Here is a 53,249-nt window from a genome sequence, read left to right on the forward strand (position 1 = left end):
TGACAGTTTCTCTCCGTCGATCTCGGCGGACAGCAGGACGTCGATCATGTCGTCACGGGGCGGCTGGTCCATACGTGCGGTGACGGCGTCGTGCAGGTGCTGATACAGCCCACCCCAGGCGCTCATCCGGTCCTGCTCGGTGGCGCTGTTGAGCGCTGTGTCGGTCAGCTCGACGCACAGCGGCACGTCTTCGATCGGCATGCCGAGCAGATACTTGAAGAACACGATTCCGGGCTGACGCCAGGCGATCTGGGCCAGGTCACCGGACCCGCTCTCGATCAGATCATCGATGAGCAGGTCGGTCTCGGCGCCGATCTCGGGTCGCAGCGCCTTCATCCGCGCCGGGGAGAAGTACGGGTTCAGGACCTTGCGGAACTTCTGCTGCCGCGGCGGATCGAGGGTGATCACCAGATCCCCGGCGAGTTGCTCGGCGCCCTCGGGCGTCGGGTTGCTGGAGAAGTGCTCCCAGTCCTGCAGGATCTGGACGCACTCGGCGTAGCGCACCGCCACCCACGCTCCCGCCGGTGTCGCGCTGAGAAATGGTTTGTCGGTGCGCGCGAACGGCGACTGCTGTCGCATCACCGAATAGACGTCGTACAGGAAGTCGTTGTCGTTGAAATCCTGGTGGCGCAGATCCCAGTTCTGGGCGTGGCGTTCGAGTGACTCCGGCACGGGGTCTCCTACGGGCTCGGCTGCTGTTGCTGGGCTGACTCACGTGCTTCTCGTTCTTCGTGGATTCGCACCAGCTCACGGAATCCGATCCGGTGATATTTGGGTACCGGCTGGATGCCCCACTCGTCCTGCGCGGTGTCCTTGCCCTCGGCTCCCTCGGGTGGGCCGAATGCCGGGTACGGGACCTTGCATTCGAGGGTGTCGTCGGAATAGCGAACCTTGAGCAGTTCACTGCAGATCTCGGTGAGGCTCAACGTGGGGTAGCCGTAATAGACCGCCATGAACGGCAGGGTGAAGGCGCCCTCGACGACGAGGGCGACCAGGCACACCAGGACCGCGCGCTTGATCCACTTGTGCATGCGCGCGTAATAGGGCGTGGTGCCGGGGGGAAGGTCCTCGGACTTCTCGTCTTCGGTGGCTTCGGGTGTGGTTGTCACAGTGTCTCTCCTAAGCGCTGCATGAATTACGTTCAGTCGGAGAAGATTTCGCGGTTCACCGTGTGCAGATACGGGATCGCGAGGAAGGGCGTGATGTAGAAGATGTCGTAGAGCCACCACCCGATGACCGGGAACACGACGCCTGCGTAACGCACATCGGCGAACATCGTCATGTTGAACACGTACAGACACCAGATGAGCACGCCCATCCAGCACGTGATGATCATCCACTGGTGTCCCCAGCGCTTCATCTGCAGGAATCCGATTGCCGCGGCACACCGCATCGCGAAGACGGTGAGGATCATGCCGAACACCATGGACTTCTCGCCCGGCCCGGCAGAGCCTCCGATCCACAGTTCGTTGTAGTGCCAGAAGTATCCGGCGTCGAACATGGCGCCCCAGCCGACCATCAGCACCCGGTTGATCAGGGTGTGGTTGGCGACCAGGTCGAGCGCCCAGCCGAGGCTGTTGAGCATGCCGTCGATCAGCACGAGATACCCGATGAGCGTGACGATCATCGGCCGGACCGAATACCCTGCGCGCAGTGCCTGGCGCTGTAACCACACACCGCGCATGAAGATGGGGAAGCCGATGAGCCCGGGTGCCCACATGCCCATCAGGGCGGCACCGACGATCATCCACTTGTCGGCCCGCCGCTGCGCCAGCCGGGACTGTTCGTGATGTTCCTCGAGGTTCAGCGAACCCTCTGCCGGGACGGATGCCGTGACCTTCACAGGTCCCACCAGCCTCGGGTGAACGACATGTACAGCTGGATTCCGAACATCGCCAGCAGGTATCCGTAGATGACGATCTGTAGGACGATGAGAGCTTTCTTGCGGTTGCGTTCCTTCTGATCGACCATGGCGGCGATTCCCTTCCTAGGTGCGTGTGCTGTCGGCGTCGGCGAGACTGGCCGCGGCCACCTCCCGTAGCCCTTCGGTGATGGCGCCGTCGCTGGACAGCGGGGCGAGGACACAGGCTTCTGCGGCTTCGAGTTCCGTTGCACCGGCGGCGATCAGGTGCGCCGCCGTGACGAGTACCCGGGTCGAGGGCGGTTCGAAGTGGAACGCCTCGTCCGCCGTACGGATCGCGGTGGCGCACCGCACCAGTCGCTGGGCGGTGGGCAGTCCGACGCCGGCCTCGGCGACGATCACCTCTGCCTCGCGTTCAGGCGGCAGGTACCGCATCGACAGCGTGACGAAACGCTGCCGGAAGGATGGTTTGAGCTCTTTGAGTGAGCTGCGGTAGGCGGGGTTGTAGGAGCACACCAGCATGAAAGTCTCTGGCGCCTGGACGACTTCGCCGGCGCGATCCAGATAGAGCGTGCGCCTGTGGTCGGTGAGCGAGTGCAGGACGGCCAACGAGTCGTGACGCGCCTCGACGACCTCGTCGAGGTAGCAGATCGCCCCGGCCTTGACCGCCCTAGTGAGGGGCCCGTCGGTCCAGACCACGTCACCCCCGGTGACCATGAACCGCCCGACGAGGTCCGAACTGGTCAGGTCGTCGTGGCAGCTGATGGTGACGACCGGACGGCTGAGCAGCAGCCCCATGTGCTCGACGAGGCGGGTCTTGCCACATCCGGTCGGGCCGGTGAGCATCACCGGCAGACGCTGGCGGCAGGCCTGCTCGAACAGCTGCACCTCGTTGGCGTTGGCGTAATACGTGTCGGTCATACGGATACCAGCTCCCGGTGGACGTGGGCGAGGACGCGGGGAAGTTCTTCGACGCGGCGGATGCGTTGGGATCGTTTGGGTCCGAACACTTCCGGCAGCGGATCGACGCGGACGGGTCCGACGCCGACGTAGTACATGGAGACGCCGGCGTCGTTGGCCTCCTCCACGGCGTGGGCGGCATCAGCCCAGGCGTAGCGGCCCTCGTAGCCTTCGTCCGAGATCAGGCCGTCACCGATGACGATGAGCAGCCTGCGCTCCGAAGGCTGTGCGAGCAGGCGGCTGGTCATATGCCGCAGCGGCGCACCGAGTCTGGTGTAGCCGCCGGTGGAAAGTCCCAGACTGCCGGGCGGGACGAAGCGGCGGTCCGCGAAATCCTTGAGGCAGCTGACTTCCACGCGGTGGCGGGTGTTCCCAGTGAACGTGAAGATGCCGTGGCGTTCCCGGGCCGAGGTCATCGCGCGGGACAGGGCGTCGGCACAGGCGAGCTCGAGTTTGAAGATCCGGCCCCCGTGCACGCCCAGCGAGGAGCTGCCGTCCAGCAGCAGCGCGGTGGTCACGTCGCGGCTGGCGGGCAACAGTTCACGGAAGAGGCGGGGTTCGACCGCCTCTCCGGTCGTCAGGTCGATGAAGTGGTTGACGTACTGGTCGACATCGAGGTCGGAGCCATCTTCCAGCCGGTTCTTCATCGCCCGATGGGTGTTCTCCTCGAACCACTTCCGGACATCCACGGTGACTGCGCCGGGCTGCCGGTCGCGGCCGGCACGTGCCTGCTCGAGAACCGCGACGTGGTCCGGCATGAAGCTCTTCGTCCAGGCGTTCCATTCCGGGTACGGGATTCCGGGCCGGTGGTCAGGGGTGATGTCGAGGTCGTTGTCCTGCGGCCGGCTGGGCGGGGGAAGGCTGGAGTTGCGGACCCCGCCGTCTCCGCCGGCCGGGACGGAGTGTGGTGCCGGTGAACGCTTTTGGTTCGTGGTCCACGGCAGCCGTCCGAACGTGCGGCGCAGCTTGTCGGACAGGCCCTGCGGCAGGGTGTACGCCCGAGGAAGGCTGCCGAGCAGCGGCTCGATGGGGAACTGCTGTGAGGTACGCGCCAGGGCGATGGCCCGGTTCAGCATCTCCTCGGCGGTCAGGTCTGCATCCGTGGGTTCCAGGTTCGGCAGCGCCGAGCGCAGGTCGGGCAGCAGTCCGGGCCAGTTTTCGGCCACCCACCCCAGCGCCACGCCGGCTTCGACGATCGTGAGCGCGGCGAGCTCGCGGGTCGACAGCTCGTTGAGCCGGTAGGCGACGACGCGCTCCTTGGATGGCGAGCACTGCAGCGCCACAGCACATGTCAGCGTTCGCCGCGTCCAGTCGCGATGTGGCGGATAGGGCACGTGGACGACGTCGAGCAGGGAGCTCAGACCGAAGCCGCGGTGTTGCCCGCTGACCAGGCGGGCGCCGGTGCGGCGCTGGTCGCTCAACGCTACGGCGGTGACGGCGCAACTGCGCTCGGTTGCCATGGCGTGGGCTTCGGTGAGCTCGGTCATCTGCTGCGTCACGCTTCAGAAGGTCCCGATGTTGGAGAACATCCAGTACCAGAACCAGATGACCAAGCCGGTGCCGCCCCAGGCGGCCACATAGCGGAGTATCTCCCAGATCCAGCCGGCCACGTCAGTTCTCCTCACAGAAGGGATGTTTCATCGGATCTCCAGTCCTCGTCGCGCGGTGATGACCAAGTTGGCCAGCATCGCGTCGCGGTGTTCGCTGTCGGCGGTGGTGGTCAGCACGCCGTAGATTCCCAGTAGGAAGAAGGCGGCGCTGTAGAAGGCGTCGACCTCGGGATGCACCTCGCCATCGCCGCGGGCGCGCTCGATCTCGCGGACGAGTAGCACGATCACCGGGTGGTCGGTCCATTCGTCCTTGGTGGGCCGCGTCGGTGAGAAGTGCAGCGCGAGAAATTCTTTGAAGAGGAGCGGTCCAAGCCGTTGCTCAAGGCCACCCACCAGGTGGACGAGTTCGGTCAGTGTCGTCGCGAGGTCATGCGCGGTATCCAGGAAGCGCGCGAATTCGGTTGCCATGTGCGTCTCTTCGCGACGCTCCAGCTCCAGCAGGACGTGCTCCTTGCTGGGGAAATGGAAGAAAAACGTCCCGTGGGCCACGCCGGCGGCACTGACGATCGCACCGACGTCCGCGCCGGCCATGCCCGACGCCTGGAACTCGGCGATGGCCGCGCCGAGTATCCGTTCCCGCGTCTGCAGTCGGCGCAATTCGCGTGCCGACTGCTTGGTCTGTGGCGTCATGGTCGGTTCTTTCTAACCCAGTTACTGATTGCAGTCAATGAGTTGAGTCATCCGTTTAGTCGGAGAAGATCTCGCGGTTGACCGAATGCAGGTAGGGAATCGCGAGGAACGGGGTGATGTAGAAGATGTCGTAGAGCCACCATCCGACGACCGGGAGCACGACGCCGGCGAACCGGACATCGGCGAACATCGTCATGTTGAACACGTACAGGCACCAGATGACGATCCCCATCCAGCAGGTGATGATCATCCACTGGTGTCCCCACCGCTTCATCTGCAGGAAGCCGATGCCGGCGGCGATCCGCATGGTGAAGACGGTGAGGATCATGCCGACTTCCATGGCCTTCTCCCCGGGTCCTGCGGCCCCGCCGATCCACAGCTCGTTGTAGTGCCAGAAGTAGCCGGCGTCGAACATTGCACCCCAGCCGTTCAACAGGATTCGGGCGAGGATGGTGTGGTTGGCGGCGACGTCGAGGGCCCAGCCGACGGTGTTGATCGCGGCGTCGATGATGACCAGATAGCCGATCAGCGTGACCAGCATCGGCCGGACCGACAATCCGTCGCGCTGAGCTTTGCGCAGCAGCCAGACGCCCCGGAGGAACAGCGGCAGACCGAAGATGCCGAGGGCCGCGGTGCCGATGAGCAGGCCGCCGGAGATGAGCCACTTGTCGGCTTGGCGCTGCGCGCGCTGGGAGGCCTCCAGGTGTTCTTCGAGCCCGCTGGCTGATGCGGGCGGCACCACGTCTCGGCCGCTGCTGCGGCTCCGATTGAACGTTGGCAAGTTCATGGACGCTGACTATAGTCAACCAATCGAGGTGGTCAATGGCTACTCGGAGGGGATTCACATGGCGATGGAGCAGTTCGGTCTGGCGGGTCAGGTCGCAATCGTGACCGGCGCCGGTAAGGGCGTCGGGCAAGGGGGTGGCGGTGGTCGCCGACGCGATGAGCCGGCCCGACGGAGAACGCGTGGTGCCACGGCGATGGAGCGGTTCGGCCGCATCGACATCCTGATCAACAACGTCGGCGGGTCCACATATGCGCGGACTGGAGGCACTCACCCGCGCGATGGCGCAGGAGCTGGCGCCCAAGATCCGGGTGAACGCGATCGCGCTGGGCTCCTTCGCGACCGAGGGTTTGCAAGGAAGCCTTGACTTGTTACCCGGGTCGTTGGAGAAGATGAAGGAGGCGACGCCGTTGCATCGCCTCGGCGATGTGGAGGATCTCGGAAGGTTGTGCGTGTATCTGTCCACGCGCGATTGCTACGCGACCAACGCGATCTTCCACGTGGACGGCGGTATCGAGTCGAACAATTCGCCACTACCGATCCCGGACTACTGAGCAGGAACAGGTGTCAATGATGCGCAGAGTGGTTCAGTTCTCCACCGGTAATGTCGGTAGGCATTCGCTGGCGGCGGTCATCGGCCGACCCGATCTGAAGTTGGTCGGCGTACATGCCTCTGGGCCGGACAAGATCGGGCGTGACGCTGCTGAACTCTGTGGACTCGGCGAGCCGACAGGGGTGATCGCGACCGACGACATCGACGCGTTGATCGCGCTCGGGCCTGATTGCGTGGTCTACACGGCGTTGGGAGAGACCCGGCCGATGGAGGCCATCGAGCAGATGTCGCGTTTCCTGCGCGCCGGGATCGACGTCGTCGGAACGTCGATGGTGTGGCTGGTGACCCCGCGCCAGGCCGACGATTGGTTGCGGGTACCGCTTGAGGAGGCGTGCTCGTCCGGGAACTCCTCGCTGTACGTCAACGGCATCGACCCCGGATACTCGGGGGACACCGCGGTGTACGCAGCGCTCAGCCTGGTCACGCGCGCCGAGTCGGTCACCGTCAAGGAGATCTTCGACTACGGCAACTACGACGACTACGAATACACCGGCACCGCCATGGGTTTCGGCACCACTCCGGACGACGAGCTGCCGATGGCATTCCAGCCGGGCGTGATCACGGCGATGTTCGGCGGTTTGGTGCGCGATCTGGCCCATCATCTTGGCGTGGAGCTCGACGAGGTTCGTCAGCGGTTCGAGCCGTGGTACGCCACCGAGCGCATCGAGTGCACGATGACGACCGTCGAACCAGGGCAATTGGCCGGCACCCGATTCGCCGCCGAAGGCATCCGCGGCGGCGTTCCGGTCATCACTGTCGAGCACACCACCCGGCTCACCCCGGCGGCGGCGCCGGACTGGGAGTATCCGCCCGACGGTCAGTCCGGCGTGCACAAGGTGATCGTGGAGGGCGAGCCGCGCATCGAGGTGAGCACTGAGCTGTCCCATCCGACGCTCGACGTGACCGACGCCGGATGTCTGTCGACCGCGGCGCGGGTGGTCAACGCGATCGACTGGGTGTGTGATGCTCCGGCGGGATTGGTTGCCGCCGAGGACATCCCGCCGACCGCGCTGATCCGCGGGTTGATGTGGTGACAGGCGGCGTCATGTGAGCCATTCGGCCGAGCAGTTTGATCCGATTGCGCGCCTCGCACAGTTGCGCGCACGTCATCAGGCTCACGTGTGGAGTATTGCGACCCGTTATTGCACACGTGACGATGTTGGAGCATCGAGTCCTAGATCGTGATACAAAGTGGCGCGTTCGGCTTGCGCGTCGGGCAAGGGAACATAGATGACCCAATCGTGGAGTAAGCCTCTCCGGAGCCGGAAGGTGAAGCCAGAAAGCTTTTCGGCGACTACTCGGTCTCGTAGTCGAACGGTATCGGTCGCGAGGGTGTCACGTGAGGAGCTGTAGACACAGATTGGTGGCAGGCCGACGAGAGGGCCGTATAGAGGGCTCACACTCGGGCTTTGGGTGTCGAGGCTGCCAGCCCACAGTTTGCCGCTTCTGACCAGGTTTCCCACGTCCAGTAAAGGGTCGTTGATCTGAGACTGGCAAGGATGGTTCGTTGATACATCCAACCACGGCGCCAGCAATACCACTCGGCTGGGCTGTGGCGAGCCGCGGCGGGCGAGTTCCTGGGCGACCAGCAGAGCGAATCCGCCTCCTGCTGAATCGCCGAGCACACTTACGTTTTCCGCGCCGTGTTCATCGATCGTCTGCGAGATGAAGTCGGTCATGCGGGGGACCTCGGTTTGGGCGGTTCCCTGGGGCGCGAGGGCATAGTCGGGTACTACGACTGTTGCTCCGGTTTGGCGTGCCAATTCGGTGTAGGTCCACCAGTGGAAGATGGTCGCCCTGCCGACGTAGGCGCCACCGTGGATGGCGACGACGACCTTGCCCGTCGATTCGGGGGGTGTGAATGTCACCACTGGCATGGCTTCGAACTCGCTACGGCTCTGTGCGAGGCCGTAATTCAATAAGGACGGCGGCGCTCCGTCGGTGATCAACGGGATTTTGTACGGGACAGTTGCAAGTACACCTCCGACAAATGGAGAGACGACTTTGTCGAGCAGACTCGCGCCGAAGGCAACGAAGTCGTGTAGCTGTGAAGGTTGGCCGGTGTACATGTCTTCCCAGTGCGCCTCGGTAGTGCTCACAATTCCAGGCTAACTGTTCTTAATTTCACCGATCCGTCGCTGGTGTCGCGTCTTTCGCTGTGTTTCATTGCCAGTAGCTGCTCAACCCCGCGCTGTCGTCGTCGATCGTGGCTTTTCACCACGTCCGGCAGTGAACCGCCGGACCACCCGGATTTGTTGCCCGTCGCGTCCAGGTGCCCAGATGGCGACGACGATAGCGGAAACCAGCACCACTATCCCCAGCATCAAGAGCGATGAGTGCATTGCTTGCATGAAGGCGGCTTTGGCGTGAGAAGTCAGATCGCCTCCTGCGGGTCCGAGTCGGTCGGCGATCGTCAACGCTTGTGCAAGTGAACCGAGCGCGGGTTCCCTTACCGTTTCGGGGAGCGTCGCGACGTGTCGAACGAGTGCGTCGTTGTATCCGGCGGCGAGAATGGAACCGGCGAGCGCGATGCCCAGCGCTCCGCCAAGCTCTCTTGTGGTGTCGTTGATTGCAGAGGCGACACCTTGCTTACTCAGTGGAACGGCCCCGGTGATAGCAGTAGTCGAGGGGGCGTTGCAGATGCCCATTCCGGTACTGAGCACGAGCATCGGCCATGCCAGGTCGAAGTATGACGAGTCGACATCGAGTAGTCGCATGCACAACAGTCCGGCTGCCAGGGTTGCGAGTCCGACCGCGACGGAGATGCGCAGCCCGAAGCGGGGTAGATACCACCCGGTGAGTGCCGCGAATACGAGTAGGGGAACCGCCAGCGGGCACAAAGCAATAGCGGTTTGCAGCGGGGTGTAGCCGAGCACCAACTGCAGATGCTGCATGATCAAGAAGAAGAACCCGAAGATGGCGAAGAAGAGCGTTGTCATGCCGATAGAGCCAGTCAGCATGTCGGGTCTCTTGAATACACGAATATCGAGCAGTGGGTGCTTGCGACGGAGTTCGACGAAGCCGAAGGCAACAGCAAGCAGGACGCCTCCGGCGAGGCAGCCATACACCGAGGGGGCGCTCCACCCTCGGAGTGGGGCTTCGATCACGCCGAAGACGAAAACGGCGACCGCCGAACCGATGAGCAGCGCGCCCCACAGGTCGACCGGCGTTGCCTCGGGATCTTTGGATGACGAAATCGTCAGGGCTGACACGAATAGCAGTGCTGCTGCAGCGACGAAGGCCCAGAAGATGGATTGCCACGGCCCGAACTGGGTGAGTATCGCAGTGCCCATGAAGCCGACCAGGGCGCTGGATGCGCAAACTCCAGCCCAGATGCCAATTACCTTGTTACGTTGATCTTCTGGGTACGCCGCAATCAACAGCGAAAGGGTGGCTGGAAGTACCGCTGCGGCACCAATGCCCGTGACGCCGCGCGCAATTATGAGAGCGGTTGGCGAGTCGAAGTAGATGGGTGCCAGCGATGCTACGGCGAAGATGACGAGTCCGACGAGGAGGACGGTACGCCTTCCGTAGCGATCCCCCAACGCGCCGGCTGGTAGCAACAGACAGGCCATCACCAGCGTGTAGCCATCGACGATCCAGGTCAATTGTGACTGTGTCGCAAGGGTTTCCAGCGCGATAGCACCCAACGCGGCGTTGAGGGCCACCATTGACGAAATGACCAGGAGGACACCCATCGAGCACACGACAAGAAGCCAGATTCTGGAACGGCCTGACAACACGCTTGAGTGGATGTCTCCGGATTGAGCGGTTATGTTGACCAATTGCCCGTCAGTCTCGTCGGTCGTCGCTTCAGTGTTCACCGAGTCATGCCTTGGGCGCGCCTGGGACCAGTGCGCTGATGTCTTCGCCTTGGAGAAGTTTGACCGTCAGGTTGACATCGAAGTAATCCGTCCATCGGGTGATTCTGCCGTCATCTCCAACGACGAACGTTCCCATCACCGGAATGGCAGGCTTGGCTCCATCGGGGGCCTGGATGTAATCGAGGCGCTCGGTCAGGACGACAGGCCCGTCGCTCGCAATATTGACAATTTCGAACGCATAAGCGTCCGGGAACATCGAGAATTGCGCGCCCATGTTCTCCACGATGGCGTCGACCCCGGTGAACGCCGGCATTCCAACGTTTTGATAGACGGCGTCGTCGGCGAGTAACGGCCGCAGAGCATTCGGATCGCGGCGTTCCATCAGGGCGCAAAACTCGCGAACAACATCGGCAGGGTTTGACACGGCGAACCTCCGGCTAGAGCGACCAACCACACATGCGGGCTGTAGGTGACATGCAGACTGTATGTGACCTACAGGCCGCATGCAATACGCTGTTGCGATGACGCATGGGCAAGAAAGGCTTGACCCGAAGGCGCGACGTGCCGCACAAGCAGAGGCCACCCGCGCTGCACTGGTGGATGCCGCGCAGCAACTGTTCGTGGAGAAGGGCTATCACCACACCGGCACCGAAGAAGTCGTAGCCGCGGCCGATGTGGGCACTCGTGGCGCGCTGTATCACCACTTCGCTGACAAGCGGGCGCTATTCGAGGCGGTATTCATCGCGGTTGAAGAGGGGCTCGTCATGGCAGCCGCCAAAAATCTCGCCGATCCGGCCGACGGCGCATTTAATCAGTTGCGGCAGGGGTTGATTGGCTTTCTCGACGCATCCCTGACGCCCCAGGTGCAAAGAATTCTTCTCATCGACGGGCCTGCAGTTCTGGGCTGGTCCAGATGGCGGGAACTAGAAAGCGTTTATGGATTGGGAGCCATCCGTGCAATGCTCGAACGCGCGATCGAGGAAGGCGACCTAGCCGCGGGCCAGCCTGTCGCGGTACTTGCCCATGTGCTTCTCGCAGCAGCAGAGGAAGCAGCGATGTTCATCGCCAATGCGCCCGATCAGCACGACGCGCGAGACCAGAGCGTCCAGGCGCTCATAGCACTGCTGGACGGGCTCCGCCCGCGCTAACTGCCGGCTGAGCTGGTCTACGACTTCGCGCTGCTGGTGTCTTCGGTCGTGTGCTGCCTGCTTACTGGAGTATTCGACTCTGCTGCAGGATTCTCAGAAGCCGCCTGCGACTCGTACCACCGCGCGCCCGGCATACTTTCCAGCTCGAAGCTCGTCGAGTACGTCGCTGATGTCTTTGACGTCGACGTCAGTTGTGATGTGCGAAAGATGCTGCGGTTTAAGTGAACTGGACAGCTTCCGCCATAGTTCGCGGCGAGAGTCAATCGGCATGAGCACCGAGTCGATGCCGAGAAGCGCCACACCGCGCAGGATGAACGGCATAACGGTGGTTTGTAGTGCGGCACCGCCGGTCAGCCCGCTGGCCGCCACGGCGCCGCCGTAGTTCATGGAGCTCAGCACATGGGCCAGGGTTGCCCCGCCGACGCAGTCGACGGCGCCGGCCCAGCGGCTCTTACCGAGCGGTCGTGGCTTCGCGTCGGGATCCTCGGGGAGGCGGCCGATAACTTCGGCTGCGCCAAGGGCGTGCAATCGATCTGTCGCGTCACCCTTGCCCGTGGACGCCACCACCTGGTATCCCGCTGCTGCCAACAGATCGATGCTGACCGATCCGACCCCGCCCGTTGCGCCGGTGACCACGATCGGCCCGTCCTCTGGCTTGATGCCATGCCGCTGTAGCGCTTCCACACTCATCGCTGCGGTGAATCCCGCCGTGCCGATCGCCGCACCTTCGCGCGGGCTCAACTCGCCGAGCTTGACCACCCAGTTCGCAGGCAGGCGCGCATATTCGGCGTAGCCGCCATGCCTGCCGGTCCCGATTTCATAGCCGTGGGCCAAAACCAGCTCTCCGACACTGAATTCGTCGGAATCGGAGGACACTACTTCACCTGTGAGGTCGATGCCGGGCACGATCGGATATGCACGCACGACACCGCCTTTCGGTGTCAGCGCCAATGCATCTTTGTAGTTCGCGCTGGAGTAGTGCACCCGGACGGTGACCTCACCTGGCGGCAACTCCGAGCTGTCCAGTGCATCGACTGTCGCCCGGATTCCGTCGTCATCTTGCCGCGCGACCAGGGCCTGAAACGTCGGGACAGTACTCATCGACAATCAATCTCCTTGGCGCGATGTGAGGCGGGATGCGGAAAGGGGCGCACGCCGGGGATCTCGACAACAGTCGCTGCACCGCGAGGTGGCTCCCGCTCACGTAGCTTAGCAGATTATCAACAGTTAGGATGAGCAGATATTGTTAATGGTGATTGACGCAAATCGAGAATGCTAGAGTTCTCTACTAGAGAGTGACGTTCTCACAGACGGTCGACAGAAGGCGGTACCGGACGTGCTTGCGAGTCGAATTGAGGTCCGCACTTCGAGCCAGAATCCACCAGGCCGATATTGTGGACGCATGCCCGTTCTTCGCCCACGCCTCGTCGACGGCCGTGCCGATCGTGCCGAGTCGAATCGGATTTGCGGGGCAAGGCGCTGCGCGGGCGGGTTGTCATGAAGACGGGTGACGCGTCGAAAGACGCCCCGGGCGCAACCAGCGAAGTCACTCGCACATGGCAGGAGCGCGCCGTCGAGCGTCGACTCGGCGAAGCGCGGGCACTCGCCGTTGCGCGGAGCACGCAATTCATGGCAACGGCCCTTGAACTTGTCCAAGAATCCGGCCAGGCGAACTTCACATTGCAAACCCTGGCCGAGCGCGCAAATATGAGCGTACGGACGTTCTACCAGCATTTCTCCAGCAAGGACGAGCTTCTGCTAGCGCTTTATGAAGACGTGACCGCGCGATACACCGAGGCGATCAGGGAACAGGTTGAGGCCGCAGACGGACCGGTGGGGCGGCTAGAGGCGTGGTGTCGGGGGGTGCTTTCAAGGCCGGGCTCATCGCAGGAAGTGGGTGGCCGGCTCGTTCTGATGTACAACCTGAGCCTCGAGGTCGAACGTCCGGAAGCGTTTGCCAAAGTGTGGGCGCCGCATCGCAAACTGTTGACGGAGATATTGACCGCATGTTCCGACGCGGGCCTGATTCGAAACGATCTCTCGCTGCCGCAGCTGATCTCATTACTGGGTTACACGATGACGTCCTTCGGCCAGTTCAACGCACTGCACGAAGGGATGGACGGCACGAACCTGACCGAAGACGTTGTGTGGTCCTGGTGCTGGCAGGCGATCGCGGCTCCCGCCACTGTGAAAAACTCGACCACATCTAACTGACTACGGGTGCACACACGGCGGCGGGGCCACCTACTCGGAATGCAGTCGCTTTGCGGCCAATTCGCGAAGTTCGCCGGATTTGATTTTGTCGCTGCCGGTCAACGTGAGGTCATTGTCACAAAGGAAAAGCACATGACGCGGCACTTTGTAACTCGCCAAGCGTTCCCGCAGGTAGCCGCGAATCTCTTCGGCTTGAACGTGAGCGCCCTCGTGCGGGACGACGCAGGCGACCACGACCTCGCCGAGCGTCGTATGCGGCAGGCCGACGGTCTTGGTCACCTTCACAGCGGGATGCTTGGCAAGGGCTTCGTCGACTTCAAGCGGTGAGACATTGGCACCACCTGTTTTGATGATTTCGGAAAGTCTTCCGTCCCAGAACAGTCGGCCGGCGTCGTCGAGGTATCCGCCATCGCCTGTGGGGAAGAACCCTTCAGCGTCGAGTGTCTTATCCGACGGTATGCCGAGGTAGCCCAGCATGAGGGTGGGACCTTTAACGCAGATTTCTCCACGTTCGCCTCGCGGAACCACGCTGCCGGTAGCTGGGTCGGTGATCTTGAGCGTCACGCCGGGCAGCGCCCAACCCCAACTGTCAGCATGCACCTCGCGAGGCGTGTCGGCTTCGACCATGGTTGAAAAGGTGAACGTTTCAGTGTTTCCGTAAGCGTGATCAGGCACGAATCGTTCGACCGATGCCGTCGGATGACTCACGATCGGTGTCGTGACATCGGCGAACCGCATGCTGCTCAGGTCGACGGTAAGCCAGTTCGGTGCGGCTTCGATCTGCGCCCACTGATGCGGCCAGGCGAACGGGTAGTTCACTCGCTCCGCGGCCATCAATTCGAGCGCCTCAGACGCGGCGAACGTCGGCTGTAGGACGAGGCAACCGCCGGCTGCGAGTGTGGCGCCCAGCGACATCACGAAGTTGCCGGACCAGAAGAAGCCGTTGGCCGACCAACAACGGATGTTGTCCTCCGGCCCAAATTCACACACCCGGCGAAAGCGCCACATTTGAATGGCGATGCCGCGGTGCGCGCTCAATATGCCTTTGGGTTTACTCGTCGAGCCCGAAGAGAAGAACAAGGCTCCGGTATCGCTGGGAAGCACCGCCGCAGCGGTCGCGAATATCACTTCGCGTGGTTCGCAACGACCGCGGGCGAGAAAGCCGTCCCACGTGTCGACGCCTGGCGACGCGTCGCCCACCGCTGCGAGATAGCGCAGAAATGGGAATCTCTCGGATTGCAGCGCGCCCGGTGGCGTCGATCCGATCTCCGGCGCCAGTTCGCACAGGACGGAGTGGAAGTCCGTCTTGAGCACCCGCCTTTCGAACAGCAGCACTGCAACGCTCGACGCTTGCAGCAGATGCGCGAGCTCCGCAGGGGTCGAGAACGTGCTCAGCGGGACAGCTACACCTCCGGCGAGTGAGATGCCAAAGAACGCCGAGACCCACTCGGGGCGGTTGGTCATCAACACGCCGACCCGGGTGTCCTTACCGACGCCGCTCGCACGCAACGCGCATGCCACATCAATTGCCCGAGCCCACAGCTGGGCGTACGTCCAGCGGATGTCTCCACCGGTGGTGTGAAACACAAGCGCTTCCCGGTCGCCATACATCGATGTCACATCGTCTAGAAACCCGGGCAACGTGAGCGCGCCGAGGCCCGGTTCGTCGCTCAACGGGGGGCCGGATACCAGCGATAGCTCTGGTGGCACAACTGAATTCATGCGCATAGCCTCGTCACAAAGGAATCTCGACCTCGGCGGTGCAGCTGACGAGCTCGTCGCCGTTCTGGTTCGTCAGCTGCAGCCTCACCTGAACCAGCGGAACTCCCCATGCTGAATCGGCGTCCTTGTCGATGATTTCGGCGTCGAAGTACGTCACGTCACCTTCGAAAGCCGGTCCGCGGAAATCTGCCTTGCTGTGACGCACCATCCCGTCCTGACCGGCCCAGTACGCGAGGTAGTCGGTGCACCAAGCGCCCATCGTTGCGCCGTACCCATACGCGCGTGCCATGCCGACTTCGCTGGCGCGATCGGCGTCAATGTGGCCCCGAGACGGCCCTAGATAGAGTCCGTCGCGCTTACGCGGATCGATGAACGCATCTTCTTCGTCGAATGCGAAATCCTTGCCGAAACCAGGATCCTGATAGATCCACGGATCTTCGACACCGGGCGGTGCCACCCATTCGAATCCGCCCCAGATATTGAAGACAAAGGCACGATACTCCGTAGTAAATGTGGCGATGGTGTGCGGACCGATGACTCGGCGCGGAAGCGTATCGCCGACCTTCACCTCGTCGAAGTGGGGTGACACACCAAACCGATTCGACTCAAGCCACTCGCGGCGCAACCTGTCTACTTCTTCCAGCTCCAGTTGCGTCCATCGTTTGATCTCACCGAGCTGGCTCTCGAACATACCCCGCTTCTTGGCTTCTTCATACAGATAGCGGATCGCGGTCGACCGTTCACGCGCCACCAGGGCGCCGTTCTGGTTGGTATGTGTGGTGTCGCCCCGCGAAAACATGGTAGGGCCGGCGAATTTGGTTTCAACGACCTTGTAGTCGTGGAACCGTCGAGTCTGGTAGAGCTTGTCTCCCGGCCGGACCGGGCAGCCATAGAACCACCACTCCTCTCCACCGAAAATGAGGTGGCTGTTGGGAATGTGGCCTACGCAGGCGGGCGCTGCCCCGTGGCCGTAATCGAGGCCGACGGCGATGGACTGTGGCGCGATCAGTCCTCCGAACTTCGACTCGCGCGCGAACTTCTCGTCCCAGTGGAGGGGGTTGGGATAGTCCATCGCCATCACCCAGCGGCGAATGTCGGAGGAACTGCATGGATCCCACAGTTGGCCGCCGCCGATCGGTTTGCCGACCCGGTGGTCGACATCGGACAGGTCGAGTTCGACTTGCGAGGGCTTGCCGTCTGATTTCCTGGCCACCTTGATCTCCTGAGTCAGCGATTGACGTTGATGCCGACGATGCTGTCGGGGTTCTGGCAGAGGTGACGCCGGCGCACTCTCCGTCGGCGTCCCAGCAGCTTCGGAGAACGCTCAAAATGCGGGTTACCGCCTCTGCGATCCTGCGATACTCCACAACCGTCAAGCAGGAATATTGCTTTGCGATCATCATGCTTGTCAAGCAATGACAACGTTGACTTACGCGATATGAGAACGTTATTCTCGCAGCACACCTTCGATGAAGATGGGGATCCGAGTGCTTCTAGAACTCGACGATGACCAGCGTCTCTGGCGCGAGACGGTTCAGCAGGCGGTGGCGAAACAGTGCCCCGCGTCTCTTGTTCGTTCGATCGCGGAGGGGGCTGCGGACGCTGACGGACTATGGCGGTGGTACTGCGGGGAGGGCTGGACGGAACTCGCCACCACAGAATGCTTTGTCGAGCTGTCCCTTGTGCTCGAGGAACTCGGGCGGGCGAGCGATCCGACTCCATTCCTCGCCACCACCACTCAATTCGCGCCTCTGGTTGACCATCACTTCGACGCATCCCAGTCAGGTGCCGCGGTCTACATGGGTGTGACTGCGCGCCGGAACGGCATGGGATGGCTTCTCAGCGGTGTTGCCCGGTTTGTCCTCGACGGGGATCGTGCACACCGTCTTGCTGTTCTCACCGAAGCCGGCGTCTTCATCGTCGACGCGGGCCGAGTGACTGCCCGTCGGGCCGCCGCGTTCGATCCTGTGCTGCACGTGGGCGACCTACTGTTCGACGACGTACGGGTATCCGACGACGATCGAATCGTCACCGATACCGAACGCGCCAAGCAAGTCGCGCTAACCGGCATGGCGACACATACGGTCGGTGCTTGCCAGCGGATTCTTGAGATGGTCATTGAGCACGTCAAGGAACGTCATCAATTTGGGGTCGCTATTGGGTCTTTCCAGGCAATCCAGCACAAGGTCGCCGATATGCATGTGTTCGTCGAACGTGCCCGCGCCTTGTCCTACTTCGCTGCGCTGACCATCGCCTCTGCTGACAAACGAAGTCGACTAGCGCCGTTCATGGCGAAAGCCGCTGCAGGAGAGGCTCAGTCGCATGTCGTTCGGCACGGCATGCAGTGCTTCGGCGCCATGGGTCTGACTTGGGAGAACGACCTGCAGTTCGCCGTCAAACGTGCGAGGGCGGGGGAAGTACTACTCGGTGGTGCGGCAGAACACCGCGCGATCATCGCGAAGGAGTACCGTGCAGCTGACTTTTGATGACGACGTCGAGCGTTTTCGAGCAGAGTTCTCCGCGTTCCTCGACGACAACCTGCCGACTGAGTCGGAGACGCTCGAGCGCCCACAGTCAGTCTCCCATATGCCGCAGTGGGCGAGGGATTGGCAACGCCTGTTGTTCGACCATGGCTGGTTGCTGCCCGCGCAGCCGCCCGAATTCGGGGGCCGCAATGCGACTGTGCTTCAACAGTTCGTACATCTCGACGAACTATGCAGGCGACGAATTTTTCACAGCTTTAACCCCCAAGGTGTGAATATCGTTGCCGCATCGCTCATTACGTTTGGCACCGCAGAGCAGAAACGCCGGTGGGCGGTACCGGTACTGCGTGGTGAGATGACGGCATCCTTGGGAATGAGCGAACCGAACGCTGGTTCGGATCTTGCCTCGCTCAGCACCAGGGCTGTACGCGAGGGTGACAGCTTCATCGTCAACGGCCAGAAGGTATGGACCTCAGGCGCGCATCACGCGGACTTCCTACTCGCATTCGTGCGCACGGATCCGGACCTGCCAAAACACAAAGGTATCTCTGCGCTCATCATCCCGACGAACACCGAAGGCCTGGTGTGTCGGCCATTCGCCGATGTCGCCAGTCAGGACAATCTGGACTTCAACGAGGTGTTCTTCGCCGATGTTCGTGTTCCAGCCGAGAATCTCGTCGGTGAACTCAACAAGGGCTGGCAGGTGGCCAATGGGTCGTTAGGGCACGAGCGAACCATGATGTGGTTGTTGTTCGCCGATCGGCTCGACAACCTCATCGCCGACTGCCGGCCGCGGACTCCGGTTGAGCGAGACCAGTACGCGTCGATGATCATGGACTATCACGCTTTACGGGCGATGGGATCGGCTGCCTTGGCCCGTGCTGCGCGCGGCGAGGCGGACACGTCGTCGGTGTCGGTGCTGAAACTGCTCGGCTCTGAAGCCGAAAGGCGCGCAGCCGACGTTGTGCTGGACACGGCCGGGATCGAAGGGCTGTTGCATCCAGTGACCGGCCGTTATCAACACATGAACAACGACGAGTACTTCGCGAGCAGTTTCGAGCGCTATACCCGCGGCATCGCGGCCACCATAGCCGGAGGCACCTCAGAGATCCACCGGAACATCATCGCTCAACAAGTTCTCGGTCTTCCGCGCGGCTAATGACGGCTGTCATCTGTTCGGCAGCAACTGACAGGAGGCACACTGTGGCTGAAACCCATTGGACTGCACTGACATGCCTCAAGGTGCAACGGTTGCCGAACATCGTGACAGTTCGGCTGAACCGGCCCGAGAAGATGAATGCCATCAACAGCACGATGGAGAAGGAGTTCTACTCGGTCCTGGCAGATTGCGACCGGATGGACGACATCAAGTGCGTGGTTTTGACGGCCGAAGGTCCGAACTTCTCTTCCGGCCACGACATTCAACAGGTGGCGGCGGAAACGATTGGCGGCCAGGAGCCCGCCACCATCGAGGACAAGTACTGGGTACATACCGGCGATCTACTACCACCATGGCGGTTCACCAAAGGTCTTGTAGTAGCTGCCAAAGGCTTCGTGGGACCTCATGCGAATACCTTTCTCCTGGCCGCCGACGTAGTCGTCGCTGCTGAGAACTCACGTTTCAGCTGGGAGGAATCCCGGGTCGGTGTCGGTACACCGTACGGGCCATACGCGCTCATGCCTTTTCACTTTCCCATTCGCGTGATGAAGCACTTGTGGATGACCGGTGGATGGCTGGATGCGGAGACCGCGCATCGACTGTTCTACGTGAACCGGGTCGTGACACTCGGTGAGGAAGAGGCCACGGCGATGCGCTTTGCCGAACAGTTGGCACACATGGAGACCGGCGATCTCGTCGCCAACAAGCGCGGAACCCATCGCCTCTACGAGGCCGCCGGGTTGTCCGCAATGGTCGATGTGGGTCGTGACCCCTACGTCCCGAGTGCGGAGGCCGCAATCGCCAAAGAACTGCACCTACGCCTGATTCACGAGAAGGGTGTGAGAGCCGCTGTACGCGAGCGTGATACAGGCTGGAGTGACGAAATCAGCAAGGTGTGAATGCGTATTGAGAATCACCTGATTTTCTGCAGAAGGGAACCAAATGCCAGACGCCGATGCAATCATCGCGGCAATCAACGCGCACTGCTCGACCCTGAGCAATCAGGACAAGGAAGGTTGGTTGGCGCTTTGGGCCGACGACACCGTTCTGGAGGACCCCGTAGGGGTCGACACGTACAACGGTATCGAGAGTCTGCGTACAGAGTTCTGGGCTTTGGTCAGCGACCTCTCTCCGATGAAGCTTTGGCTCGAACGCGATGTCATCGTGTGCGGCAATGAGGCAATTGCCATTCTGCAAGGAGTGGTGACACGGGAGGGTGCGCTGCAGCACGTCGGTCCACTTGTCGACCATTTCACGTTTGACGACGCGGGCAGGATATCGATGATGCGCGCCTTCTGGAAGTATGCGTGACATCGATGTCACCGGAGACGTTGCCGGCGATCGTGAATCGCATGGCAGAAGCGGATCCACACCGGGTTTTCGTACGGAGCGTCAACGGGCCGTCGGCGACCTGGAGCCAGCTGCGGACGTCGAAAGACATATGGGCAGCGCGCTTTTTGGCCCTTGGCGTGGAGCAAGGTGACGTAGTCGTCACCGTGCTCGACGCCGGTGTGGACGCGCTGTCCGCGTGGCTCGGTCTCGCCAGCATCGGCGCGATCGATGCGGCAACCAACCCAGAGTTTCGAGGACGCATGCTCGCGTACGCGATCAACAACTGCGCACCCGAATTACTCGTCGTGGCCCCACAGTACGTCGACCTGGTCGCGGCGGTCGCCTCGGACTTGCAGACGGTTGAGCGAGTACTTGTACTCGACGCGGACTACTGTTCGGAGCAGAGTTCTTCTCTCCCTGACATCACGCCGCTCGACGCTCTCACGCTGGACATGGCGGCCACGCGTGATCGGATCAGAGTGCCAGAGCTTCACGATATCGCCTGTATCACCTACACATCCGGAACCACGGGACCGTCCAAGGCAGTGAAGTTGCCGTGGGGGCAACTGCATGCGATCAATTCCGGGACGTTTCCGATCGAGGACCTCGATCGCGCAGACATCTTCTACTGCACAACGTCGCATGCCCACTTCGGATCCAAATCAATTCCCTACAACGCGGCAATGGTCGGTGGACAAGTGGTCATGCGGCCCCGGTTCGCGCTCACCAGCTTCTGGGACGATGTGGCCAACTACGAGATAACGACCGGCATGCTAGTCGGATCGATGGCCGACCTGCTCTTGCGGGATCCGAAACGACCCACCGGTGCAACAACTCTCAAGAATTTGTTCATGGCCCCACTCGGGGGCAGCTACCGGAAGTTCAGCGAGGAATTCGGGGTGCGCATCTGCACCGTCTACAACAGCACTGAAGGAGGCGTGGCGATTCGCTCTGGTTGGAACCCCGCGAATGACCGCACGCTGGGCCGGCTCCGAGAAGGTTATCCGAATTTCGAGGTCCGGCTGGTGGATGCCAACGACTACGAAGTCGTAGACGGCACCATGGGGGAGTGCGTAGTGCGCTCCGGTATCCCGTGGGTGATGAACGCAGGCTATTGGAATAACGATCGTGCGACGGCACTTGCTTGGCGAAACGGTTGGTTCCATACGGGTGACGCACTTATCCGCACGCCGGAAGGCGAGTACATCTTCGTCGACCGCCTTAACGATGCCATCCGGCGTCGCGGGGAGAACATTTCGTCGTTCGAGGTCGAAGCCGACGTGTTGCTCAATCCCGATGTCGATGAATGCGCGGCGGTAGCGGTGGCCGCTGACAACGGCGAAGACGAGGTGCTGCTGTTTGCAGTCAGGCGCCCTGGATCGACGATGAGTCCGCAAGATCTGCATGAGGATCTTGAGAGCCGGATGGCTCGGTTCATGGTCCCGCGCTACATCGAATTCGTGGACGAACTGCCGAAAACCCAAGCAACGCTTCGGGTTATCAAATCTGATCTACGCATGCGGGGGATCAGTCCTGATACGTGGGACGCGAAATGCACATCGCTTCGCGCAACGGCGAACACGACGGCCAAACAGCGATAGGCGGAGGTGCGATCTAGTGACGACAGAAGGAACGACCCCGAATACGCGTTGCCCGGTCGATGTCGAGCGCTTGAGTTCTCTCGACGAAGTATCGTTCATAGACCCGGCAGTCCAAGAGAAGCCGTTCGCCTATTATCGCGCCCTCCGGTACGACGCCCCGGTCTACTTCGAAAAAAATCTGGGTATGTACCTGGTATCACGACACGAAGATCTCGAGGCGGTACTGCGAGACCCCGTCGTGTTCTCCCAAGAACTCGGCTACTACAAACAAATGGCGCATGGCCACCTCGATGAGATGAAAGAAGTCCTCGAGCGTCAGGGCGGTGGCTTCTTTCCAGACGTCGCCAACATCGACCCACCGCGCCACAACCGGGTACGCCGTCTGCTGTCTCAGGCCTTCAGCAGGAAGCGAATGAAGTCCCTTGAGCCACAATTTGAAGAGCTCGTGGATGGGCTGTTAGGGAACCTCGTCGAGCGCGGCGAGTTGGATGGGTTGCACGAACTGGCGTTGCCTATGGCGATCGCATTCAGCATGCAACAGCTGCAAGTCGACGATTTGGACATGAGCACGATCAAGCGCTGGGGCAGCGCGTATCTGTCGCAGTTCAGCCTCACAAACACTCGCGAAGACATGATTCGGGCGGCTCATGACCTAGCAGAAATGCAGAACTACCTGATCGCGCTCGTCCGGAGACGAATGGCTGAACCCGAGGACGACATGCTCTCCGACATCATCACCGCCCGCACGCCCGACGAGGAGCCTCTGAGTTTCGAGGAGCTGGTCGCCACCGCGCGTGCGCTCCTCATAAACACCCACGACTCGATGTCTACCGCATTCACCAATATCCTTTTCCAGGTCGCGACGGACGCGGACATCGCCCGCCAGTTCTACGAAGCTGCCGAAGATGATTCGTCGATGGGACGTTTCATCGAGGAACTCCTACGCCTTGAGCCACCGGTGCGAGCACTGTCACGAGTCACCACCGAGCCGGTGATGTTGGGTAAGAAGGCGCTGCCAAAGGGGGCGCACCTATTGGTTCTGTTCGCGTCCGCCAACGACGACGAGTCAGTGTTCGAATGCCCGCGCCAGTTCGATACCAACCGAACCAACATCCGGAAGAGCATGACGTTCGGGGCCGGCGTCCATCTGTGTTTGGGCGTCTCGCTGGCACGAATGCAACTGCTTGTGGCCGCCAGACAGACAGCGAAGCGGCTCAAAGATCTCAAACTCGCGATACCAGTTGACGAGATCCGTTACATACCCAACGCCGCCTTACTGGCGATGGAGCGGCTTCCGCTGACATTTGCTCCGAAAACCGAAGGCCACACCTATGACCTGTGAACCGACGCAACTGCCAGATCCGGAGCGTGTCGACGTTGCGGCGCTTCGCGAGAAGTATCGCGAAGAGCGGAGTCGCCGTCTGCGTCCGGAAGGCCAGGAGCAGTACACGTCTGCGGCCGAGGACGAAACGCAAGCAGTCGATTTCAGCGACCCACACATGCCCCGCGCATTACGGAAGGCGCTGAGCGAGGATGTAGAGGTCGCCATCCTCGGCGGTGGATGGGCCGGCCTACTAGCCGGCTATCACATGCGTCAGGCAGGTATAGAGGATCTCCGAATCATCGAACAGGCCGGGGACTTCGGTGGGGTCTGGTACTGGAATCGATACCCTGGCCTGTCCTGTGACAACGATTCCTACTGCTATCTACCCCTTTTGGAGGAAATGGGGTTCTGCCCATCGAAGAAGTTCGCGGACGGACTCGAAATTCGGCAGTACTGTCAAGATGTCGCTAGGAGATTCAACCTTTATCGTGGGGCGCTTTTTCACACCTGTGTCAACGCGTTGAGCTGGGATGAATCAGTCAAGAGGTGGCGCATTGCGACCGACCGTGACGATGATATCCGAGCACGCTTTGTAGTGATGGCGATGGGGCCGATCAACACACCGAAGGTGCCACGTGTCGCAGGCCTCGATGAATTCGAAGGCAGGATGTTTCACACGGCCCGCTGGGATTACGAATACACCGGCGGAAGCCAAGAGCAGCCGGTTCTTGACAAACTAAGCGAAAAACGTGTGGCCATCGTCGGCACAGGTGCTTCCGCAATTCAAGCTGTTCCCTACCTCGGTAGGTTTGCCAAGGAACTATACGTCCTGCAACGCACCGCCTCCACGGTCGATGAGCGTCACAACACGCCTACAGATCCCGCCTGGCTGGCCGCGTTGCAACCTGGTTGGCAGCGCGAACGCCAGATGAACTTTCATCGCGCAGCGATCGACGGTTTGTTGCCGGGCGAACCAGACCGCATCTGCGACATCTGGACAGAGATAAACCGCAATCTCGCAGCCGAATTCGACGAGGTGGGCTGGCCGCAGACGCCGGAGGAGTTCCTCGCGGTGCGCGAGGTGATGGACTATCGCGTCATGGAGCGGCTACGGCAACGGGTCGAAGCGGTGGTGAAAGATGAAGCCACAGCTGCGATTCTGAAACCGTGGTATCGGCACATGTGCAAGCGGCCAGCTTCCAGTGACGACTTCTACCCGACCTTCAACAAAGCGAACGTCAAACTTCTCGACGTGTCACCGACGCGAGGACTCGAGCGCGTCACGCGCCGGGGCTTCATCCACGAGTCGATGGAGTACGAGATCGACTGCTTGATCTTCGCGAGCGGATTCGAGGTGACGAGCGACCTTCAGCGGAGGTGGGGGATCAACAAGGTGTCTGGCCGTGGTGGCCGATCTCTCTACGACCATTGGTCCCACGAGTTTCGGACTTTGCATGGCGTGATGACGCACGGGTTCCCAAATCAGTTCTACGTCGGGTTCTTTCAAGGTGGCTTCAATGCCTCGACGACCGAGACATTCAACAATCAGGGCAGACATATCGCCTGGATCGTCAGCCAGGCACTCCAGCGCGGCGCGACGACTGTCGAGCCCAGCTTGGAGGCCCAGGATGCATATGTGGACCACGTTCGTGAGGTGGCGGTCGATACCTCGGCGTTCATCCGAGAATGCACACCCGGATACTTCAACAACGACGGACAGGAGATCGCCGACGACGAGGGGGTACTCCGGCCGAGATCCTATACCGGTGAGTTGTACGGCCTTGGGTACTACGCCTTTGAGAAGTTGTTGGAAGATTGGCGATCGAACGAGGATCTCGCCGGGCTGGTGATCGAACCATGAGCCTCCAAAAGATGGCTACCGGCAACTGCGCCGTCGCAGCACATTGTCCCATCACGATGTGCGTCGGCGCCCGCGAGCAATCATCCGGCCGGAGCCAACGTGTTCGGCGGGAACGGTTGCGGCGCAGAGTTAACAAGTGTTTTTCCTTGAACGGTTTGGTCTGTCAGAAGTCGGAACAGGTAGTCACCAAGAATTCAGCACCAATGGAGGTCGCATGAGTTACGAAAGCAGCGCAGAGCCGATCAAGATCGGCTATCTGATGGATTTCAAGCTGCCCGACGACTACCCGCAAGACATGCACGATGACCTAAGGCTGCCCTTCGAGATGATTTTCGAAGAAGCGGCTGCGCAGGGAATCATCGACCGACCGATCGAGATCGTGTATCGCGAAGTCGAAGGGATGCCGAAGGGAACAGTCAAGGCGGTGATCGATGCCTTCGGTGAACTCGTGGATGAAGGATGCCTTGTCGTTTTCGGGCCGCACATTACCGACAACTGCGTCGCCACCAAGGAGGCGATCGAGGAACGTTTCAAGGTGCCGGCCATTGCCGTCACCGGCACCGACGACTGGTTGGGCGAGTGGACCTTCTCGTTCCCGCAGGGATCAATGACCGACGAACCGATTTTCTGGACAGATCTGCTGACAAAGGGTGGGCATACCGAAGTCGGAGTGTTGATGGAACAGTCGCTGGTGGGTCAAAGCTATTTGAAGAATTTTCGGAGGGCCTGCCGGAGGAAGGGAATCCGCATCGTCGCCGAAGCTGAGATCGCGTCGACCGCTCAGGATGTCCGCGAAGCGATCTACAAGTTGCGAGAAGCCAATTCGCAAGCCATCGTGCACATGGGCTTCGGATTCGGCATCGTCTTCGTCCAACCGATTCTCGATGAACTGGAATGGGACCCACCGCGCTTATCCAGCACTGCATTTCAGAACGCATGGATGAACCCCGTCATGTGGAACGCGTTCATGGGGTGGACGGGCATCGACCAATACGACGAGGCAAACGAGGTTGGCCAACGATTCCTTGATCGCTTCGAGGCGGCGCACGGCCGACGTCCCCAGTACTGCGTGCCGGTCGTGAACTGTGATGTGGCCACCACTCTATTGGAGGCCTTCACCGACGCTCATCCCTTGAGCCCGCGTGGTGTGAAGGAGGCGCTCGAACGGGTGAAGATGCTGCCCGCCGCGTCGGGAGCACCGGGAACGAGGGTCTCGTTCGGTAAATGGACGCGCCGTGCATGGATGGGTGCCGGCTACCTGGTAGCTCGCCAGCTTGACGCTGACGGCGTCAACTCTCGTCTCGTTGACCGCTTCGGAGAGTAATCACATGACTACTCAGAAGTCCAACACTGTTGAACAACAACGCAAACCAGTCAGGTCCCTCGACCTGAAATTCAACGTTGGGCGCGTTGTATCCCTACTGGCGCTCCTCGCCTTCGTTGGACTCTTCGTCGCCGTGATGCGGATCGATCTTCACCCCCGCGTCGCTAATCCCAACGTGGAGGGTCGGCCCCGTCCTGTTGAATTCCTCTTCGGAATCGATTGGATCACAGCGATACAGATCGGTACGGCCGTAGGGTTGATCGCGCTGGTGGTCGTCTTTGTGCGTGGTTGGCGACGCGCCCCGGGCAGCCCCGTCATGCTGATGTTCCTCTGTACCACGCTGATCGTGTGGCAGGACCCGATCATGAACTGGTCGCCGTATGCGGTGTACAACCCGGATCTGTTGCACTGGCCGGAAAATTGGTACCTGGTCATGATGTCGCCGACGGTCGAGCCCTTCATCGTGTTGGCCTATGTCGTGTTCTATTTCGGCCCGTATTTTCCGGCGGTCTGGGTGCTGCGCAAGCTGCAGGCCGAGCGCGGTCCGGAGTCGTTCTTCAGCCGGCATCCACTGATCAGCTTGGGTGCCCTGGTGCTGGTGATCGGCTTTATCTTCGACGCCATACTCGAGATTTTCGCGGTACGCACCGGCCTGTACATCTACGCCCAGGTGATCCCCTGGGGCTCGGTGTTCACCGGGACCACTTTTCAGTTCCCGCTGATCTGGGAGTCGTTGTCTGTGACGTTCGTGATGATTCCGGCGGCGATTCTGGTCTATCGCGATGACACCGGAAAGTCGGTGGCCGAGAAGCTGGCCGCCAAGGCCAAGCTGTTCCCGACGAAGCCGGTGCTCGGCACGTTCTTGGTCATGTTCGCGATCATCAACGTGTCGTACTTCGTTTACGGCGGCTGGTTCTGGGCGATCAAGGCGAGCGGGCTGGCTACGTCAGTCGCGTGCCCGTGGCCCTATCCAGAAGCCAAAGTGTATGACCCGCAGGGGTATTACCGGGCCAACGGTGCCGAGGGGCCGTACTCGGTCGGCAAGTGGGCCACGTGGCAGCAGGGACCGTTCTCAAACACCGATGTCGAGTTGGGGTCGAAGGGTGATCGCTGTGCGTCCGAGAATGCGAATGGCTGATGACTGAGACGCGCACGGCCGTCATCACCGGGGCCTCTCGCGGGTTGGGGTTCGCCTCGGCGGTGCGCCTGTATCGCGAAGGGTGGCGCGTGATCGCAGCTATGCGCACGCCCGACCGCGGGATGCCGCTGTTACGCGAAGCGACCGGGGCGCCGGTAGATGACGATCGGCTGATCGGGGTTCCGCTGGACCTGTTGGAGGCTGAGTCGATCGCGGCGGCTGCCAAGGTGATCGAGGAATCTGTCGGCGCTCCGTACGCCCTCGTGCACAACGCGGGCATTTCCTCTGCGGGCATGGTCGAAGAGACCGAGATGGCGGTATGGCAGAACATGTTCGCTACCACCGTCATGGGTCCCGTCGCGTTGACGAAGGCGTTGTTGCCGTCGATGCGAGCGGCGGGGCGGGGCCGCATCGTGTTGATTTCCAGTGCCGGTGGTGTGCGCGGTCAACCAGGTATCGCCGCGTATTCGGCGGGCAAGGGCGCACTGGAGCGCTGGGGTGAATCGATGGCCGGCGAGATCGCGCCCTACGGTTTGGGCGTCACCATCCTGGTGACAGGAGTCTACGACACCGAGATCATCACCGACGCCGGCGCGATCGATCAGCGGGATCTCAATGGTCCGTATGCCCGCATTCACAAGACCATGGACGTGCGCGGTCGCTTCGCGGTCAGTCTGGCCCGACCACCGGAACGTTTCACCGAGGGGTTGGTCAAGGCGCTGAACGACCGCGCTTCGTTCAGGCGCCGCGGTGTGGGCCCCGATGCGTCGATGTTGTTGGTGTCGAACAGGATTCTGCCATCGGCGGGGATGCATCACGTTTCCCGGCTGGTGTTGGGAATTCCGCGGCAGGGCCAGCTGCGAAGCGGGACCCCGACCGCCTCCCAGCGGGCGATGGTCTTGGCAGCACGCATTTTTCCTGCGCCGGTGCTGCAGCGCGTCGCGTCGGTAGCGATGCGGTTTTGGTCCGTGCGCCAAGCACCCGAACAACAAAGCGGTGGTCATGGCTGACATGCCGAAGGCAGCTTTCGCCTCCGGAATGTTGATCGACGGAAAGCTCGTCGATGAAGCCGCTGTTCCTTTAATCGGTCGCCTACCCAGCTCAGTAGAGGAGTCAAGTCATGTCAGATATGTTCGTCGAGCTCGAGGAATTCGCGGCGTTCGACGATGTCGTCTCTGGCGACGTTCGCGACCCATATCCCGAACTGGCCAAACAGCGCCGCGAGACGCCGATCCAGCGCATCGATGTGTCAACGATGCCGGGGGAGGAAGGTAAGCCGGTATTCATGGTCTACCGCCACGAGGACATCCAGACGATGCTTCGCGACAACGAGACCTTTTCGTCGAATGCGGTGATTCAAATCTTCGGCGACGTCCTGGGACACCGGGTGATGCTGGGTATGGACGAGCCCATCCACGGTCAACTGCGGTCGCTGGTGACCAGGGCGTTTACCCAGAAGGCGCTTTCGCGCTGGGAAGATCAGATCGTCGGACGTATCGGCAACGAACTGATCGACGGATTCGCCGCCATCGGCAAGGCAGACTTGGTCAAGGCATTCACCTTCCCCTACCCCAGCCGCATCATCGCCGCGTTGCTAGGCCTGCCAGAGGAGGACTTCCCGCAGTTTCAGCGGTGGTCGATCTCGATGTTGAGCTTCACCATCAACCCAGAGCGTGCTCTGGCGGCGTCGAAGTCGCTCGTCGAGTACTTCACCCCGATCTTGGAGGCCCGCAGGGCAGAGCCTCGCGAGGATCTGATCAGTAGCCTTGCAGCAGCAGAGATCGACGGGCAGAAGCTAGACGACGAGGATATCTACTCGTTCATTCGGCTTCTGCTTCCGGCCGGCGTGGAGACGACTTACCGGTCGCTGGGAAGCCTGCTGTTCGCGCTGTTGACAAACCCTGATCAACTCGACGCGATCAAGGCGGACCGTTCTCTGATCCCGCAGGCCATCGAGGAGGGCGTGCGATGGGACGCGCCGCTGTTGAACATCACCCGAGTCGCAACGCGTGACACCGAGCTTGCGGGAGTGCCGATCCCGCAGGGGTCCTCGGTGATGCCGATGCTCGGCGCGGCCAACCGGCAGGACGACCGGTATCCCGAGCCGGACCGGTTCGACATCTTCCGGCAAGCGAAGGTGCCCATCAGCTGGGGCCACGGCGTACACGTCTGCCTCGGCATGCATCTCGCGCGTCTCGAAATGCGTACAGCCATCAACCTTTTGCTCGATCGACTGCCCAACTTGCGGCTGGACCCCGAGGGCGACGATCCACACATCCGAGGCATGGTGTTCCGCTCACCGACGAGTCTGCCCGTGCTCTACGACAGGTATACGTGAACGCTTCGGCCCGCACGGAGTGGATCGCCCGCCTGGTTGACAACGATGTCTTTACTGAAGGGACAAGAACGAACTCATGACCGACTACGACACAGTTGATTTTTTCACCGATGAGTCTCTGGTGGCTGATCCGTATTCGTACTTCGACCACTTACGGGCGCAATGCCCTGTTGCTGCGTCGACTCCGTTCGGTGTGTTGGCGGTGACGGGATATGACGAAGCTTTGGCGGTATATAAGGATCCGTCCTTCTCTTCGTGCAACTCCTTGGCCGGCCCGTTTTCGGGCTTGCCGTTCGGTCCCGACGGTGCGGATGACGTCACAGATTTGATAGCCGAGCACCGGCATGTTGCCCCTATGGCAGAGCACATTTCGAATCAGGATCCGCCGATACACACGCGGACGAGAAGCCTGCTGAACAAGTTGATCACTCCCAAGCGCCTCAAAGAGAACGAAGAGTTCATGTGGCGACTGGCGGATGAACAGCTCGACACGTTTATCGAGCGAGGCAGTTGCGAGTTCTTGTCGGAGTTCGCAAAGCCATTCTCACTTCTCGTGATCGCCGATTTGATGGGTGTACCCCGAGAGGATCACGAGGAATTCAAGGCGGTCTTCGAGGTGCAGATCGCGGGAGAGCTCGGGGAGGGTACGACGGCGCACAACCCGTTGCAGTGGCTCAACGAGAAGTTCTACGGCTATATCGAAGACCGCAGACGATCACCGCGAGCTGACGTACTGACTGAGTTGGCGCAGGCACTGCACGAAGACGGCTCGATGCCCGATATCGAGGATGTCATGAACCTGTCTACTTTCGTGTTCGCGGCGGGTACGGAGACGACAACGAAACTCGTCAGCGCTGCGGTCCGTGTCCTGGGCGAAAACTCGGCATTGCAAGCTTCTCTCCGCGAGGATCGGAGCAAGATTCCGGCCTTCCTGGAGGAAACCCTGCGCATGGAGAGCCCGGTAAAGGCTCACTTCAGGATGGCGCGCAAGACAACCACGGTTGGGGGGGTGAAAGTTCCCGCGGGTACGACAGTCATGTTGCTACCCGGGGCGTGTAACCGCGACGCGCGAAAGTTTGATGATCCGAACAGCTTTGACCCCGACCGGCCGAACGTTCGAGAGCAAATCGCTTTCATCCGGGGCGTCCACTCGTGTCCGGGCGCACCCTTGGCCAGAGCGGAGGGGCGAATCTCCATGAACCGTATCTTGGATCGGATGGGCGATATCGCCATCGCGGAGATGCATCATGGTCCGGCGAATCAGCGCCGATACGAGTACGAACCGACCTTCGTCCTGCGAGGGCTTCGTGAACTGCACGTGACTTTCACTTCGCTCGACTGACCGAAGAGCCAGATTCAGGTCTGACCAGCCGCTCCCGCAGCTCGCGCTTGAGCACCTTGCCGTAGCTGTTCTTCGGCAGCGCGTCGATGAATTCGTAGCGCTTGGGCCGTTTGAACCGCGCGATGCGTTCCAGCAGATGTGCATCGAGGGCAGCGGCGTCGACCTCACCCACCACAAACGCGACGACGACTTCGCCCCAGTCCGCATCGGGGGCTCCCACGACGCCGGCCTCGATCACCCCGGGATGCTCCAGCAGCGCTTCCTCCACCTCGCGGGGATAGATGTTGCTGCCGCCGCTGATCACCACGTCCTTGGACCGGTCGCGCAGGGTGAGGTAGCCGCGGGAGTCGAACGAGCCCATGTCCCCGGTGTGTAGCCAGCCGTCTTCGAGGGTGGCGGCGGTGGCGGTGGGGTTGTTCCAGTAGCCGGACATGACGACGTCACCGCGGCAGACGATCTCACCGATCTCATCGACGGCGGCCGAGGTGCCGTCGGCGGTGTGGACTGCGACCTCCACCCCGGAGCGCGGATAGCCTACCGAACCTAAAGTGGCATCGGTTGCCTCGATGTGGTCACGACGGCGCAAGCCGGTGATGGTCATCGGCGCCTCACCTTGGCCATACAGTTGCACGAAGATCGGGCCGTAGGCGGCCAGTGCCCTCTTGAGGCTGTCGACGTACATCGGACCACCGCCGTAGACAATGGTTTTCAGATTCTGCGGTCGGGGCCGGCCGGTCTGGATGAGGCGTTGCACCATGGTGGGAGCCAGGAAGGCGCTGCTGCCGGGATGGTGATCGCACAGGTCGAGGAACTCGTCGGGCTCGAACGCGGCGGATTCGGGAACCACCTGGCGGGCACCACGCAGCACGTACGGTGGGATGTACAGGCCCGAGCCGTGCGACATCGGGGCGCCGTGGATCAGGCTGCAATTTTCGTCGGGATCGTCGAAATCGGCCAGGTGCGCCAGCGTCATCGCCATCAGGTTGCGATGGGACAGCATGGCGCCCTTGGACTTTCCGGTGGTGCCGCTGGTGTAGAACAGCCAGGCCAGCACACTCGGGTCGGTGACCGGAGGGGCAGCGGGGCCGGCGTCGAACCGTGCTTCGTAGGAGTCGGTGCCGATTGTCTCGACCGGCACATCGAGGTCGAGGCCTGCCGCGATCTTGGCGGATGCGAACACCAGGCTGGCACCGGAATCTGCGACGATGTCGGCCATCTCGCGGGGGTGCAGCTTGTAGTTGATGGGCACGTACACGCACTCGGCCGCCCAGATCGCGAACATCAGCTCGACGATCTCGGGCCGGTTCTCGCTGGCGACGGCGATGCGGGTGCCGCGATCACCGAGAGACTTCAATGAGGTGGCCAGCCGCAGTGTCCGCTCGCGCAACTGAGCCCAGGTATGCACCTGGTGCTCACCGAGAAACACCGCCCCGCGGTCGCCGAATCGAGCGGCTGCTTGATCGAGGACGGCGAAAACGTTCATCGGGCAACCCATTCGGAGCTGAGCGCGAAGTCGGACAGATACTTCGTCGAGCTCCAGCCGCCGTCGACGACGATGGTCTGGCCGTTGATGAAACTCCCACCCTCGGAGCACAGGAACGCCACGGTGGAGGCGATGTCGTCGACCCGGCCCAACCGGGTGTGCGGTGTCATCTCGGTCTGCATCTTGCGGAACCCTTCGTTTTCCAACCGGTGCTCGACCATCGGGGTGACGGTCACGCCTGGGGCCACCGCATTGCAGCGGATACCCTGGGCACCGTACTGGCAGGCGATGTGCGTGGTCAGCGCCGTCAAACCACCCTTGGCCGCCGAGTATGCCCCGCCGCGCAATCCGCCGACCACGGCGAACGTGGAGGTCACGTTGATGATCGCCGAGCCAGGGCCCATGTGCGGCAGTACATCTCGGGCCAGTCGGAACGGCGCCCGCAACATGACGCCCAGGAAGTAGTCCAGGGTCTCGTCGTCGGTCTCGTGCAGCGGCTTGGGACTGCCGATACCGGCATTGTTGACCAGGAAGTCGATGTGCCCCCAGCGCTGCACAGCCGCCTCGACCACGCGGCTCGGGCCGTCGTCGGCGGTCAGGTCGGCCGCGATGGTCTGCACGCGCTCGGGGTCACCGATCGCGCGCTCGAGTTCGGCCAGTCGCTCTTCATCCCGGCCGGCGCCGAGCACGGCCATGCCCGCCTCGGCCAGCTTGGTGGCACAGCCGAACCCGATGCCGCTGCTGGCCCCGGTGACGATCGCAACCTGCATGACTGGTCAACCCTCCAGCGTCGCTCGGATGTGGTGCTTCAAGACTTTGCCCGCGTCGTTCTTCGGCAGCGCATCCCAGATCTCCACCCGCTCCGGGGTTTTGAACCGGGCCAGGCCATGCTCAGCCAGCACCCGGCCCAGGTCGGCCACATCGGGCCGGTGGCCGTCGGCCGTCACCAGCACCGCGCAAGCCCGCTCGCCGGTGCGGTCGTCGGGCAGGCCGACCACGGCCACCTCGATGATGCCGAGCTCGCCGACCAGCAGGTCTTCGACTTCCTTCGGGGAGATGTTCTCCCCGTTGCGGATGATGAGGTCTTTGGCCCGGCCGGTCACCTGCAGATAGTCGCCATCGATCCAGCGGCCGAGGTCGCCCGTGCGGAAAAAGCCGTTCTCGTCGAAAGATTCGGTGTCGTCTTCGGAGTGCAGATAACCCAACAGCATCTGTGGACCGCGAGCCCGGACCTCTCCGCACACCAGCCGGACCTCGGCGATGCCGGGTCGGCCATCGGTCTCTGCGGCGTGCTCGACATCACCGGGAGCCAGTGAGCCGACGGTGGTCACCGGGACCTCGGTGGAGCCGTACACCCGGCTGACCACGGCCCGGTCGAAATACGACGACGCGCGCCGGATCAGCGACGGCGGCACGGAGGCCCCACCGCAAATGAAAACCTTGAGGTCGGGCAGCCGGGTGCCGGCCCGTTCGGCGGCGCCGAGGAGCTGCTCCAGAAACGGCGTGGCACCGGCCATGTGGGTGCACCCGTGTGCAGTCATCAACGCCACGCCGTCCTCGGCGTTCCAGCGCTGCATCAGCACCGCGGTGCTGCCCAACAACAGTGGGCATTCGAACGCGTAGATGGAGCCGCCGATGTGCGCGATGGGCGAGGGCACCAGGAAGGTGTCGCCAGGGTCGACTATCCAGTGCTCACGTAGCTGGCGGATCAACGCGTGGATCGAGTTGTGGCTGTGCAGTACCCCTTTGGGGCGGCCAGTGGTGCCCGAGGTGTACATGATCATCCGGACCGCGTCCGGGTCGAGGGCCGGCAACTCACCCTCGGCGGTATCGCTCAGTGTCTCGAACGGCCGGTGCGGGCCGGGATCTCCGCGCAACACCACGACTTCCGGTGGGCTCTCCAACTGTGCGCAGATCCGAGTGAGCATGGCTGCGTAGTCGTGGGAGCCGAATTCGGCGGGGATGAAGATCGCTCGGCTCTGCGCATCGGCGAGGATGAAGCTCAGCTCACGGTCCCGCAGGGAGGGCAGGATCGGGTTGACCACCATGCCGGCCAGCGTGGCGCCCAGGTAGATGACCGCGGCCTCGTGCCAGTTGGGCAGCATGAACGACACCACGCTGCCCGGCGGCATCCACTCGGCCAACTGCAGCGCGAGAGCCCGGGCCCGGGTGTGCAATTCGCCGGCGGTCAGGGTGGTTTCGCCGTCGATCACCAGCGCCCGGTCCGGGGTAGCACGTGCTGCGTCGGCCAGGGCCTCGGCCAGGGTGGTGGAGACCCACAGCCCGCGTGCGTAGGCATCAGCTGCGCGGGCGTGATCGTGTCGCATCAGCCTTTGACCCGGCGCATCGTCATGGCATGCCGGAATCGGTCCGACGGGTGCGTGTTGACGGTCACCTGCGCGATCTCCCCGTCGGAAGTGGTGTAGGTCCGCTGCATCTGCAGGGCCGCGCTACCCGGCGGGACTTTGAGCGTGGCAGCCAGTTCGCCGGTCGCCGAGATCGCGGAAATCACCTGGTGCACTTCGACGATGCTGACCCCGAACAGGTCTTCGATCAGAGGAAAGATCGGGCCGGAGTGTCGCTGCAGGAGCCGGCCGACGGCGGCGAAGCTTCGGTTGATGTAGTACTCGGTGCGGCACACCGGTGCCGCACCGTCGTCGGCCTGCCTGTAGCCGCGCACCGCCAGCCACTGTTCGCCGAGCGGAAGCCCCGTGCGGTCGGTTAATTCGGCGTCGATCGTCACCATGGCATTGGACTCGATGGTGAACTGCGCCCCGGTGGCGAACGCCAACAGGTCGTTGATCGAAACCACGTCCTGGGCATAGGTGTTGGTGGCCGCTCGCGGGGCGACCAGGGTCCCGGCGCGTGGCCGTGAGGTGACCAGGTTGTCGTCGCGCAACCGGCGCAGCGCTTCGCGCACGGTGTAGCGGCTGACCTCGAAGCGCTCGCACAGTTCGTGTTCGGTGGGTAGCTGCGAGCCCACCGGATACACCCCGTCGACGATCTCCTTGCGCAGGGTGCGCGCCACCTGGAGGTAGCGGTGTTCGGCGTGTGTGACCGTCATGGTGTCAGCCTCGGCGCAGCGCCAACACGCTGCCGTCACCATCGCCCGAGATGTAAAGGGTTCCATCGGCTCCCGCGGTGATCCCGGCGAACGGCCCCTGCGGGCCGGAGAACGGCGGCATGCCTTTGAGTGGTTTGGGTGTCACCCCGGGCGGCGGGCCCACCGGCAGGCCGGCGGCGATGACCGTGCGGGCGGCGGTGTCCAAGTCGTACTCGATGACCTCTTTACTGCCGGAGTCGACGATGTAGAGCGCGCCGTCGCGCACCAGAATGCCGTGCGGCGTATGTAATCCGTCCACCAACGGGGCGGCACCACCGTCGCTGACGCGCAGGACACCGCCGGCCACCGAGACCAGCGGGGCGCCGTCCGGTCCGAGTGTCACACCGACCGGGGTGTCCAGGCCCGACGCCAGCACATTCACCGCACCGTCACGCACCGAGAGCAGCCGTCCCGCACCTTGTTCGACCACCAGCACGGACCCGTCGGGGGCCAATGCCACACCGTAGGGCTGGTCGATACCACTGGCCAATACCTGGCTCACCTCGTCGTCGTCACCGCCCGGGCGGAAACGCGCCACCGTGTCGGCGGCGGTGCTGACGATGAATTCCCCTGGGCCCGAGTCGATCACCCCGCGCAGGAAACCCGGGTAGCCGGGGGAGAACAGCATCGCGACGGTCTGCAGGCCCCCGTCGGGCCCGACCCGGTAGAAATAGGTGCCGTCGGCAACATACAGATTGCCGTCGGCTCCGACGGCCAGATCCAGCGGCCAGTTCAGCCCGCCGGGGAGCAGGGCCCGCGTGTCGCCCGAAAGGATCTCGGTGATCTCGCCGGTGAAGTTCGAGACGAACAGGCGACCGTCGACGAAGGTGCAGTTGTCCAGGCCCGGGGTCAGCTGGGCCAGCAGCCTCTGGTCACCGGTGCGGGGGTCGATGCGCAACACCTGGCCGCTGGCCACCTGGGTAGAGACGATGTATCCGTCGGTGTCGAACTTGACCGAGTCCGGGACGCCCAGGCCGGAGCCCACCACCTGGGGCTCGACAGGGCCTTTTTGGTCAGGGTCTAGTTTCCAGATCTCGTTGGCCCCCATCACCGGGAAGTAGAGCAGCCCGTCGGGGCCCACCTCCATCGCATTGGGGGAGGGCACGTCCTCCAGCAGGATCCGCGGCGCGCCGCCGGCGAGGTCGAACTCCATGAGTCGGCCACCCTCGCGGCATTCCCCGACGAACAACCGGCCCTGATGAAACGTGATGCCGTTGGCCGAGGGGATGTCGTCGCGCAGCACCCGGGTGGTGCCGTCGGCGGCACGGACACTGACCCGGCCGTCCATCACCTCGGTGGCATAGAGGTTGCCGTCGGCGTCGAACGCGACGTCGTCGGGGGCGATGATGTCGCCGCCTTTTGCGCTGACGGTCTCGAGCCGTCCGGTGGCCGGGTCGAGGGCGCTGATCTGGCTGCCGGTCACCTGCGCGACGTAGATGCGGCCGTCGGGGCCGGTGCGCAGGCCGTTCGCGCCGAACAGTCGGCTCGCGGCGGTGACCTGCTCCAACGTCCAGTGCCCGGCTGCCGTCGGGTTTGCGGTGTACCTGGCCTCAGATACCGAAGCGGCGCTCATGACCTCGGACGTTAGCAAGTCCCCGTAGTCCAGACAATAGCTGTCACCGGGTGTAGATCCGCCCTTGACGGTTGAATAACCCCTGGGGAATAGTGTTCTCCAATATGGAAATCACAATGTATTGTCCGGACAATTAGGCCGATAAGGTTTGCGAATGGATGGTTCCCTGAACCTGGACGGCCGGGTCGTGGTGGTGTCGGGCGCCGGCGGCGGCGGTATCGGCACCACCGTCACGCGGATGGCGGCCGAGGCCGGGGCCACGGTGGTGGCGGTCAGTCGCTCGCAGGACAACCTCGACACCCACGTCGCGCCGCTGGCCGACAAGGGATTGAACGTGGTGACGGTGGCGGCCGATGCGTCGACCGACGAGGGCATCGCCACGGTGCTCGACGCGGCTCGCCAGGCCGACGGCCAGTTGTACGGACTGGTCAACGTCGCTGGCGGTGCGGCCCCGTCCACCTGGATGCCGGCCACCCGGGTGTCACGGGCCGACTGGCGCGAATTGTTCACCGCCAACCTCGAAACCATGTTCTTCATGAGCCAGGCTGTGGCTTCGGAGATCCGGGCCCAGGGGAACCCGGGCTCGATCGTGTCGGTGTCCTCGATCAGCGGTATGAACACTGCGCCGTACCACGTCGCCTACGGCACCGCGAAGGCCGCGATCGTGGCGGCCACCCGAACTATGGCGGCCGAGCTTGCCGCCGAAGGCATCCGGGTCAACGCCGTCGCCCCCGGGGTCACCGAAACCGCGGCCTCCGCAACGTATGTCGACGCCGACCCCGAGCGCGATCAACGGGCGATCGCGATGGGCCGCCGCGGCACGCCCGAGGAGCAGGCTGGGGCGATCCTGTTTCTGCTCTCGGATCTGTCGAGCTACATCACCGGCCAGACCATCCTGGTCGACGGCGGCCTCAACCTGCGCTGGACGCATCTCGGCGCTGACAACACCTCGCTGTTCCTCAAGGACGAATCCTTCCGCGAAGCCATCAGGAGGATCTAGTGGCCCATACCGAATCCGACCTCGACGCCGCGATGGAGGTCGACGCTGAACCGGACGACTCGACCGGAATCATCGCCGAGGACCTGTCCGAGCCGACGACCATCCCGGTCGAGGCCTATATCTCGGCGGACTACGCCCGCGCGGAACGGGATCGACTGTGGCGCAAGGTGTGGCAGCAGGTGGGCCGGGTCGAGGAGATTCCCGAGGTCGGCAGCTACCTGACGTATGACATCCTCGACGACTCGATCATCATCGTCCGAACCGGCGCGGACACCTTTGCCGCCCACCACAACGTCTGCATGCACCGCGGCCGCAAGCTCATCGACAACCCCGAGGGCGCCAAGAACGCTACCGGCCGGGCCCGGAAATCCTTCGTCTGCGGGTTCCACGGCTGGACCTACGGTCTCGACGGAGCCTGCACCCACATTCGGGAACAGGATGACTGGCAGGGCAAGCTCACTCCGCGCAACACACATCTGGCGCCGGTGCAGGTGGATACCTGGGGCGGCTGGCTTTTCATCAACATGGATCCGCACTGCGAGCCGTTGATCGACTATCTGTACCCGGCAGCCAAGATCCTCGACCCATTCGGGTTGGAGAACATGCGATACAAGTGGCGCAAGTGGTTGTACTTCGACTGCAACTGGAAGGTCGCGATGGAGGCCTTCAACGAGACCTACCACGTGTTCACCACGCACCCGGAGTTCAACCAGTTCGGCGAGTTCAAGGGCTGGGCGAAGGCACAGGGCAAGCACAGCAACATCGGTTACGACGCGCCGAAAGGCATGGACGAGACCAAGTCCAAGATCCGCCTGGGAACCGGTGATCCGCGTATCTCGACGGCCGAGATGCAGATCTACACCATGGAAGAGACCAACGCGACGACCACCAACACACTGGTGAATGCCGCCAAGCGATTGGTCGACGAACTCCCGGAGGGCACCCCGGCTGACGAGGTGCTGCAGCACTGGCTGGCCTCGGCCCGCCGCGATGACGAGGCGCGTGGGGTGATCTGGCCGACCATCCCGCCGGACATCCTGGGGCAGAGTGGCACCGCGTGGCAGATCTTCCCGAACTTCCAAGTAGGTCAGGGTCTGACGAGCGCGCTGTGCTACAGCGCGCGCCCCGATCCGAGCTACAACCCGGACAAGTGCATCTTCGAGGTCGCCGTCTTCGAGCTGTACCCCAAAGGTGAAGAGCCGCAGACCGAGTGGGCCTACACCCCGAAGGATTCTCCGAACTGGCTGTCGGTGCTGCCGCAGGATTTCTCGAACATGGCGGCGGTGCAGCAGGGGATGAAGTCGGCGGGCTTCCCCGGGACTCTGCCGAATCCCTACCGCGAACGCAGCACCGTCAACCTGCACTACCAACTTTCCAAGTACATGGGCACCGGAGAGCCCACCGACATCCAGTGATTTGGGTGCGTTCAGTAACGGTCAGCGTTACCAGACGCACACAAATCGCCCGATAAGGAGCGAACATGAAGGTCAATCTGGGTACCGGGGCGCAGAACTCCCACGACTGGGAACGGGTGCTGGCCGGTGATTTCAGCACACCGCCGGCCACGCCGGACTACAAGTGCGTGCAGGCCGCGCTGGCGCTCGGCGACCTGGCCGAGCCGCTGGGCTTCGACGGGATCTGGTTCCCCGAGCACCACGGCACGCCATATGGCATGACGCCCAACCCGATTCAGGCCCTGACCTACTTCGCCGGTCGCACGGAGCGGGTCAGCCTGGGCACGTTCGTCGCGGTGGTGCCATGGTGGAATCCGATCCGGCTGGCCACCCAGATCGCGTACCTCGACATCGTCTCCAACGGTCGTTACACCACGATCGGTCTGGGCCGTGGAGTGTCGAAGGGGGAGTTCGCCGCGGTCGGCGTGCCCCGGGAGGAGAGCCGCGACCGCTTCAACGAGACGCTGGACATCCTCAAGCTGGCCTTCTCCGGCGAGCGGTTCTCCTATGACGGCAAGATCTTCAGCTTCCCGGAGATGTCGCTGCGGCCCGAGCCGATCAGCACCGATCTGTTCGACCGCATCTACAGCTCGTCCTCGACCGCCGAGTCGTTGGAGATCCTGTCGCGGCGCGGCATGGTGCCGCTGTTCGTGGGCAACAAGCCGATCACCGATGCCGGTGAGGAGGTCCGCAAGGTCAACACCTTCCGGGCAGAGGAAGGCCTGGGGCCTTGTCAGCCCAAAAACGTGATGTTCATGTACTGCGTGGGCTCCGAGGACGAGGTTCAGCAAACCGAAGAGTGGATCTGGACCGCCAACCGGGACGTCAACGTGCACTACGGCTTCGCCGACGCGTCGAACTTCAAGGGCGTCAAGGGGTATGAGGCCTACGCCGCCCGGGAAGCCAGCGCGACGGCGGTGCTGGCCTCGGAGGTCGGCAACCAGAAGAAGGGCGGCCCGCCCGGGTACCACGCCTCCAACCTGCTGATCGGCACGCCGCAGACGGTGTTCGAGAAGCTCAAGGCCGCCCAGGAGGCCTGCTCGTTCTGCGAGGTCACCATCGTCCCGCAGTTCGGCACCATGCCGTACGAAAAGGCCATGGAATCCACCAAGTTGTTCGCCGCCGAGGTGCTGCCCGCGGTGCACGACATGGAAGCCCCGCTGCATGCGGCCGCGCTTCCGGAGAAGGCCAACGCATGAACCAACCGTGCGGCCCCACCGACACGCCCACTGATATCGACATCGACGCGATCCGGGAGAAGTACGCCGCCGAGCGGGCCAAGCGGCTGCGGCCTGAAGGCGGCGACCAGTACCTGGAACTGGAAGGTGAGTTCGCCGAGTTCTACGAGGTCGACCCGTACACGACGGTGTCCGAACGGGATCCGATCAGGGAGGATTCCGACGTCGTCATCCTCGGCGGCGGCTTTGCCGGTCTGCTGGCCGGGGCCTATCTGAAGAAGGCCGGTGTCGAAGGAATCCGCGTCATCGAGATGGCCGGTGACTTCGGTGGGGTGTGGTACTGGAACCGCTTCCCGGGCATCCAGTGTGACAACGACGCCTACTGTTACATCCCGTTGTTGGAAGAGCTCGACTTCATGCCGAGCAAGAAGTTCGCCGATGGTACCGAGATCTTCCAGCACTGCCGCAACATCGGCAAGCATTTCGGCCTGTACGACGGTGCCCTGTTCTCCACCCAGGTGCGTGACATGCGCTGGGACGACGCGACGCAGCGCTGGCGGATCAGCACCGACCGGGGCGACGAGATCCGGGCCCGGTTCGTGGTGATGGCGCAAGGCTCCTACAACCGGCCGAAGTTGCCGGGTATCCCGGGGATCAAGGACTACCGGGCTGCTGGTGGCCACGTGTTCCACTCCGCACGCTGGGATTACGACTACACGGGCGGGAATGCCGACGGCGGCCTGCACAAGCTCGCTGACAAACGCGTCGCTCTCGTCGGCACCGGCGCGACGGGCATTCAGCTGGTGCCGCACCTCGGCCGCGACGCCCAGCAGCTGTTCGTCTTCCAGCGGACCCCGTCCTCGGTCGACGCGCGGTCCAACCCGCCCACCGACCCGGCCTGGGCAGCATCCTTGCAACCTGGCTGGCAGGAGGAGCGCAAGCGCAACTTCCACAACTGGTCGCCGTTCGTCGGTGTGGTGTTCGGCGAACCAGACCTGGTGTGCGACTTCTGGACCGAACTCGGGCGCAACCTGACCGCTCGGATCGCGGCCAGCGAGAACCCCGCCGAAGTGACCATCGAACAGATCATGGCGTTCCGCGAAGAAGAAGACTTCAAGATCATGGAGCGGTTGCGCCGTCACGTCGCCGAGATCGTCGAGGACCCCGAGACCGCCGAAGCGCTCAAGCCGTACTACCGCTTCATGTGCAAGCGGCCGACGTCCAGCGAGCAGTACCTCGCCACGTTCAACCGCCCCAACGTGAAACTTGTTGACGTGTCGGCCACCAAGGGGGTGGAACGGCTGACCGAGAAGGGGATCGTCGCCGACGGTGTCGAATACGAGGTCGACTGTGTGATCTTCGCCAGCGGCTTCGAGATCTCCACCGAGATCAGCCGCCGGTTCGCGATCGAGAGCATTGTGGGCCGCGACGGGTTGTCGTTGTTCGATTACTGGCAGAACGACTACAAGACCCTGCACGGCATGACCAGCCGCGGATTCCCGAACCAGTTCTTCATGGGCTTCATCCAGGGCGGCGTATCGGCCAACACCACGGCGATGTTCGAACAACAGGCCAAGCACATCGCCTACATCATCGCCGAGGCGCAGAACCGTGGCGCCACCACGGTCGAGCCCAGCCAGGAGGGGCAGGACGCCTGGGTCTCCACGGTGCGCGAACTGTCGATCGACAACTCGGCATTCGAACTGTCCTGCACCCCGGGTTATTACAACAACGAGGGCCGCGGCGGCGCGGAACGCAACGGCGCATTCCTCGGTGACTTCTACTCACCCGGCTTCTACGCCTTCGACGAGCTGATTGCCGATTGGCGGGACAAGGGCGACCTCGACGGACTGGAGCTCACCACATGACGACCACGACAGCGCTCGAGACTCGCGACATCAAGCCCCACATCGGCACCGAGATCCGGGCCGACAAGGCCACGTTGCTTTCCGGCGATCATGCCGGCGTCATCCGGGGACTCCTGGAACAGCGTGGGGTACTGGTGTTCCCACAGATCGGGTTCAGCGACGACGAGCAGATCGCATTCACCGAAACACTGGGCACCTTCGCACCCGAGCATCAGGGTGAGAAGCTGTACAAGGTGAGCCTCGACACCGAGGTGAACAAGCAGGCCGACTATCTCAAAGGCTCGCTGTACTGGCACATCGACGGCACCATGAACGAGGTCCCGATCCTGGCCTCCCTGCTACAGAGTGTGGCGCTGGGCAATCCGGAGGAGGGGGACACCGAGTTCTGCAACACCTATGCCGCCTATGACGCGCTGTCGGATGAGGACAAGGCCGAGATCGAGGGTCTGCGCGTGATGCACTCGGCGTGGAACACGTTGTTCTACTACGACCCGGAACCGAGCGCCAAGACGCTGCGCCGGATGATGGCGATCGGCGATCGCGAACTGCCGTTGGTCTGGACGCATCAGTCCGGCCGGAAGTCACTGGTGCTCGGGGCCACGGCTCGCCATATCGTCGACATCGACTTCAAGAAGAGCGCCGAACTGCTGGTGCGTCTGCGGGATTGGGCCACCCAGCCCGATTTCACCTATCGACACAAGTGGACCGTCGGCGACCTGGTGATCTGGGACAACACCGGAACCATGCACCGGGCCACGCCGTACGATCCGGCCTCGGGTCGGCTGTTGCAGCGCACCAAACTCGAGGGCGAGGAACCGTTCGCTTGAGCACTCTGCGATTCGACGAGCGCGTCGCCGTCATCACCGGCGCCGGACGGGGGCTGGGCCGGGAATACGCGCTGCTGCTGGCGGCGCGGGGCGCAAAGATCGTCGTCAACGATCCCGGTGGCAGTCTCACCGGCGACGGTACCGACACCGCCCCGGCGCAGCAGGTGGTCGACGACATCGTCTCGGCCGGTGGGCAAGCCATCGCCGTCACCGATTCGGTGGCTACCGCCGAGGGGGGCCAGGCCATCATCGACGCGGCCATCGAGGCCTTCGGACGGATCGACATCCTGATACACAATGCCGGCACCGTGCGGCGGGGCTCGCTGAAGGAACTCACCTACGACGATTTCGAGGCCGTCCTCGACGTGCACCTGCGCGGCGCGTTTCATGTTGTGCGACCCGCGTTTCCGCTGATGTGTGCGGCCGGGTACGGCCGGGTGGTGTTGACCTCGTCGATCGGTGGGTTGTACGGCAACCTCGAGGTGGCCAACTACGCGGCGGCCAAGGCCGGAATCCTCGGACTGTGCAATGTGGTGGCACTCGAGGGTGCTGCCGACGGTGTGTTGTGCAATGCGATCGTGCCCGGCGCGGTGACGCGGATGGCCGAAGGTCTTGACACCTCGGCGTATCCGCCGATGGGCCCGGATCTGGTCGCCCCGGCCGTGGGCTGGCTGGCGCATGAATCCTGTTCGGTCACCGGGGAATTCTTCGTCGCGATCGCCGGACGGATTGCCCGCGCCGTTGTCGCCGAGTCGCCGGGGGTGTACCAGCCGTCGTGGACCGTCGAACAAGTAGGCCAGCAGATCGACCACATCCGTGACGTCAGCGAACCGGTGATCTTCCCGGTGGTTCCTGACGGACATGCCGATCACATCGGCTACAGCTTCGGGCGAGCGGCAGAGGGAGCCCGATCATGACAACCGGTCCACTGCACGGCGTTCGGGTCGTCGACCTCACCGCCATGGTGATGGGTCCCTACTGCACGCAGATCATGGCCGACATGGGCGCCGACGTCATCAAGGTCGAAACTCCGGCCGGTGACAACACCCGCTACATCTCGGTGGGTCCGGCGCCCGGTATGAGCGGGGTGTTCGTCAACGTCAATCGTGGCAAGCGGAGCGTGGTGCTGGATCTGCGGTCGGATGCGGGCAAGGAGACGCTGCGTGCGCTGATCGCCGACGCCGATGTGTTCATCCACTCGATGCGGGCCAAGGCCGTCGCCAAACTCGGCTTCGGTTATGACGACGTGGCGGCGATCAACCCGGGCATCGTCTACACCAACTGCTACGGCTATGGCCGCCGTGGCCCCGATGCCGACCGGCCCGCCTATGACGACACCATCCAGGCCGAGTGCGGATTGCCTGCCGTGCAACAGCAATTGACGGGTGAAGCCTCGTACGTCGGCACGATCATGGCGGACAAGGTGGCCGGCCTGACCGCGCTCTACGCCACCACGATGGCACTGTTCCACCGCGAGCGCACCGGTGAGGGGCAGGAGGTCGAGGTCAGCATGTTCGAGACCATGGCCTCCTTCATGCTGGTCGAACATGCCAACGGGGCCATGTTCGACCCTCCACTCGGGCCTGCGGTCTACCCGCGGGCGGTGACCCCCAACCGCAGGCCGTATGAGACCAAGGACGGCCACATCGCCGCCCTGATCTACAACGACAAGCACTGGAACGCGTTCATCGACCGGGTGCAGCCGACCTGGAACACGCCCGATTACGCGACGCTGGAGCAGCGGGCCCGCCAGATCGACACGGTCTACGGGCTGTTGGCGCAGACCCTCAAGGAACGGACCACGGCCGAGTGGCTGGATCTGTTCGCGGAGTTGGAGATTCCGGCCGCACCCATGCTCACGCCGGATGAGTTGTTCGACAACGAGCACCTCAATGCGGTCGGGTTGTTCGAGACCGTCGACACGCCGCACGGCCGGGTGCGGATGCCCGGTGTGCCGACGTGGTTCTCGCGCACGCCCGGCCGGGTCGCCGGGTACGCACCGGAACTGGGCGCCGACACCGACGCGGTGCTGGCCGAGCTCAGACCACGATAGGAAGGCCAGGAGTGGATTTCGATTTTGGTGCGGCGGCCGACACCTTGCGCGCGGACCTGCGTGCGCTGATCGCCGACGAGGTGCCCGCCGACTTCCTCGGGGCGTTCACCGATGATCCGGCCGATCTGGCGGTGGCTCAACAGTTCTGCCGCACGCTGGCGCAGAAGCATCTGCTGTGCATGTCGTGGCCGAAGGAGTTCGGTGGCGGGGATGCCTCGGTGTGGGAGCAGACCGTGGTGCGCGAGGAGATGTGGGCGCACCACGAACCACGCGGCGCACAGTACATGGGCGTGAACTGGGTGGGGCCGATCATCATGCGGCACGGCACCGAAGAGCAGCAGCGTAAACACCTGCCGCCGATCGCCAACGGCGAAGTGATCTGGTGCCAGGGCTTTTCCGAGCCGGAGTCCGGTTCCGACCTGGCCTCGTTGCGGACGTTCGCCCGCCGGGAGGACGACGGCTGGCGCGTCAACGGCCAGAAGATATGGACCTCCTACGCCACGATGGCGCAGTGGATCTTCCTGCTGGCCCGCACCTCCAAAGGTGAGAAGAAACAACAGGGGATGACGATCTTCCTGGTGCCGATGGATTCGCCGGGTATCACGGTTCGCCCGATCCGGACCATGATGGGCCCGCATCATCTCAACGAGGTGTTCTTCGATGACCTCAAGGTCACCGAGGCCGATGTGCTGGGCACCGTGGACCAGGGCTGGTCGCTCGTTCAGGACGTGGTGTCCTTCGAGCGCGTCGGTATTGCCCGGTACGCACGGTGCGAGCGGCTGCTGCAGGCCGCGCCCGACGTGCTAGGCGACAAGTGGCAGCAACTGCCCGCGGAGCTGCGCGGCCGGTGGACGCGGATGCTCACGCACTGCCGTCGCGCGCGGCTGATGGCGTATCGGGTGGTGTCGATGCAGGCCACCGGGCGGGTCAATCCCGGTGATTCCGCAGCATATCGGATTGCGGTGACACGGTTGGACCAGGAGAGTGCCGAGGTGTTGATGGAGATTGCGGCGGTGGTTCCGCGCGGGACTGAAAGCGCTGATTATTTCCGCGCCGAGGTCGAGGACCACTGGCGGTATTCCCAGGCGTCCACGGTGTCCTCGGGCAGCATCGAGATGCAGCGCATCCTGTTGTCGCGGACCATGCTGGCCGGAAAGGCGTGAGATGATCCTCGATCTCAGTGACGACGCCAAAGAGTTTGGCCGCCAGGCACTCAAGGCCTTCGAGGCTGCCGGCGGCGACCAGTTGCTGGCTCAGGCCGACGCCAAGCCCGACACGCGTGCCGGCCTCGTCGCGCCGGTGCTCGACGGCCTGGGGGTCTTCGAACTCGAACCCCGCACCGACGTCGACTCATTGGAGGCGGCGGCCGCGGTGTGCCGCAGCGCGGGCTATTGGGCGCTGCCCTATCCGGTGGCCGAGCGCTTGTCGCGCCCGGAAGGCAGCGACGTCGACGGGCTGGTCGTCGTCGATGCCGACGCGCCCGAGGCAGCCCTGCACGGACTGGACAACCGTTGGGCCGCGGTCACATTGGACGGGCAACGTAGCACGGTGACCAACACTGGCGCGTCGGGCCCGTCGTTCGCGACCGCGCTGGAACTGTCCGCGCTGGATTCTGACGGCCTCGCTGATGTGGCCCTGGCATTGACCTTGCCGTCGTGGACCCTGTTGGGCATGCTGGATCGGGCCATCGACCTGACCACGGCGCACGTGAGCCTGCGTAAACAGTTCGGTCAGACGCTGTCGTCGTTCCAGGGCGTGCAGTTCCAGCTGACCGACGCCGAGGTGGAGCGCAGCGGCGTCGACATGCTGGCGAAATACACGTTGTGGAGCCTGAACACGCATCCCGCCGACGAGGCCATCAATGATGCACTGGCGTTAAGACTGGCCGCGATCGAGGCCGCCGAGGTGGTGTTCCGGGTGTGCCACCAATTGCACGGGGCCGTCGGCTTCTGCGACGAGACCACGTTGTCCTGGCTGTCGCGCTACAGCCAGCCGTTGCGCCGCTTACCGTTCGGGGTGTCCAAGACCCGTGACACGTTGACCGCGCGGTTGGGCCGGCGCGGACTCACCGGGTTGTTCTCGTGACCGACCTCGACGAGTTCCGGACCAGCGTGCGGGATTGGTGCACCGCCCACGTCCCGAAAGACTGGCGCGCCAACCAGACCGGTGTTGACGCTGACGAGTTCGTGGCCTTCCAAAAATCCTGGTTCGCCGAGCTGCACACCGCCGGATACGCCGTGCCGCACTGGCCGGCCGAATGGGGCGGCGGCATGTCGGTACCCCAGCAGATCGTGCTGTATCAGGAACTGGCCGCCCACGATGCGCCCCGGTTGGTGCTGGCGTTCGTCGGGATCCACCACGCCGCCTCCACACTGCTGGCGGCCGGCACCGACGAGCAACGCACACGGCACCTGCCCGCCATCCTCGACGGCGAGATCTGGGTGCAAGGCTTTTCCGAGCCGGAGGCCGGATCCGATCTGGCGTCTCTTCGTACCACCGCCAAGGCCGACGGCGAGAACTTCATCGTCAACGGCCAGAAGCTGTGGGCCAGTGGGGCGCTGCACGCCGATTGGTGTCTGTTGCTGGCCCGTACTGACCCGGATGCGCCGAAGCGCCACGGCATCTCGTATTTCCTGATGGACATGCGGACCCCGGGCATCGATGTGCGGCCGATCCGCAACGCGGTGGGGGATTCGCACTTCTGCGAGATCTTCCTCAACGACGTCGCCGTCCCGGCAGCCAACCTCATCGGCCCGGTGAACAAGGGCTGGCAGGTCGCCCAGGCCACCCTCGGCGCCGAACGCGGCATGACGATGCTGGAACTGTCCGAGCGGCTGGGTAATGCGGGTTTCCGGTGGCTGCTCGAGGCCGCCCCGGTTGAGGATCCGGTGGTGGCCGACCGGTTGGCGCAGCTCGAGATCGAGCTGACCGGTCTGCGCGGATTGTGCCGGGATCTGGTGGAGCGCACCGAGGCCGGGAAAGCCGGGCCCGCAGACGCCTCGATCGTCAAGCTGTACTACAGCGAACTGCTGCAACGGATGACGGGTTTCGGTGCCGAACTCGGTGGCCTGGACGCCCATACCGTGTTGGCGAAACCGGCCTCCAGCGGCTGGGAATCGGGCGCCTGGATGCTCGACTTCATCGGCTCCTGGGAATGGACCATCCCCGGCGGCGCCAGCGAGATCCAGCGCACCATCATCGGTGAGCGTGGTCTGGGCCTGCCCCGAGAACCGAGTGCGGTGTGATGAGCGACGTCTCCGAGTATTCAGAGCTACACGACGAACTCCGCTCGGTGGCAGCCGATCTGCTGGCCAAGGACAGCATCGACTGGCCGCTGCTCGTTTCGGCCGGCTGGGTCGGGCTGGACGCGCCCGAGGAGGCCGGTGGTGCCGGGGTGACCTTCGCCGAGGTTGCGGTGATCTGCGAGGAACTGGGCAGAGCCGCGGCGACCACGGGCTACCTCGGCGGTGCGGTACTGGCGATCGGTGCGCTGAACTGCCTGCAGCCCAGCGATTCTCGTGACACGCTGCTGCAGGAGGTCGTCGCCGGGACCACGCGCGTCGCCCTCGGGCTGTCCGGGTCCGGCGACGCGCCATTCGAGCTGGCCACCGGGCGTGTGCACGGCCGCGCCACGTTTGTGTCCGACGCGGCCGGCGCCCAGCGCTTGTTGTTGCCGGCACGCGATGCCGACGGGCTCGCGGTACTGGTGGATGTGGCCGCCGACGCGTCAGGCCTTGCGGTCGCAGACCAGCCGGTGCTCGACGAGACCCGCAACCTGGCGACCGTCACGGCCGATGGTGTGGACATCGCGGGCAACGCGGTGTGGCGGTTCGACGGCGATGCCGAGGACTGCCTGCGTGCGCTCACCGGGCGGGCGGCGCTCGCGGTGGCCTGCGACAGCCTCGGCGTCGCGCAGGCCATGCTCGACGCCACGGTGGCCTACACCGGCGTCCGCCGGCAATTCGGCCGTCCGATCGGCTCGTTCCAGGCCGTCAAACACGCCTGTGCCGACATGCTGGTGCGGATCACGGTGGCCCGGCAACTGGTGAATGCCGCTATCGCGTCACCCGATCCCCGCGCGGTTTCCATGGCCAAGGCCTACACGACCGAGGCCGCTGTCGAGGTCGCCGGCAAGGCCATGCAGTTGCACGGCGGCATCGGCTACACGTGGGAGAGCGGCGTGCACATCTACCTCAAGCGCGCCGCGCTCAACCGGTCACTGTTCGGCTCGCCTGCCGAGCACCGCGCCAAAATTGCGCAGCATTATCGGTGAGCTGCGTACATTAGCTGCGTGCGGGTGATGGGCGGCGTTGCAGCGGCGTTCGGCGTGGGCCTGTGGCTCCTGGTGTTGGCCGGGTTCCTGCTCTCCGACTACTACCGCTTGCGCCCGTTTCTGCACCATCCGGTGATCTTCGGCGTCGTGGGCAGCATGGCGCTGGCGGTGGCACTCGGCTTGGTCATTCGAAACCAGGTGCTCAAATGGTTGGCCGTCGTTCTGGTGGTCCTGGCAGGCCTCGGCTGGGGCGGCATCGTGTTGTTCGCGTTGTTGGTAGCCGGCGGACACGAGAGCGAGGTGGAGCGGCTCCCGTCGCCGAACGGTGACATGGAGCTGGCCGTGTTCGTTGGTGGTGGTTTCACGATCGACCCGATAGCGACCGTGCGGGTGTACACCAACAACGGTCTGCTGTCGCGGGAGAACTACCTGGGCTGCTTCAACGGCGACCGTGACGGGCTCAAAGAAGTCGAATGGACGGGTCCGAGGACGGTGCGGGTCGAGCTGTCGCGCGGCGGGACGACCACCATCGCGCTGGACGACCGAGGTCGGCCGGATCAGACGATCAGCTGTTGAACCGGCGATGAGTTTTCCGGACGGCGGCGGTCAGACTTAACGACCGACCATTCCCGTGAAGGAGAAATATCGTGGCTACCCGTCAGAGCGCGCCGCTGGGCGCCCCCACCTGGATCGACCTGACCACGTCCGACCTTGACCGTGCCCAGCAGTTCTACGGTGCGGTGTTCGGCTGGACGTTCGAGACCGGCGGCCCGGAGTACGGCGGCTATGTCACCGCATCCGTCGACGGAAACGTGGTCGCCGGCCTGATGCGCAACGATCCGCAGTGGAATGCCCCGGACGCCTGGACCACCTACCTGCACACCGCCGATGCCGACGCCACCGTGGCAGCCGTCGCCGCCGCAGGCGGGAGCAATTGCGGTGGGGTGATGGATATCCCGGCCAAGGGCCGGATGGCGATGCTGACCGACACGGCCAACGGGTTCTTCGGCATCTGGCAGCCGGGCGGGCACGACGGTTTCGCGGTGTTCAACGAGGCCAGTGCGCCGGTGTATCACCAGTTGACCACCAGTGACTATGCCAAGGCGTTGGATTTCTACCGCACGGTGTTCGGTTGGAGCACCGAGACCGTTTCAGACACCGATGAATTCCGCTACAGCACAGCCAACTTCGACGGTGAGGCACTGGTCGGTGTGATGGACGGATCGGCGTTCATCCCCGAGGGCGCACCGTCGACGTGGACCACGTTCTTCGGCGCCGAGGACGTCGACAAGACCATCGAGCTGATCGTCACCAACGGCGGCTCAGTGGTGCGTCCCGCCGAGGACACTCCCTACGGACGCTTGGCCGCGGTGACCGACCCGACCGGGGCCGGGTTCAATCTGTCGTCCCTGCAGAGCTGAGGGCGAAGTCGGCGAAGTCGAATCCCGGCACCACCACGCAACTGACCAACGCGGGCTGATCGTCCCGTGGCGCCGCGCGCTGCCAGTGTCCCGGCGGCACGAGTAGTTGTGGGTGTTGCCCGGCGGTGAGATCCGGACCCAGCAGAAGGCTTGTCGCGGTGTCTTTTTCCGCACCGGTCTCCAGGATCAGTGGGCTGCCCCGATGGTAGAACCACAACTCTGCACTGCGCACCGTGTGCCAGGCTGTCTGCTGGCCCGGCATCAACAGGAACAGGAACGCGGTGCCGGCGCTTCGCGGCCCGGAGTAGCCCGACGGAAGCGAGGCCTGGCTCACCGTCAGTTCGCTACGCCAGGTCTCCCGGTACCAGCCGCCCTCGGGATGCGGAGCGAGATCCAGCTGCCTGGCCCAGTCGGGTAGTTCGGTCACACCCGATAGTCTCGTCGTTATGGTTCGTCTGCGTCCAGGCTGGCTGATAGCCCTGTGTGCTGCGATCCTGGTGGTCGTGGCCTGGCTGCCGTGGTTGACCACCAGTGCCAACGGCGGCGGCCGGGCCAACGCCATCGGCGGGGCGGTGGGCAGCGTCGTACTCCCGCACGGTTTCGGCGTCGGGCAACTGATCGTCTTGCTCGGTGCGTGCCTGATCGTGTCCGGCGCGATGGCCGGGCGCGGTCTGTCACAACGGTGGGCTTCGGCTGCGGGCCTGTTGATTTCGTTGGCCCTGCTGGCGCTGACGGTCTGGTATTACATGCTCAACGTCAAACCGCCGGTGGCCGCGGGCTATGGGCTCTATGTCGGTGGCGTCATGGCGGTGCTGGCCGCGGTGTGTTCCGTGTGGTCCTTCCTGTCGACGTTGGGCAATCCGTGAGCGACTTCGTGACGCCTGTCGAGCTCACCGGGCAGCGCTGGGTGCAGCTGGAGCCGTTGACCCGTGAGCACATTCCCGAGATCGACGCCCTCGCCGCCGACGGTGAGTTGGGCTCGCTCTGGTACACCGCGCCACCGCGGCCCGGCGGCGCCGCCGAGTGGGTGCAGCACATGCACGATCTGCGCGCGGCCGATCACGGCGTCAGCTTCGCGGTGCGCACGCTCGACGGCAGGCTGGTGGGGTCGACGAGTTACCTGCACGTCGACGGTCCCAACCGGCGGCTGGAGGTCGGGCACACCTGGTATACGGCCGATGCTCGTGGCACCGGTGTCAACGCCGAGACCAAGCTGTTGATGCTCGGTCACGCCTTCGACGAGTTGAATTGTGTGGCAGTGGAATTGCGCACCCATTTCTTCAACTTCGCCAGCCGCGGCGCCATCGAGCGGCTCGGCGCCAAGCTCGACGGGATACTGCGCAGCCATCAGCTGCTGCCGGACGGCTCGCGACGTGACACCGTCGTGTACTCGATCCTGGACATCGAATGGCCGGCGGTGCGCGCCAACCTAGAGTTCCGGCTGGCGCGCTCCGCGTCAGAATGGCGTGGGCCACAGCGATGAAACAGGTTGTCGTACAACGCTGATCCCGTGCAGAGAAGTGGCTGGGGCCTCTTGGGAATGAGGCCCCAGCCTGGTCGTACCGGCTATTCCACGTCGACGGTGGTTTCGATCGACTTGCGGTCGGTGCCGTGTGCGACGTCGATCTTGCGGGGCCGGGCGCGTTCGGCCACCGGGATGGTGACGGTGAGGACACCGTTTTCGTACGTGGCGGAGATCGCCGAGGTATCGATCCCGTCGCCGAGCGAGAGCTGACGTCGATAACGGC

Annotated in this window: 52 protein-coding genes and 1 pseudogene (1 of these 53 cut by a window edge); 31 read left to right on the forward strand and 22 right to left on the reverse strand. The window is 63.3% G+C overall.

What is annotated here, in order from left to right; translation table 11 throughout:
* The 9 genes in view from A5740_RS02870 to A5740_RS02900 are tightly spaced (at most 55 nt apart) and all read right to left on the reverse strand, a layout consistent with a single transcriptional unit that may run on beyond the window.
* Positions 1-672: the 5' portion of a cytochrome P450 gene (locus A5740_RS02870; RefSeq protein ID WP_076191345.1), read on the reverse strand. Its footprint begins 549 nt before the window's first position; the window shows 672 of its 1,221 coding nt (coding positions 1-672); the start codon lies at positions 670-672; its stop codon lies off the left edge, out of view.
* A gap of 8 nt (positions 673-680) precedes the next feature.
* The gene (locus A5740_RS02875; protein ID WP_076191347.1) at positions 681-1,109 is read right to left on the reverse strand and encodes a hypothetical protein; all 429 of its coding nucleotides are present in this window, start codon (positions 1,107-1,109) and stop codon (positions 681-683) included.
* Between the two features lie 32 nt (positions 1,110-1,141).
* Positions 1,142-1,843 (reverse strand): hypothetical protein, encoded by a 702-nt coding sequence (locus tag A5740_RS02880; RefSeq protein ID WP_076191349.1) that lies wholly within the window; start codon positions 1,841-1,843, stop codon positions 1,142-1,144.
* Positions 1,840-1,971 (reverse strand): hypothetical protein, encoded by a 132-nt coding sequence (locus tag A5740_RS29275; protein WP_255740330.1) that lies wholly within the window; start codon positions 1,969-1,971, stop codon positions 1,840-1,842. Before A5740_RS29275 ends, A5740_RS02880 begins: the two co-directional genes overlap by 4 nt.
* Before the next feature lie 16 nt (positions 1,972-1,987).
* The gene (locus A5740_RS02885; protein WP_076191351.1) at positions 1,988-2,782 is read right to left on the reverse strand and encodes a CbbQ/NirQ/NorQ/GpvN family protein; all 795 of its coding nucleotides are present in this window, start codon (positions 2,780-2,782) and stop codon (positions 1,988-1,990) included.
* The gene (locus A5740_RS02890; protein WP_076191419.1) at positions 2,779-4,308 is read right to left on the reverse strand and encodes a nitric oxide reductase activation protein NorD; all 1,530 of its coding nucleotides are present in this window, start codon (positions 4,306-4,308) and stop codon (positions 2,779-2,781) included. Before A5740_RS02890 ends, A5740_RS02885 begins: the two co-directional genes overlap by 4 nt.
* Before the next feature lie 15 nt (positions 4,309-4,323).
* Positions 4,324-4,446, reverse strand: coding sequence for a hypothetical protein (locus A5740_RS29280; RefSeq protein WP_256386343.1), 123 nt, complete (start codon positions 4,444-4,446; stop codon positions 4,324-4,326).
* A gap of 12 nt (positions 4,447-4,458) precedes the next feature.
* The gene (locus A5740_RS02895; protein ID WP_076191353.1) at positions 4,459-5,061 is read right to left on the reverse strand and encodes a TetR/AcrR family transcriptional regulator; all 603 of its coding nucleotides are present in this window, start codon (positions 5,059-5,061) and stop codon (positions 4,459-4,461) included.
* A gap of 55 nt (positions 5,062-5,116) precedes the next feature.
* Positions 5,117-5,848, reverse strand: a complete 732-nt coding sequence (locus A5740_RS02900) for a hypothetical protein (protein ID WP_076191355.1) — start codon at positions 5,846-5,848, stop codon at positions 5,117-5,119.
* 58 nt (positions 5,849-5,906) lie between these two features.
* On the opposite strand from A5740_RS02900, the pseudogene A5740_RS02905 reads away from it, so the two are divergent.
* Positions 5,907-6,399 (forward strand): annotated as a pseudogene (locus tag A5740_RS02905) (SDR family oxidoreductase).
* A 19-nt stretch (positions 6,400-6,418) separates the two neighbouring features.
* Positions 6,419-7,492: a dihydrodipicolinate reductase gene (locus A5740_RS02910; RefSeq protein ID WP_076191421.1), complete on the forward strand. Its 1,074-nt coding sequence runs from the start codon at positions 6,419-6,421 to the stop codon at positions 7,490-7,492.
* Positions 7,493-7,597: 105 nt separating this feature from the next.
* Here A5740_RS02910 and A5740_RS02915 read toward each other — a convergent pair whose 3' ends face one another.
* From A5740_RS02915 to A5740_RS02925, 3 genes are all read right to left on the reverse strand, one after another.
* Complete coding sequence (locus A5740_RS02915) at positions 7,598-8,557, reverse strand: alpha/beta hydrolase (RefSeq protein ID WP_076191357.1); 960 nt, start codon at positions 8,555-8,557, stop codon at positions 7,598-7,600.
* An 81-nt stretch (positions 8,558-8,638) separates the two neighbouring features.
* Complete coding sequence (locus A5740_RS02920) at positions 8,639-10,243, reverse strand: MFS transporter (RefSeq protein ID WP_076191422.1); 1,605 nt, start codon at positions 10,241-10,243, stop codon at positions 8,639-8,641.
* A gap of 43 nt (positions 10,244-10,286) precedes the next feature.
* The gene (locus A5740_RS02925) at positions 10,287-10,706 is read right to left on the reverse strand and encodes a limonene-1,2-epoxide hydrolase family protein (RefSeq protein WP_076191359.1); all 420 of its coding nucleotides are present in this window, start codon (positions 10,704-10,706) and stop codon (positions 10,287-10,289) included.
* A 97-nt stretch (positions 10,707-10,803) separates the two neighbouring features.
* On the opposite strand from A5740_RS02925, the gene A5740_RS02930 reads away from it, so the two are divergent.
* Complete coding sequence (locus A5740_RS02930) at positions 10,804-11,430, forward strand: TetR/AcrR family transcriptional regulator (protein ID WP_076191424.1); 627 nt, start codon at positions 10,804-10,806, stop codon at positions 11,428-11,430.
* 93 nt (positions 11,431-11,523) lie between these two features.
* On the opposite strand, the gene A5740_RS02935 is transcribed toward A5740_RS02930, so the two are convergent.
* Positions 11,524-12,531, reverse strand: a complete 1,008-nt coding sequence (locus tag A5740_RS02935) for an oxidoreductase (protein WP_076191360.1) — start codon at positions 12,529-12,531, stop codon at positions 11,524-11,526.
* 396 nt (positions 12,532-12,927) lie between these two features.
* Here A5740_RS02935 and A5740_RS02940 point away from each other — a divergent pair, with 396 nt between their 5' ends.
* Entirely contained in the window at positions 12,928-13,644 is a 717-nt protein-coding gene (locus A5740_RS02940; RefSeq protein ID WP_139334892.1) for a TetR/AcrR family transcriptional regulator, read from the forward strand.
* A gap of 30 nt (positions 13,645-13,674) precedes the next feature.
* Here A5740_RS02940 and A5740_RS02945 read toward each other — a convergent pair whose 3' ends face one another.
* Positions 13,675-15,318 carry a class I adenylate-forming enzyme family protein gene (locus A5740_RS02945; RefSeq protein ID WP_254849057.1) on the reverse strand — a complete coding sequence of 548 codons (1,644 nt, stop codon included), beginning with the start codon at positions 15,316-15,318 and terminating at the stop codon, positions 13,675-13,677.
* 61 nt (positions 15,319-15,379) lie between these two features.
* Positions 15,380-16,579, reverse strand: a complete 1,200-nt coding sequence (locus tag A5740_RS02950; protein WP_076191364.1) for a MaoC family dehydratase N-terminal domain-containing protein — start codon at positions 16,577-16,579, stop codon at positions 15,380-15,382.
* A 274-nt stretch (positions 16,580-16,853) separates the two neighbouring features.
* Here A5740_RS02950 and A5740_RS02955 point away from each other — a divergent pair, with 274 nt between their 5' ends.
* The 12 genes from A5740_RS02955 (at position 16,854) to A5740_RS03010 (ending at position 31,268) form a co-directional block, all read left to right on the forward strand.
* Positions 16,854-17,852: an acyl-CoA dehydrogenase family protein gene (locus A5740_RS02955; RefSeq protein WP_076191427.1), complete on the forward strand. Its 999-nt coding sequence runs from the start codon at positions 16,854-16,856 to the stop codon at positions 17,850-17,852.
* Positions 17,836-19,008: an acyl-CoA dehydrogenase family protein gene (locus tag A5740_RS02960; RefSeq protein WP_076191365.1), complete on the forward strand. Its 1,173-nt coding sequence runs from the start codon at positions 17,836-17,838 to the stop codon at positions 19,006-19,008. Before A5740_RS02955 ends, A5740_RS02960 begins: the two co-directional genes overlap by 17 nt.
* A 44-nt stretch (positions 19,009-19,052) precedes the next feature.
* Positions 19,053-19,907 carry an enoyl-CoA hydratase/isomerase family protein gene (locus A5740_RS02965; RefSeq protein ID WP_175616142.1) on the forward strand — a complete coding sequence of 285 codons (855 nt, stop codon included), beginning with the start codon at positions 19,053-19,055 and terminating at the stop codon, positions 19,905-19,907.
* A 43-nt stretch (positions 19,908-19,950) separates the two neighbouring features.
* A complete protein-coding gene (locus A5740_RS02970) occupies positions 19,951-20,319 on the forward strand; it encodes a nuclear transport factor 2 family protein (RefSeq protein ID WP_076191369.1) in 369 nt (122 codons plus the stop codon).
* Positions 20,320-20,360: 41 nt separating this feature from the next.
* On the forward strand, positions 20,361-21,941 hold the full coding sequence (locus A5740_RS02975; protein WP_175616143.1) for an AMP-binding protein: 1,581 nt from the start codon (positions 20,361-20,363) through the stop codon (positions 21,939-21,941).
* Between the two features lie 16 nt (positions 21,942-21,957).
* Positions 21,958-23,283 carry a cytochrome P450 gene (locus A5740_RS02980; RefSeq protein WP_175616144.1) on the forward strand — a complete coding sequence of 442 codons (1,326 nt, stop codon included), beginning with the start codon at positions 21,958-21,960 and terminating at the stop codon, positions 23,281-23,283.
* Entirely contained in the window at positions 23,273-25,126 is a 1,854-nt protein-coding gene (locus tag A5740_RS02985) for an NAD(P)/FAD-dependent oxidoreductase (protein WP_076191373.1), read from the forward strand. The genes A5740_RS02980 and A5740_RS02985 overlap by 11 nt, the downstream gene beginning before the upstream one ends.
* A 214-nt stretch (positions 25,127-25,340) precedes the next feature.
* Positions 25,341-26,450, forward strand: coding sequence for an ABC transporter substrate-binding protein (locus tag A5740_RS02990; RefSeq protein ID WP_076191375.1), 1,110 nt, complete (start codon positions 25,341-25,343; stop codon positions 26,448-26,450).
* Between the two features lie 4 nt (positions 26,451-26,454).
* Positions 26,455-27,588: a spirocyclase AveC family protein gene (locus tag A5740_RS02995; RefSeq protein ID WP_076191377.1), complete on the forward strand. Its 1,134-nt coding sequence runs from the start codon at positions 26,455-26,457 to the stop codon at positions 27,586-27,588.
* On the forward strand, positions 27,588-28,598 hold the full coding sequence (locus A5740_RS03000; RefSeq protein WP_076191378.1) for an SDR family oxidoreductase: 1,011 nt from the start codon (positions 27,588-27,590) through the stop codon (positions 28,596-28,598). Before A5740_RS02995 ends, A5740_RS03000 begins: the two co-directional genes overlap by 1 nt.
* Positions 28,599-28,708: 110 nt before the next feature.
* A complete protein-coding gene (locus A5740_RS03005; RefSeq protein ID WP_076191380.1) occupies positions 28,709-29,926 on the forward strand; it encodes a cytochrome P450 in 1,218 nt (405 codons plus the stop codon).
* A gap of 76 nt (positions 29,927-30,002) precedes the next feature.
* Positions 30,003-31,268, forward strand: a complete 1,266-nt coding sequence (locus A5740_RS03010; RefSeq protein WP_076191381.1) for a cytochrome P450 — start codon at positions 30,003-30,005, stop codon at positions 31,266-31,268.
* On the opposite strand, the gene A5740_RS03015 is transcribed toward A5740_RS03010, so the two are convergent.
* From A5740_RS03015 to A5740_RS03035, 5 genes are read right to left on the reverse strand one after another with little or no spacing between them, the layout of a single operon-like run.
* On the reverse strand, positions 31,252-32,751 hold the full coding sequence (locus A5740_RS03015) for an AMP-binding protein (RefSeq protein ID WP_076191383.1): 1,500 nt from the start codon (positions 32,749-32,751) through the stop codon (positions 31,252-31,254). The genes A5740_RS03010 and A5740_RS03015 overlap by 17 nt on opposite strands.
* Positions 32,748-33,521, reverse strand: a complete 774-nt coding sequence (locus A5740_RS03020; RefSeq protein WP_076191384.1) for an SDR family NAD(P)-dependent oxidoreductase — start codon at positions 33,519-33,521, stop codon at positions 32,748-32,750. Before A5740_RS03020 ends, A5740_RS03015 begins: the two co-directional genes overlap by 4 nt.
* 6 nt (positions 33,522-33,527) lie before the next feature.
* Positions 33,528-35,078, reverse strand: a complete 1,551-nt coding sequence (locus A5740_RS03025; RefSeq protein ID WP_076191386.1) for an AMP-binding protein — start codon at positions 35,076-35,078, stop codon at positions 33,528-33,530.
* Entirely contained in the window at positions 35,078-35,815 is a 738-nt protein-coding gene (locus A5740_RS03030; RefSeq protein WP_076191428.1) for a GntR family transcriptional regulator, read from the reverse strand. The genes A5740_RS03025 and A5740_RS03030 overlap by 1 nt, the downstream gene beginning before the upstream one ends.
* Before the next feature lie 4 nt (positions 35,816-35,819).
* On the reverse strand, positions 35,820-37,427 hold the full coding sequence (locus tag A5740_RS03035) for an SMP-30/gluconolactonase/LRE family protein (RefSeq protein WP_076191387.1): 1,608 nt from the start codon (positions 37,425-37,427) through the stop codon (positions 35,820-35,822).
* A gap of 154 nt (positions 37,428-37,581) precedes the next feature.
* Between A5740_RS03035 and A5740_RS03040 the strand changes: the two genes are divergently transcribed.
* The 13 genes from A5740_RS03040 (at position 37,582) to A5740_RS03100 (ending at position 51,501) form a co-directional block, all read left to right on the forward strand.
* Positions 37,582-38,427: an SDR family NAD(P)-dependent oxidoreductase gene (locus tag A5740_RS03040; RefSeq protein ID WP_076191389.1), complete on the forward strand. Its 846-nt coding sequence runs from the start codon at positions 37,582-37,584 to the stop codon at positions 38,425-38,427.
* Positions 38,427-39,842 (forward strand): SRPBCC family protein, encoded by a 1,416-nt coding sequence (locus A5740_RS03045; protein ID WP_076191390.1) that lies wholly within the window; start codon positions 38,427-38,429, stop codon positions 39,840-39,842. The genes A5740_RS03040 and A5740_RS03045 overlap by 1 nt, the downstream gene beginning before the upstream one ends.
* Positions 39,843-39,907: 65 nt before the next feature.
* Positions 39,908-41,080 carry an LLM class flavin-dependent oxidoreductase gene (locus A5740_RS03050; RefSeq protein WP_076191392.1) on the forward strand — a complete coding sequence of 391 codons (1,173 nt, stop codon included), beginning with the start codon at positions 39,908-39,910 and terminating at the stop codon, positions 41,078-41,080.
* Positions 41,077-42,927 (forward strand): NAD(P)/FAD-dependent oxidoreductase, encoded by a 1,851-nt coding sequence (locus A5740_RS03055; RefSeq protein WP_076191393.1) that lies wholly within the window; start codon positions 41,077-41,079, stop codon positions 42,925-42,927. Before A5740_RS03050 ends, A5740_RS03055 begins: the two co-directional genes overlap by 4 nt.
* Complete coding sequence (locus tag A5740_RS03060; protein ID WP_076191395.1) at positions 42,924-43,754, forward strand: TauD/TfdA family dioxygenase; 831 nt, start codon at positions 42,924-42,926, stop codon at positions 43,752-43,754. Before A5740_RS03055 ends, A5740_RS03060 begins: the two co-directional genes overlap by 4 nt.
* A complete protein-coding gene (locus A5740_RS03065) occupies positions 43,751-44,671 on the forward strand; it encodes an SDR family NAD(P)-dependent oxidoreductase (RefSeq protein WP_076191396.1) in 921 nt (306 codons plus the stop codon). The genes A5740_RS03060 and A5740_RS03065 overlap by 4 nt, the downstream gene beginning before the upstream one ends.
* The gene (locus A5740_RS03070; protein ID WP_076191398.1) at positions 44,668-45,807 is read left to right on the forward strand and encodes a CaiB/BaiF CoA-transferase family protein; all 1,140 of its coding nucleotides are present in this window, start codon (positions 44,668-44,670) and stop codon (positions 45,805-45,807) included. Before A5740_RS03065 ends, A5740_RS03070 begins: the two co-directional genes overlap by 4 nt.
* 11 nt (positions 45,808-45,818) lie before the next feature.
* A complete protein-coding gene (locus A5740_RS03075; protein ID WP_076191399.1) occupies positions 45,819-46,970 on the forward strand; it encodes an acyl-CoA dehydrogenase family protein in 1,152 nt (383 codons plus the stop codon).
* Position 46,971: 1 nt separating this feature from the next.
* Positions 46,972-47,892 carry an acyl-CoA dehydrogenase family protein gene (locus A5740_RS03080; RefSeq protein WP_076191401.1) on the forward strand — a complete coding sequence of 307 codons (921 nt, stop codon included), beginning with the start codon at positions 46,972-46,974 and terminating at the stop codon, positions 47,890-47,892.
* Positions 47,889-49,052, forward strand: a complete 1,164-nt coding sequence (locus A5740_RS03085) for an acyl-CoA dehydrogenase family protein (RefSeq protein WP_076191402.1) — start codon at positions 47,889-47,891, stop codon at positions 49,050-49,052. The genes A5740_RS03080 and A5740_RS03085 overlap by 4 nt, the downstream gene beginning before the upstream one ends.
* On the forward strand, positions 49,052-50,080 hold the full coding sequence (locus tag A5740_RS03090) for an acyl-CoA dehydrogenase family protein (protein ID WP_139334893.1): 1,029 nt from the start codon (positions 49,052-49,054) through the stop codon (positions 50,078-50,080). Before A5740_RS03085 ends, A5740_RS03090 begins: the two co-directional genes overlap by 1 nt.
* Positions 50,081-50,098: 18 nt before the next feature.
* Positions 50,099-50,656, forward strand: a complete 558-nt coding sequence (locus A5740_RS03095) for a hypothetical protein (protein WP_139334894.1) — start codon at positions 50,099-50,101, stop codon at positions 50,654-50,656.
* Positions 50,657-50,727: 71 nt separating this feature from the next.
* Complete coding sequence (locus A5740_RS03100) at positions 50,728-51,501, forward strand: VOC family protein (RefSeq protein ID WP_076191407.1); 774 nt, start codon at positions 50,728-50,730, stop codon at positions 51,499-51,501.
* Here the strand turns inward: A5740_RS03100 and A5740_RS03105 are convergent.
* Positions 51,476-51,928 carry a cupin domain-containing protein gene (locus A5740_RS03105; protein ID WP_076191408.1) on the reverse strand — a complete coding sequence of 151 codons (453 nt, stop codon included), beginning with the start codon at positions 51,926-51,928 and terminating at the stop codon, positions 51,476-51,478. The genes A5740_RS03100 and A5740_RS03105 overlap by 26 nt on opposite strands.
* Positions 51,929-51,947: 19 nt before the next feature.
* Here A5740_RS03105 and A5740_RS03110 point away from each other — a divergent pair, with 19 nt between their 5' ends.
* Positions 51,948-52,367 (forward strand): hypothetical protein, encoded by a 420-nt coding sequence (locus tag A5740_RS03110; protein ID WP_076191410.1) that lies wholly within the window; start codon positions 51,948-51,950, stop codon positions 52,365-52,367.
* Positions 52,364-52,984, forward strand: coding sequence for a GNAT family N-acetyltransferase (locus A5740_RS03115; RefSeq protein WP_076191411.1), 621 nt, complete (start codon positions 52,364-52,366; stop codon positions 52,982-52,984). The genes A5740_RS03110 and A5740_RS03115 overlap by 4 nt, the downstream gene beginning before the upstream one ends.
* A gap of 83 nt (positions 52,985-53,067) precedes the next feature.
* Here the strand turns inward: A5740_RS03115 and A5740_RS03120 are convergent.
* Positions 53,068-53,249, reverse strand: a 182-nt coding sequence (locus tag A5740_RS03120) for an Hsp20/alpha crystallin family protein (protein ID WP_139334895.1), incomplete at its 5' end; no start/stop codon positions are given.

The sequence above is a fragment of the Mycobacterium sp. GA-1841 genome (genome assembly GCF_001954135.1).
Classification (GTDB): Bacteria; Actinomycetota; Actinomycetes; order Mycobacteriales; family Mycobacteriaceae; genus Mycobacterium.

Excerpts from the sequence above, each read along its gene's own strand:
- A5740_RS29275 (WP_255740330.1), bottom strand. The coding sequence starts at position 1,971 with ATGGTCGATCAGAAGGAACGCAACCGCAAGAAAGCTCTCATCGTCCTA.
- A5740_RS02885 (WP_076191351.1), bottom strand. The coding sequence starts at position 2,782 with ATGACCGACACGTATTACGCCAACGCCAACGAGGTGCAGCTGTTCGAG.
- A5740_RS02890 (WP_076191419.1), bottom strand. The coding sequence starts at position 4,308 with ATGACCGAGCTCACCGAAGCCCACGCCATGGCAACCGAGCGCAGTTGC.
- A5740_RS02895 (WP_076191353.1), bottom strand. The coding sequence starts at position 5,061 with ATGACGCCACAGACCAAGCAGTCGGCACGCGAATTGCGCCGACTGCAG.
- A5740_RS02900 (WP_076191355.1), bottom strand. The coding sequence starts at position 5,848 with ATGAACTTGCCAACGTTCAATCGGAGCCGCAGCAGCGGCCGAGACGTG.
- A5740_RS02910 (WP_076191421.1), top strand. The coding sequence starts at position 6,419 with ATGCGCAGAGTGGTTCAGTTCTCCACCGGTAATGTCGGTAGGCATTCG.
- A5740_RS02930 (WP_076191424.1), top strand. The coding sequence starts at position 10,804 with ATGACGCATGGGCAAGAAAGGCTTGACCCGAAGGCGCGACGTGCCGCA.
- A5740_RS02935 (WP_076191360.1), bottom strand. The coding sequence starts at position 12,531 with ATGAGTACTGTCCCGACGTTTCAGGCCCTGGTCGCGCGGCAAGATGAC.
- A5740_RS02940 (WP_139334892.1), top strand. The coding sequence starts at position 12,928 with ATGAAGACGGGTGACGCGTCGAAAGACGCCCCGGGCGCAACCAGCGAA.
- A5740_RS02970 (WP_076191369.1), top strand. The coding sequence starts at position 19,951 with ATGCCAGACGCCGATGCAATCATCGCGGCAATCAACGCGCACTGCTCG.
- A5740_RS02975 (WP_175616143.1), top strand. The coding sequence starts at position 20,361 with ATGGCAGAAGCGGATCCACACCGGGTTTTCGTACGGAGCGTCAACGGG.
- A5740_RS02985 (WP_076191373.1), top strand. The coding sequence starts at position 23,273 with ATGACCTGTGAACCGACGCAACTGCCAGATCCGGAGCGTGTCGACGTT.
- A5740_RS02990 (WP_076191375.1), top strand. The coding sequence starts at position 25,341 with ATGAGTTACGAAAGCAGCGCAGAGCCGATCAAGATCGGCTATCTGATG.
- A5740_RS02995 (WP_076191377.1), top strand. The coding sequence starts at position 26,455 with ATGACTACTCAGAAGTCCAACACTGTTGAACAACAACGCAAACCAGTC.
- A5740_RS03000 (WP_076191378.1), top strand. The coding sequence starts at position 27,588 with ATGACTGAGACGCGCACGGCCGTCATCACCGGGGCCTCTCGCGGGTTG.
- A5740_RS03005 (WP_076191380.1), top strand. The coding sequence starts at position 28,709 with ATGTCAGATATGTTCGTCGAGCTCGAGGAATTCGCGGCGTTCGACGAT.
- A5740_RS03010 (WP_076191381.1), top strand. The coding sequence starts at position 30,003 with ATGACCGACTACGACACAGTTGATTTTTTCACCGATGAGTCTCTGGTG.
- A5740_RS03015 (WP_076191383.1), bottom strand. The coding sequence starts at position 32,751 with ATGAACGTTTTCGCCGTCCTCGATCAAGCAGCCGCTCGATTCGGCGAC.
- A5740_RS03020 (WP_076191384.1), bottom strand. The coding sequence starts at position 33,521 with ATGCAGGTTGCGATCGTCACCGGGGCCAGCAGCGGCATCGGGTTCGGC.
- A5740_RS03025 (WP_076191386.1), bottom strand. The coding sequence starts at position 35,078 with ATGCGACACGATCACGCCCGCGCAGCTGATGCCTACGCACGCGGGCTG.
- A5740_RS03030 (WP_076191428.1), bottom strand. The coding sequence starts at position 35,815 with ATGACGGTCACACACGCCGAACACCGCTACCTCCAGGTGGCGCGCACC.
- A5740_RS03035 (WP_076191387.1), bottom strand. The coding sequence starts at position 37,427 with ATGAGCGCCGCTTCGGTATCTGAGGCCAGGTACACCGCAAACCCGACG.
- A5740_RS03040 (WP_076191389.1), top strand. The coding sequence starts at position 37,582 with ATGGATGGTTCCCTGAACCTGGACGGCCGGGTCGTGGTGGTGTCGGGC.
- A5740_RS03050 (WP_076191392.1), top strand. The coding sequence starts at position 39,908 with ATGAAGGTCAATCTGGGTACCGGGGCGCAGAACTCCCACGACTGGGAA.
- A5740_RS03055 (WP_076191393.1), top strand. The coding sequence starts at position 41,077 with ATGAACCAACCGTGCGGCCCCACCGACACGCCCACTGATATCGACATC.
- A5740_RS03060 (WP_076191395.1), top strand. The coding sequence starts at position 42,924 with ATGACGACCACGACAGCGCTCGAGACTCGCGACATCAAGCCCCACATC.
- A5740_RS03070 (WP_076191398.1), top strand. The coding sequence starts at position 44,668 with ATGACAACCGGTCCACTGCACGGCGTTCGGGTCGTCGACCTCACCGCC.
- A5740_RS03080 (WP_076191401.1), top strand. The coding sequence starts at position 46,972 with ATGATCCTCGATCTCAGTGACGACGCCAAAGAGTTTGGCCGCCAGGCA.
- A5740_RS03090 (WP_139334893.1), top strand. The coding sequence starts at position 49,052 with ATGAGCGACGTCTCCGAGTATTCAGAGCTACACGACGAACTCCGCTCG.
- A5740_RS03110 (WP_076191410.1), top strand. The coding sequence starts at position 51,948 with ATGGTTCGTCTGCGTCCAGGCTGGCTGATAGCCCTGTGTGCTGCGATC.